Source organism: Bacillus sp. FSL K6-2971 (assembly GCF_038006405.1).
Classification (GTDB): Bacteria; Bacillota; Bacilli; order Bacillales; family Bacillaceae; genus Bacillus; species Bacillus pumilus.
In genome coordinates this window covers 1,893,902-1,951,572 of sequence record NZ_JBBOVD010000001.1, presented here as the reverse complement: position 1 = coordinate 1,951,572, position 57,671 = coordinate 1,893,902, and the positions used below count along the sequence as shown (strand labels likewise).

The 57,671-nt window shown below is 39.1% G+C and carries 61 protein-coding genes and 4 pseudogenes (1 of these 65 cut by a window edge); 14 read left to right on the top strand and 51 right to left on the bottom strand.

Annotated elements, in window-relative coordinates:
• The 5 genes from MHI33_RS10095 to MHI33_RS10075 all read right to left on the bottom strand — a co-directional run.
• Positions 1-1,121, bottom strand: partial view of a LutB/LldF family L-lactate oxidation iron-sulfur protein gene (locus MHI33_RS10095; protein ID WP_044141420.1) — the 5' portion only. 301 nt of this gene lie to the left of the window's left edge; only the first 1,121 of its 1,422 coding nucleotides appear in the window; it begins with the start codon at positions 1,119-1,121; the stop codon falls past the left edge of the window.
• Between the two features lie 20 nt (positions 1,122-1,141).
• Positions 1,142-1,858, bottom strand: a complete 717-nt coding sequence (locus MHI33_RS10090) for a (Fe-S)-binding protein (RefSeq protein ID WP_044141435.1) — start codon at positions 1,856-1,858, stop codon at positions 1,142-1,144.
• A 189-nt stretch (positions 1,859-2,047) separates the two neighbouring features.
• Positions 2,048-2,899: an SDR family oxidoreductase gene (locus MHI33_RS10085; protein WP_340913814.1), complete on the bottom strand. Its 852-nt coding sequence runs from the start codon at positions 2,897-2,899 to the stop codon at positions 2,048-2,050.
• A gap of 131 nt (positions 2,900-3,030) precedes the next feature.
• Positions 3,031-3,444, bottom strand: coding sequence for an Rrf2 family transcriptional regulator (locus MHI33_RS10080; protein WP_044141421.1), 414 nt, complete (start codon positions 3,442-3,444; stop codon positions 3,031-3,033).
• A gap of 79 nt (positions 3,445-3,523) precedes the next feature.
• On the bottom strand, positions 3,524-3,997 hold the full coding sequence (locus MHI33_RS10075) for a VOC family protein (RefSeq protein ID WP_106065337.1): 474 nt from the start codon (positions 3,995-3,997) through the stop codon (positions 3,524-3,526).
• 160 nt (positions 3,998-4,157) lie between these two features.
• Between MHI33_RS10075 and MHI33_RS10070 the strand changes: the two genes are divergently transcribed.
• Positions 4,158-4,601 carry a DUF2188 domain-containing protein gene (locus tag MHI33_RS10070; protein WP_106065336.1) on the top strand — a complete coding sequence of 148 codons (444 nt, stop codon included), beginning with the start codon at positions 4,158-4,160 and terminating at the stop codon, positions 4,599-4,601.
• Between the two features lie 142 nt (positions 4,602-4,743).
• Here the strand turns inward: MHI33_RS10070 and ku are convergent, their stop codons facing one another.
• Positions 4,744-5,592: a non-homologous end joining protein Ku gene (gene ku / locus MHI33_RS10065; RefSeq protein ID WP_340910937.1), complete on the bottom strand. Its 849-nt coding sequence runs from the start codon at positions 5,590-5,592 to the stop codon at positions 4,744-4,746.
• A 115-nt stretch (positions 5,593-5,707) separates the two neighbouring features.
• Here ku and MHI33_RS10060 point away from each other — a divergent pair, with 115 nt between their 5' ends.
• Together MHI33_RS10060 and MHI33_RS10055 are read left to right on the top strand one after the other, a co-directional pair.
• A complete protein-coding gene (locus MHI33_RS10060) occupies positions 5,708-7,573 on the top strand; it encodes a DNA ligase D (RefSeq protein ID WP_340910934.1) in 1,866 nt (621 codons plus the stop codon).
• 34 nt (positions 7,574-7,607) lie between these two features.
• Positions 7,608-8,303, top strand: coding sequence for a YoaK family protein (locus MHI33_RS10055; RefSeq protein ID WP_340910931.1), 696 nt, complete (start codon positions 7,608-7,610; stop codon positions 8,301-8,303).
• A gap of 40 nt (positions 8,304-8,343) precedes the next feature.
• Here the strand turns inward: MHI33_RS10055 and MHI33_RS10050 are convergent, their stop codons facing one another.
• The 5 genes from MHI33_RS10050 to MHI33_RS10025 form a co-directional block, all read right to left on the bottom strand.
• Entirely contained in the window at positions 8,344-8,562 is a 219-nt protein-coding gene (locus tag MHI33_RS10050; protein WP_044141425.1) for a hypothetical protein, read from the bottom strand.
• Between the two features lie 456 nt (positions 8,563-9,018).
• Complete coding sequence (locus tag MHI33_RS10045; RefSeq protein ID WP_111911567.1) at positions 9,019-10,131, bottom strand: Rap family tetratricopeptide repeat protein; 1,113 nt, start codon at positions 10,129-10,131, stop codon at positions 9,019-9,021.
• 171 nt (positions 10,132-10,302) lie between these two features.
• Positions 10,303-11,352 (bottom strand): BclA C-terminal domain-containing protein, encoded by a 1,050-nt coding sequence (locus MHI33_RS22040; RefSeq protein WP_445661775.1) that lies wholly within the window; start codon positions 11,350-11,352, stop codon positions 10,303-10,305.
• Positions 11,353-11,429: 77 nt separating this feature from the next.
• On the bottom strand, positions 11,430-11,774 hold the full coding sequence (locus MHI33_RS10030; RefSeq protein WP_044141644.1) for a DUF3992 domain-containing protein: 345 nt from the start codon (positions 11,772-11,774) through the stop codon (positions 11,430-11,432).
• 74 nt (positions 11,775-11,848) lie between these two features.
• Positions 11,849-12,502 (bottom strand): CotZ-related putative spore coat protein, encoded by a 654-nt coding sequence (locus MHI33_RS10025; RefSeq protein WP_065097342.1) that lies wholly within the window; start codon positions 12,500-12,502, stop codon positions 11,849-11,851.
• A 446-nt stretch (positions 12,503-12,948) separates the two neighbouring features.
• Here MHI33_RS10025 and MHI33_RS10020 point away from each other — a divergent pair, with 446 nt between their 5' ends.
• The gene (locus MHI33_RS10020; protein ID WP_034660753.1) at positions 12,949-13,194 is read left to right on the top strand and encodes a hypothetical protein; all 246 of its coding nucleotides are present in this window, start codon (positions 12,949-12,951) and stop codon (positions 13,192-13,194) included.
• Between the two features lie 482 nt (positions 13,195-13,676).
• Positions 13,677-14,048 (top strand): iron chaperone, encoded by a 372-nt coding sequence (locus MHI33_RS10015; RefSeq protein WP_003212353.1) that lies wholly within the window; start codon positions 13,677-13,679, stop codon positions 14,046-14,048.
• Between the two features lie 52 nt (positions 14,049-14,100).
• Here the strand turns inward: MHI33_RS10015 and MHI33_RS10010 are convergent, their stop codons facing one another.
• Together MHI33_RS10010 and MHI33_RS10005 are read right to left on the bottom strand one after the other, a co-directional pair.
• A complete protein-coding gene (locus MHI33_RS10010; RefSeq protein ID WP_044141646.1) occupies positions 14,101-14,682 on the bottom strand; it encodes an undecaprenyl-diphosphatase in 582 nt (193 codons plus the stop codon).
• Positions 14,683-14,820: 138 nt separating this feature from the next.
• Entirely contained in the window at positions 14,821-15,363 is a 543-nt protein-coding gene (locus MHI33_RS10005) for a GNAT family N-acetyltransferase (RefSeq protein ID WP_065097341.1), read from the bottom strand.
• Between the two features lie 200 nt (positions 15,364-15,563).
• On the opposite strand from MHI33_RS10005, the gene MHI33_RS10000 reads away from it, so the two are divergent.
• Positions 15,564-16,025 (top strand): macro domain-containing protein, encoded by a 462-nt coding sequence (locus MHI33_RS10000; RefSeq protein WP_185108853.1) that lies wholly within the window; start codon positions 15,564-15,566, stop codon positions 16,023-16,025.
• 271 nt (positions 16,026-16,296) lie between these two features.
• On the opposite strand, the gene MHI33_RS09995 is transcribed toward MHI33_RS10000, so the two are convergent.
• Both MHI33_RS09995 and MHI33_RS09990 read right to left on the bottom strand, forming a co-directional pair.
• Positions 16,297-16,770 carry an antitoxin YezG family protein gene (locus MHI33_RS09995; protein ID WP_106067610.1) on the bottom strand — a complete coding sequence of 158 codons (474 nt, stop codon included), beginning with the start codon at positions 16,768-16,770 and terminating at the stop codon, positions 16,297-16,299.
• Positions 16,767-18,692, bottom strand: a complete 1,926-nt coding sequence (locus tag MHI33_RS09990; RefSeq protein ID WP_185108855.1) for a T7SS effector LXG polymorphic toxin — start codon at positions 18,690-18,692, stop codon at positions 16,767-16,769. The genes MHI33_RS09995 and MHI33_RS09990 overlap by 4 nt, the downstream gene beginning before the upstream one ends.
• A 474-nt stretch (positions 18,693-19,166) precedes the next feature.
• On the opposite strand from MHI33_RS09990, the gene MHI33_RS09985 reads away from it, so the two are divergent.
• Positions 19,167-20,861, top strand: coding sequence for an AAA family ATPase (locus MHI33_RS09985; RefSeq protein WP_106067612.1), 1,695 nt, complete (start codon positions 19,167-19,169; stop codon positions 20,859-20,861).
• A 19-nt stretch (positions 20,862-20,880) separates the two neighbouring features.
• Positions 20,881-21,738, top strand: a complete 858-nt coding sequence (locus tag MHI33_RS09980) for a DNA adenine methylase (RefSeq protein WP_106067613.1) — start codon at positions 20,881-20,883, stop codon at positions 21,736-21,738.
• Between the two features lie 26 nt (positions 21,739-21,764).
• On the opposite strand, the pseudogene MHI33_RS22035 reads toward MHI33_RS09980, so the two are convergent.
• The 22 genes and pseudogenes from MHI33_RS22035 to spoVK form a co-directional block, all read right to left on the bottom strand.
• Positions 21,765-21,924, bottom strand: a pseudogene (locus MHI33_RS22035) (aspartate phosphatase); the annotation flags it as partial.
• A 378-nt stretch (positions 21,925-22,302) separates the two neighbouring features.
• Positions 22,303-23,453, bottom strand: a protein-coding gene (locus tag MHI33_RS09975; RefSeq protein ID WP_185108217.1) for an IS3 family transposase whose coding sequence is annotated in 2 segments (ribosomal slippage) — positions 22,303-23,180 and positions 23,180-23,453 — 1,152 coding nt in all. Because the reading frame shifts where the segments join, the coding sequence is not laid out codon by codon here.
• A gap of 138 nt (positions 23,454-23,591) precedes the next feature.
• Positions 23,592-24,753: pseudogene (locus MHI33_RS22030) on the bottom strand (IS3 family transposase).
• Between the two features lie 463 nt (positions 24,754-25,216).
• A complete protein-coding gene (locus MHI33_RS09960) occupies positions 25,217-25,372 on the bottom strand; it encodes a hypothetical protein (RefSeq protein ID WP_185107320.1) in 156 nt (51 codons plus the stop codon).
• A 506-nt stretch (positions 25,373-25,878) separates the two neighbouring features.
• A pseudogene (locus MHI33_RS09955) lies at positions 25,879-26,468 on the bottom strand (phage portal protein); the annotation flags it as partial.
• On the bottom strand, positions 26,468-27,766 hold the full coding sequence (locus MHI33_RS09950) for a PBSX family phage terminase large subunit (protein WP_185107343.1): 1,299 nt from the start codon (positions 27,764-27,766) through the stop codon (positions 26,468-26,470). The gene MHI33_RS09950 and the pseudogene MHI33_RS09955, both read right to left, overlap by 1 nt.
• Before the next feature lie 8 nt (positions 27,767-27,774).
• A complete protein-coding gene (gene terS, locus MHI33_RS09945) occupies positions 27,775-28,650 on the bottom strand; it encodes a phage terminase small subunit (protein WP_185107318.1) in 876 nt (291 codons plus the stop codon).
• 46 nt (positions 28,651-28,696) lie between these two features.
• Positions 28,697-29,689, bottom strand: coding sequence for a hypothetical protein (locus MHI33_RS09940; protein ID WP_106067766.1), 993 nt, complete (start codon positions 29,687-29,689; stop codon positions 28,697-28,699).
• A gap of 299 nt (positions 29,690-29,988) precedes the next feature.
• A complete protein-coding gene (locus tag MHI33_RS09935) occupies positions 29,989-30,399 on the bottom strand; it encodes a hypothetical protein (protein ID WP_142936309.1) in 411 nt (136 codons plus the stop codon).
• Positions 30,400-30,524: 125 nt separating this feature from the next.
• On the bottom strand, positions 30,525-30,869 hold the full coding sequence (locus MHI33_RS09930) for a structural protein (RefSeq protein ID WP_106067768.1): 345 nt from the start codon (positions 30,867-30,869) through the stop codon (positions 30,525-30,527).
• An 89-nt stretch (positions 30,870-30,958) separates the two neighbouring features.
• Positions 30,959-31,141 (bottom strand): hypothetical protein, encoded by a 183-nt coding sequence (locus MHI33_RS09925; RefSeq protein WP_106067769.1) that lies wholly within the window; start codon positions 31,139-31,141, stop codon positions 30,959-30,961.
• 585 nt (positions 31,142-31,726) lie between these two features.
• Positions 31,727-32,002 (bottom strand): DUF3986 family protein, encoded by a 276-nt coding sequence (locus tag MHI33_RS09920; RefSeq protein WP_106067770.1) that lies wholly within the window; start codon positions 32,000-32,002, stop codon positions 31,727-31,729.
• 14 nt (positions 32,003-32,016) lie between these two features.
• Complete coding sequence (locus MHI33_RS09915; protein ID WP_065097335.1) at positions 32,017-32,598, bottom strand: hypothetical protein; 582 nt, start codon at positions 32,596-32,598, stop codon at positions 32,017-32,019.
• 15 nt (positions 32,599-32,613) lie between these two features.
• Positions 32,614-33,498 (bottom strand): S8 family serine peptidase, encoded by an 885-nt coding sequence (locus MHI33_RS09910; RefSeq protein ID WP_157957782.1) that lies wholly within the window; start codon positions 33,496-33,498, stop codon positions 32,614-32,616.
• 80 nt (positions 33,499-33,578) lie between these two features.
• Positions 33,579-33,958: pseudogene (locus tag MHI33_RS09905) on the bottom strand (ArpU family phage packaging/lysis transcriptional regulator).
• Positions 33,959-34,002: 44 nt separating this feature from the next.
• Positions 34,003-34,842: a hypothetical protein gene (locus MHI33_RS09900; RefSeq protein WP_340910903.1), complete on the bottom strand. Its 840-nt coding sequence runs from the start codon at positions 34,840-34,842 to the stop codon at positions 34,003-34,005.
• 80 nt (positions 34,843-34,922) lie between these two features.
• A complete protein-coding gene (locus MHI33_RS09895; RefSeq protein ID WP_065097332.1) occupies positions 34,923-35,129 on the bottom strand; it encodes an XtrA/YqaO family protein in 207 nt (68 codons plus the stop codon).
• A 661-nt stretch (positions 35,130-35,790) separates the two neighbouring features.
• Positions 35,791-37,125, bottom strand: a complete 1,335-nt coding sequence (gene glnA / locus MHI33_RS09890; RefSeq protein ID WP_003211015.1) for a type I glutamate--ammonia ligase — start codon at positions 37,123-37,125, stop codon at positions 35,791-35,793.
• Between the two features lie 59 nt (positions 37,126-37,184).
• Entirely contained in the window at positions 37,185-37,595 is a 411-nt protein-coding gene (locus MHI33_RS09885; protein WP_044141653.1) for a MerR family transcriptional regulator, read from the bottom strand.
• Positions 37,596-37,686: 91 nt separating this feature from the next.
• Positions 37,687-38,967, bottom strand: a complete 1,281-nt coding sequence (locus MHI33_RS09880) for a methionine gamma-lyase family protein (RefSeq protein WP_044141654.1) — start codon at positions 38,965-38,967, stop codon at positions 37,687-37,689.
• 18 nt (positions 38,968-38,985) lie between these two features.
• Positions 38,986-40,248, bottom strand: coding sequence for a GTPase HflX (gene hflX, locus MHI33_RS09875; RefSeq protein WP_050944939.1), 1,263 nt, complete (start codon positions 40,246-40,248; stop codon positions 38,986-38,988).
• 121 nt (positions 40,249-40,369) lie between these two features.
• Positions 40,370-41,329, bottom strand: a complete 960-nt coding sequence (spoVK, locus tag MHI33_RS09870; protein WP_003211912.1) for a stage V sporulation protein K — start codon at positions 41,327-41,329, stop codon at positions 40,370-40,372.
• Between the two features lie 320 nt (positions 41,330-41,649).
• Here spoVK and MHI33_RS09865 point away from each other — a divergent pair, with 320 nt between their 5' ends.
• On the top strand, positions 41,650-42,408 hold the full coding sequence (locus tag MHI33_RS09865; RefSeq protein WP_106067501.1) for an N-acetylmuramoyl-L-alanine amidase: 759 nt from the start codon (positions 41,650-41,652) through the stop codon (positions 42,406-42,408).
• A 66-nt stretch (positions 42,409-42,474) separates the two neighbouring features.
• Here MHI33_RS09865 and MHI33_RS09860 read toward each other — a convergent pair whose 3' ends face one another.
• From MHI33_RS09860 to MHI33_RS09820, 9 genes are all read right to left on the bottom strand, one after another.
• A complete protein-coding gene (locus tag MHI33_RS09860; RefSeq protein WP_065097328.1) occupies positions 42,475-43,092 on the bottom strand; it encodes a hypothetical protein in 618 nt (205 codons plus the stop codon).
• Positions 43,093-43,176: 84 nt separating this feature from the next.
• A complete protein-coding gene (gene nrdF / locus MHI33_RS09855) occupies positions 43,177-44,157 on the bottom strand; it encodes a class 1b ribonucleoside-diphosphate reductase subunit beta (RefSeq protein ID WP_340910893.1) in 981 nt (326 codons plus the stop codon).
• Between the two features lie 17 nt (positions 44,158-44,174).
• Positions 44,175-46,277 carry a class 1b ribonucleoside-diphosphate reductase subunit alpha gene (gene nrdE, locus MHI33_RS09850; RefSeq protein WP_340910892.1) on the bottom strand — a complete coding sequence of 701 codons (2,103 nt, stop codon included), beginning with the start codon at positions 46,275-46,277 and terminating at the stop codon, positions 44,175-44,177.
• A complete protein-coding gene (gene nrdI / locus MHI33_RS09845; RefSeq protein WP_008360380.1) occupies positions 46,237-46,629 on the bottom strand; it encodes a class Ib ribonucleoside-diphosphate reductase assembly flavoprotein NrdI in 393 nt (130 codons plus the stop codon). Before nrdI ends, nrdE begins: the two co-directional genes overlap by 41 nt.
• 265 nt (positions 46,630-46,894) lie before the next feature.
• Positions 46,895-47,107 (bottom strand): hypothetical protein, encoded by a 213-nt coding sequence (locus MHI33_RS09840; RefSeq protein ID WP_340910889.1) that lies wholly within the window; start codon positions 47,105-47,107, stop codon positions 46,895-46,897.
• 79 nt (positions 47,108-47,186) lie between these two features.
• Positions 47,187-47,516, bottom strand: a complete 330-nt coding sequence (locus tag MHI33_RS09835; RefSeq protein WP_113767695.1) for a YmzC family protein — start codon at positions 47,514-47,516, stop codon at positions 47,187-47,189.
• A gap of 161 nt (positions 47,517-47,677) precedes the next feature.
• Positions 47,678-47,899 carry an RNA chaperone Hfq gene (gene hfq, locus MHI33_RS09830; protein ID WP_003211269.1) on the bottom strand — a complete coding sequence of 74 codons (222 nt, stop codon included), beginning with the start codon at positions 47,897-47,899 and terminating at the stop codon, positions 47,678-47,680.
• Between the two features lie 25 nt (positions 47,900-47,924).
• Positions 47,925-48,881 carry a tRNA (adenosine(37)-N6)-dimethylallyltransferase MiaA gene (gene miaA, locus MHI33_RS09825; RefSeq protein WP_065097326.1) on the bottom strand — a complete coding sequence of 319 codons (957 nt, stop codon included), beginning with the start codon at positions 48,879-48,881 and terminating at the stop codon, positions 47,925-47,927.
• A gap of 69 nt (positions 48,882-48,950) precedes the next feature.
• Positions 48,951-49,352 carry a YmaF family protein gene (locus MHI33_RS09820; protein WP_003211728.1) on the bottom strand — a complete coding sequence of 134 codons (402 nt, stop codon included), beginning with the start codon at positions 49,350-49,352 and terminating at the stop codon, positions 48,951-48,953.
• A 104-nt stretch (positions 49,353-49,456) separates the two neighbouring features.
• Between MHI33_RS09820 and MHI33_RS09815 the strand changes: the two genes are divergently transcribed.
• From MHI33_RS09815 to erbB, 4 genes are all read left to right on the top strand, one after another.
• Entirely contained in the window at positions 49,457-49,717 is a 261-nt protein-coding gene (locus tag MHI33_RS09815; RefSeq protein ID WP_003212477.1) for a hypothetical protein, read from the top strand.
• A 112-nt stretch (positions 49,718-49,829) separates the two neighbouring features.
• Positions 49,830-50,375: a TetR/AcrR family transcriptional regulator gene (locus MHI33_RS09810; protein WP_126741926.1), complete on the top strand. Its 546-nt coding sequence runs from the start codon at positions 49,830-49,832 to the stop codon at positions 50,373-50,375.
• A complete protein-coding gene (gene erbA, locus MHI33_RS09805; protein ID WP_106032480.1) occupies positions 50,375-50,692 on the top strand; it encodes an SMR family multidrug efflux transporter EbrA in 318 nt (105 codons plus the stop codon). The genes MHI33_RS09810 and erbA overlap by 1 nt, the downstream gene beginning before the upstream one ends.
• 15 nt (positions 50,693-50,707) lie before the next feature.
• A complete protein-coding gene (gene erbB, locus MHI33_RS09800; RefSeq protein WP_034662159.1) occupies positions 50,708-51,076 on the top strand; it encodes an SMR family multidrug efflux transporter EbrB in 369 nt (122 codons plus the stop codon).
• 47 nt (positions 51,077-51,123) lie between these two features.
• Here erbB and MHI33_RS09795 read toward each other — a convergent pair whose 3' ends face one another.
• Positions 51,124-51,573, bottom strand: coding sequence for an OsmC family protein (locus tag MHI33_RS09795; RefSeq protein WP_050944954.1), 450 nt, complete (start codon positions 51,571-51,573; stop codon positions 51,124-51,126).
• 77 nt (positions 51,574-51,650) lie between these two features.
• Positions 51,651-52,385: a poly-gamma-glutamate hydrolase family protein gene (locus tag MHI33_RS09790; RefSeq protein WP_044141847.1), complete on the bottom strand. Its 735-nt coding sequence runs from the start codon at positions 52,383-52,385 to the stop codon at positions 51,651-51,653.
• Between the two features lie 585 nt (positions 52,386-52,970).
• Here MHI33_RS09790 and MHI33_RS09785 point away from each other — a divergent pair.
• Positions 52,971-54,296, top strand: coding sequence for a S8 family peptidase (locus MHI33_RS09785; protein WP_340910881.1), 1,326 nt, complete (start codon positions 52,971-52,973; stop codon positions 54,294-54,296).
• 92 nt (positions 54,297-54,388) lie between these two features.
• On the opposite strand, the gene MHI33_RS09780 is transcribed toward MHI33_RS09785, so the two are convergent.
• The 3 genes from MHI33_RS09780 to MHI33_RS09770 all read right to left on the bottom strand — a co-directional run bounded on the left by MHI33_RS09780 (position 54,389) and on the right by MHI33_RS09770 (position 57,238).
• On the bottom strand, positions 54,389-55,537 hold the full coding sequence (locus MHI33_RS09780) for a Rap family tetratricopeptide repeat protein (protein ID WP_044141849.1): 1,149 nt from the start codon (positions 55,535-55,537) through the stop codon (positions 54,389-54,391).
• 165 nt (positions 55,538-55,702) lie between these two features.
• Positions 55,703-56,452, bottom strand: a complete 750-nt coding sequence (locus tag MHI33_RS09775) for a poly-gamma-glutamate hydrolase family protein (RefSeq protein WP_065097319.1) — start codon at positions 56,450-56,452, stop codon at positions 55,703-55,705.
• A gap of 312 nt (positions 56,453-56,764) precedes the next feature.
• Positions 56,765-57,238: a CarD family transcriptional regulator gene (locus MHI33_RS09770; RefSeq protein WP_044141851.1), complete on the bottom strand. Its 474-nt coding sequence runs from the start codon at positions 57,236-57,238 to the stop codon at positions 56,765-56,767.
• Positions 57,239-57,671: the final 433 nt, after the last annotated feature.

Here is a 57,671-nt window from a genome sequence, read left to right as displayed (position 1 = left end):
ACTGGACAAGCATCTGTGCAAGCCGCGCAAAGACTAGATGCAAAGGGGAGCTCTTGGTAGTCATTATAGCCGCCAAGAAGCGGCGATAAAACAGCACCAATTGGCCCCGGGTAAATCGATCCGTATGAATGTCCGCCCACATGCCGGTAAACTGGGCACACATTGATGCAGGCTGCGCACCGGATACATTGGAGAACAGGCTGAAAGGTTGTACCTAATATATTGGACCGCCCATTGTCCACAATGACCAAGTGAAATTCTTCTGGCCCATCCACTTCTTCTTCTCCTTTTGGTCCGACGACAGAAATGTAACTCGTTAATTTCTGACCGACTGCACTTCTGCACAAAAGACCAACGAGGACATCTAGTTCCTCCATCGTTGGAACAATCCGCTCCATGCCCATAACGGCGATATGTGTCTTTGGGATAGCCGTAACAAGATCCGCATTCCCTTCATTTGTCACAAGGCAAATGGAACCTGTATTGGCGACAGCAAAATTACAGCCGGTGACACCAATATCTGCTTCGAGGAACTTTTCACGTAAAATGGCTCTCACAAAACTCGTCATATCTTCAGGTGTCTCTGACATCTCATATCCGAGCTTTTCGTGAAAGACTTCCCTTATTTGTTCTTTCGTCATATGAAGAGCAGGTGCCACAATATGTGAAGGAGGTTCATGATCATTTACTTGCAGAATATACTCGCCAAGGTCACTTTCCACCACGTCACAACCGATCTCTTCAAGGGCTTGATTCATTTCAATTTCTTCTGTGACCATTGATTTTGATTTAACGATCTTTTTGGCCGCCTTTTTCTGTGCCACATGTTGAATATACGCCGATGCTTCTTCCTTTGTTTTTGCAAAAAAGACATGTCCCCCGCGTGCACTAACGCTTTCACTTAGTTGGTATAAGTAGTCATCGAGATGCTTCAGCGTATGCTGCCTGATTTCCTCGCCAAGTTCTCGCCACTTTTCCCAGTTGCCAAGCTCTTCGCTCGCAGATAGCCGCCTTTCATACAGGCGTTCCTGCGCTGAGGAAACAGCACCTCTCATGACCGTATCTTCTAACCCTTCCCCGATTCGTTCTTTAAAGGCCTTCTCTCCAATTTTCATACTCATGTGCCGTCCCCCTCTTAAAGTCAGCGGCTATTTAATACCTCTGCGATATGCATCACTTGAATGGGCTTATCAAGACGATTCAGTCTCCCCCCAATATTGAGCAGGCAGCCGCAGTCAGCACCAATGATGTATTCAGCGTCTGTCTCCTCTATGCTTTGGACTTTCTCATCGACCATTTGCTCAGAAATAGGTGTCATTTTTATTGAAAACGTCCCTCCAAATCCGCAGCAATTTTCTGCGCGCGGCAATGGTGTCATCGTCAAATCTTTGACATTTGACAACAGTGTGAAAGGGGCTTCCTTAATTCGCAGCAGTCTCGTCATATGACAGGATGTGTGATAGGTTGCGTTTCCTTTCAGGCTCGCCCCTACATCTGTGACGTGTAATATATCAACAATAAACTCTGTTAATTCATATGTTTTCTCAGCAAGTGCCTCAGCTTTTGCTGACCACACTGGATCTTCTTTTAAAAGTTGAGGATATTCTAAAAACATCGCCTTACAAGAACCTGACGGTGTCACGACATATTCAGCTGATTCAAAGGCTTTGATCATGTTTTTTGCTACTTTAATGGTTTCTTTTGTATAGCCGCTGTTAAAGGCTGGCTGCCCGCAGCACACTTGTGCCTCCGGAAATTCCACTTCTACACCGAGCCTTTCTAATACTTCCACTGTGGCCTTTCCTACATTTGGCTGGATGGTGTCAATTAAACAGGTAACGAATAAATGGACTTTCATCGGCGAACTTCCTTTCTTTGCTGCAATTTGATTCATCAATTTGGTCATCTGATGACGAAATAACAGACCTTATTTTCATTTTAATCCCAAATTTCTGAAATTTCAACGAAGTGATTTGTCTAAATTTGGACATATGGCTCGTGTGGATGAATGAAAAAAACGCCCTTTTGATAGGACGTTTTCATATGTTTATTTTGAAATCATTTCACGAATTTTTTCTTTGATAGGTGTTAAGGGGCGGCCTAATAAGGTTTCGAAATCATCGCTTTCAACAGCTAAGGCACCATCGCGAATTCCGCTTTGAATGGCTTTGACAAATGGCACAGCTTCTTTTGGTACACCATTTGAAGCTATAAATTCTCCAAATGTGTCGACATCGATTTGCTCCACTTTGATCTCTTTTCCGCTCACTTCACTGACAATGCGAGCAAGTTCAGTATGCGTCCGAAGAGGTCCTGACAGTTCATATTTCTCCTTGTCATGTTTAGATAATGTTAACGCATTTGCGGCCGCTTCTGCGTAGTCATTTCTTGTTGCCCAGCCAACCTTGCCATCACCAATTGGACTTAAATATGGTGCGCCGCTAACGGCTGCTAGTATCGTATCTTTTTCATTTTCTACATACCAATTGTTTCTTAGAAACACATGAGGAATGCCAGAGGCCACAATGGCTTCTTCAGTTTTTGCGTGGTCATGTGCAAGGACAAGCTGACTCTCTCTTGCATTCACAACGCTAGTATAAGCAATAAAAGATACACCAGCTACTTTCGCCGCTTGGATGGCAGCCATATGTTGCTGCACGCGGTCACCATCCGCAGTTGAAATGATCAAAAGGCGGTCAATGCCTTGAAAGGCTGCCTTAAGGGTGTCTGGCTGAGTAAAGTCTCCGTGGCGTACATCCACCCCAGCTTCCTTCAAATGTGCTGCCTTTTGCGGATTTCGAACACTCACCGCAATTTGTTCAGCTGGTACCTTTTTAAGTAAATGCTGGACGATGAGCGATCCAAGCTGTCCTGTTGCGCCTGTTACTAATAACTTCATCATGTTTGACCTCCTCATTTTGTGATTCACGGTGATGTTTTGGTACACCTTTACGTATCCGTTTATTCGTTATAACCATTTCGATTACAACAATTAGTGTAAAAAAAGCCCAAGTTCAGCCTGAGCTTCTTTTATTCTGACTCTGTCAACAATTGCTGGATGGTCACTTGTTTGAGGTGATTTTCAAGCGCCGCTTGAGCTTCTTTTAGTTCACTTCTCAGTCTTGTATCCATCGCTTGACCAATCGAACATGCGATGACTGGCTGATGGAAGTTAAACAATTCTTCATCCTCGCTTACATCGACAGCGCGGTACACATCTAACAGCGTGATGTCCTCTGCCGGTATTTTTAAATAAGCACCGCCTACTCCGCGGCGTATCTCAATGAGACCCGCCCGTTTGAGCATTGCCATCATTTTTCGAACAATGGCTGGATTTGAATTCACACTTTCTGCAATAAAATCCCCTGTACACTCTTTTTGAACACCTGCAATAAATGACAAAATATGAACAGCAATCGGATACCTGCTGCTAATTTGTTTCACAATCTTTCACCACCGTTGTAATCAATATAGTTACAATGAGTGATTTTGTCAATCAATATAGTTACAATGAGTGATTTTGTCAATCAATAAACGGATTTTTCTTTTGATCCCAGTCCTCATATGCCATGATATCGTAGTCTTCTTCTGTATCAAGCTCTAGCGGGGCAATGCATTCAAGTAGATTTCCATCTGGGTCAAGAAAATAGATCGCTGCATGAAATTGCGGCGGATTATCCAGAACTAAAGGCTGCTTCTCTTCTGAAAAGCCAAACATTGGGTGAATGCCGATGCCTTTTTCAACCAGCCAAGCCTTGATTTGTTCGATACTAGACGTTGTAATTTGAAAAGCAACGTGCCGAGTCGAAGGATGGTATGGGAAGTCATTGATATCTACTTTCCACAAGCCAAGCCAGCTCTTACCTTTCTCAATCCATAAAAAAGCAACTCGTTCATTTTCGTGAGCAAGTGTCAATTCCAATTTTTCATAAAACGCAATAGACGCCTTCAAGTCACTCACAGGTAAATGGGCTTCATACAAACCTTTTATCATCATCAAAATCACTCCTTTTCTACCTTCTATTCTGCGGGATTTAATGAAATTACACCTCAGCAAAACGATGTATTTTATCCCCTTCATTGGTTTGAGAAGAATGAGATGTTTGATCCATTGCAGATGGGGAAAGGTGTTCAAATAAAAGAAAGGAGCGTTTCATATGCCTTGGACGATGAATGATTATCCGGCTTCATTTCAATCGTTAGATCACATCATTCGAAAAAAAGCGCTTGAGATTGCGAACAAAATGATACATGAAGGCTATGACGAAAGTAGAGCCATCCCAATTGCGATCAGTCAAGCGAAAGAATGGAAAAAGAACGCAACGGAGAAAGAGATCGAGAATTTCTCAGCTCATGGTTCTGTCACGCCATCTAAAGACAGCAGCTCCGCAAGACCAGAGCTCATGGATCATGCGCAGCATGTCGTCAAGCACGAAGAAGGCTGGGCGGTTCAAACAGAGAAAGCAAAACGAGTAAGTGAGATCAAAGAAACGAAACAAGAAGCAATTGACCGGGCAAAGGAGATTGCATCTAATAAAGGGACTTTTGTTGTTATCCATAGAAAAGATGGGAACATTCAGGACGTGTTAAAACCGCAATAAGATCGCCCGTAAGCAGTCTCAGCGTGTAGGCAAACCCTCGCATTCGTTGTCAGGTCTGCGCTCCGGTGCTCGTTCTTCCTAGACTTCATAGGTTTTCTATCACGCTGAAAAGAAGAAAGAGACCGCTCGAAAGCGTCTTTTCTTATGCATTCTTTTCTTTTTTCGCTGGTGCTTTTCTTTTTTTAGGTGCTGCTTTTTTCGCTTTGGCTGGTTTTGATCGGTCGATTGAAGCCTGTAGAGCTGCCATTAAATCGGTCACATTGAATGCAGGATCTTTTTTACCTGTCGTTTCTGGCTGAACTGTATGTTCTCCAGATATTTTATCTCCAATTAAATTCATCAGCTGTTCTCTGTATTCATCCTGATAGGCAGCTGGATCAAAAGTTGTGGTTAATTGCTCGATTAAAAGAAGTGCTGTATCTAACTCCTTTTTCACAATGTTTTCCTCTTGGGGGATATTCGGTACATCTGATACCTGTCTAATTTCATCAGGGAAATGAATGGTTTCCATCAGCAAAATATGTTCATAGCACCTAACAATTGCTAATTGCTCCTTTGAGCGGATCATAATCTTTGCCACACCAATTTTCCCCGATTCCTCTAAAGCTTTTCTTAATAATGAATAAGCCTTCGCTCCGCCGGTATCTGGTGATAAAAAGTAACTTCTTTCATAATAGATTGGATCAATCTCTTCTATTTTCACAAAATCAATGATTTCCACGGCTTTTTCTTCATTTTCTTTTCGCAGTTTTTCAAGCTCTTCCTCATCTAATTCAATGAATTTATTTTTTGCATACTCGTACGCTTTTACAATTTGTTCTGGTGCCACCTCTTCCCCGCAGTTGGCACAAACCTTTTTATAGTTAATGGGCGTGTGACACTCTTTATGCAGCTGTCTTAACTTAATATCTTTGTTCTCTGTAGCGGTAAACAGCTTCACTGGAATATTGACTAGTCCAAAGCTAATGCCGCCTTTCCAAACTGTATGCATCGCGTCGCCTCCGTTCTTTTCTCCTTACTATGCAATGTTTTCGTTAGACTTATGTATGTGAATGAAAATTTCATCCCACTCTAAGAACACATCATATGAGGAAGTGACAGCACAAATGAAACCTATGCGATTAACGGCTGCACATGAGGTTCCTACCGGTGCAGACTGGGTGTATGAATTAAAATATGACGGCTTTCGAGTCATTCTGACGTGGGATCAAAACAAAATTCATTTAGAAAGCAGAGCCGGAAAACGATTAAACGAACAGTTTCCTGAGGTGATTGAACAGTGCGAACAATTAAGGGATCAGTTTGCTCTTTTTTTACCTCTGACGTTTGACGGGGAATTGGTCTTTTTACTGGATGAACAGCAAAGCGATTTTGCGAGGGTTCAGCAAAGAGGCAGGCTGAAAAACAAAGAGGCTATAAAGCTGCAGGCTGAGCGGTTTCCATGTCATTTGATCGCATTTGATCTATTAAGATGCAAAGGGCAATCTCTAATTGATTTACCGTTGATAGAAAGGAAAAAACAGTTACAGCAAGTTTTCCAAGCAGCAAAACTTCCGTCATCTGTACAGCTTGAGCACCCTTCCCTTCTTCAACTCATTCATACAGACACTAATCCTGGACATATAAAAAAGCTAATGACGACGTATTTAGCAGAAGGACTCGTTGCGAAAAAAGGGGCGAGTAAATGGCACGACAATACCCGGTCAAAAGAATGGTTGAAAATCAAAAACTGGCGATATGTCTCTGTCATAGTGACTCATTTTGATAAAGAAAATGGCTACTTTCAAGGCTGTATTTATCAAGATCATCAACTCACCGAGGTTGTCCAATTCAAGCATGGATTTTCTAAAGAAGAAGAACAAACGCTTGGTAGGCTCTTTCAAACAAAAGGCAAGCAGGCAGGGGCATCAAGATATGAAATCCCACCTTCTATCGTCGCGAGCATTGCTTGTATCTCCTTTGATGGATCCGCCTTAAGAGAGCCGCGTTTTTCTTCCTTTTTACTAGATACTGATCCAGCGACGTGTACGTTTCAGCAAATGCTCAAACAGCTATATCCGCTCCCTGCTGTGATTGACATCACTCATCCTGAAAAACCGATTGTGCCAGCTCTTCATCTGAACAAGGCAGATTACTTACTTTATTTGAGACAAGCAGCTCCCTATCTCTTGCCCTTTTTACGTGAAAGACGGCTGACTTTAATTCGGTTTCCTCATGGCGCCGGGGATGAATTCTTTTATCAAAAGTCGACACCTGATTATGCGCCAGATTATGTGTTGACCGATCAAGCTGATGATATTGCTTACACGGTCTGTAATGACCCTCAGACGCTTCTTTGGCTTGGCAACCAGCTTGCAATGGAATTTCATATTCCTTTTGAAACAAGGGATACGAACCGGCCGGTCGAAATCGTCTTTGATTTAGACCCGCCGTCTGTTAACGAGTTTCATCTAGCCATAGAAGCTGCCAAGCGAATCAAAACGCTTTTAGACGGCCTCTTTCTCACAGCCTTTATTAAAACAAGCGGTGGTAAAGGACTACAAGTGTATATTCCATTAAAGAAAAATGCCTTCACATACGAAGAAACGAGAACATTTACTGCGTTTATATGCCAATTTTTATGTGAACAAGCCCCTGAGCTATTTACTCTGGAACGTCTTAAGAAAAAACGCGGCAAGCGCTTGTATTTAGACTATATTCAGCACGATGCTGGAAAAACAATCATTGCGCCCTATTCACCAAGAGGAAATGAGCTTGGACTTGTAGCGACACCGCTTGAATGGGACGAACTCCATCAAGATGGACTTCATCCTTCTTTGTTTACCATGCCAACTGTGATAGAGCGTCTAAAGGAAAAAGGCGATCCATTCCGCCGCATGAGGCACCTTGTAAATGATGACACTTTCAGACAAGTTTTGCACCGGCTTGAGGACATTATACCGGCACATAAGATGGACATACGCGGTCATTAAGCGTTACACTTACTCATTAGAGAGTAAGAAAGGGATGACCATTTTGACCGCACTTTCATTTCGAAATATAGCACTTATTTTCTTGTGCCTTGCAGCAGGTATTGTGGATGTGATTGGCTATTTGAGCTTAGGGCATGTATTTACAGCCAATATGACAGGTAATATTGTGCTGCTTGGCATTGCAGCAGGAAGCTCCTTGCAGCTTACGGCCCTTCATTCCATCACCGCACTGAGTGGATTTGTTTTAGGGGTTTTACTTGCTGTTGTGATAGGCGGAAAGAATGAGAAAACGTTTTGGCCAAAAGCCGTTACACGTATCTTTATCATAGAAGTCCTGATACTGCTTCTATTTGCTCTCATGACCATTTTCCCTTATACACAAGGTGCTTATTTTATGCTGATTATCCTTTTAAGTATGGCCATGGGCCTACAGACAGCGGCCGCCCGCAAATTAAATGTGGCTGGCATTTCCACAACGGTTCTAACGAATACACTCGCCAACCTATTTGAGGATTTGGCTCAGCGCATTTCACATCGGAAAAAAAGAACAGCTCCCATTCAGCATGTCAGTTTCATGCGAATAGGCTCTATTGTCTTTTACTGCCTAGGTGCTGCTTTAGCGGCATACACTGATGCATACGATCCGTTTATCATCATTTGGCTGCCTATCTCTATCCTGGGAGTCATTGTGATAACTGCTGCATTTAAGCACTTTCATCAATTGAAATAGCCAATCGTTATATGGCTATTTCAATCACTGTAATGAAACACTAATAACTTCTTACATAAAAACCAGGAGGACGCCCCATAATGAACGTGGAGCCATACGGATATCCAGAAAATGTCCCGAATCCACCGTATCCAGGGAAACCGCCTAAACCAGAGAACACACCAGGGCTCACATAATACCCGCCAAAGCCGATATGAGGGCCCACTGCTCCTCCACTAAAACCGCCTCCGTGAAAGCCTCCATACACCCGTGGATCCATACAATCACCTACCCTCTAGATACACTTCATCTCATCATATGCATGACAAACGGAGCGGTGTTCACACTTTTTCTTTCAATTCTATGTACAATAGACCAATCTGATAAAATTTGAATGAAAAGTCCTGCAAAAAATTAAATTAAGCAAAGAAAGGTGACCTTTTTAACTTGTTGCTCTGCCCTATGTTTATTTAGAATAATGGGGCAGGTAACAAATTTGCACACCCCCTTTGTTGCGAATTCTTCTTATTAAACGCTCTTGTAGCGTTTAATAAGAAGAGCCTATTTAAACAAAAAACCCTTGCTGACGATCATCAACAAGGGCGAGATATGGATTAGTGATTAACCACCAATGATTTTTTCTGCTACTTCGAATGAACCCGCAACGTTTTGAGTTAGAACAGACGCAGCGATAGCTAAACCTACAACGAATAATACTTTCAATCCTGTTTTCATCTTAAATCAACCCCATTCTTTTCATATGTAAATCCGCTTCTAAACTTTTGTTCAAGTAAAAAACAGACTTCTCAAAAAGTGCTTGCTTTTCACAATATTTTGCCGCAAAATGTGAAAGCTCTTTTACTTCATGATATTCATTCTTCTCTTCTAACTTTCTTAATTTCTCATCAATTTGCTGAAATCTTTGTGGCGCATTCGTTAAGTAAAGATCATGGACGATGCCTATTTTGAGCTGAAACACTTCATGAGAAGCATCTTTTATTTTGGCATATGCAGCCTCTATATATTGGCTTGCACGCTGCGTTTCACCAATCACACAGAGTTCCCGGCTGATCAGATACGTAGAATGGAAAAAGAAATCTGAATCATAATACTCTTGATGGGACAGCGCTTTTTCAAGATGACGTATTGATTCTTTCGGTTTGTTCCAAAATGAATATAAAATAGCCACATTGTGGTGATGCTGAGCCAGCATAAAGTCATCCTGCTCGCTTGTCAAAACCTCTTCCGCCAGACGATAATTCTCAAGTGCCTCTTCGTACCGGCCGATCTCTGTTAGATTCGCTGCAACGAGAGAGTATGAAAGTGCCGTTCTTCTTTCATACTGTTTGTGACGTTTATAGACGTGAAGGGCTCTGCGGATATAGCTTAATGAGAGCATGATATGACTAAGCCGGTAGTAAAGCCAGGCCACCTTAAAATCGAAATCAGCACGTTCGATCTCACTTGGGATTTTATCTAAGAGCTTTTCAGCACTTTGATACATTTGCAATGCAACCTCGTAATTCCCTTGATGCTGTTCATACACACCTTCATAAAAATCAAAATAGTAGGCAAGGCGGTTAGATAAGTCATCCTCTTTTTTCCCGTGAAGACCTTCTATACTTTTCGTTGAAACACTGCCCTTTTGACCTCTTAAATTGTACATGAGAATGTGATGCCTCTTCTCAAGAAGAGAATAATACATAAGGATGTCCGCATCATCAATTTCCTCTACTGCTTGTTTCGCTTTAGCAAATAGTCGTTCTGCCTCATCTGCATGATCTTTTTTAATTTCCATGTTCCAGTCATTTAATAATGATGCCAATTCCGCAACAGGAATCTTGCTCATTCTACACCCCCAATCACCTACAACTGCAACACATGATTTCACTAAATATGGAACTTCTATTAGCAATTGCTAATTAGTCCATTTGAGATCATTTTAATATGAATCACTTGAATCTTCAATAACCGTTTCCTTTGAAAAAATGAAAAAAGCCCTTTTTGGGGGCTTTTTTCCTTATTCTAATCGTATGATGGTAAGTGCCGCTCCAACAGACCCTCCCCCAAGTAACACCACTGTTGCGACTAAACCGAAAATTTGGAGAGAAATTTGGTTACCTGCTGCAAGTGTTGTAATGAGTGATACGTTGTAGGTAGATGCCGATAAAGCGGGTGTTAATATAGAACCAGGAATGGCAGATCCGCTGTTAACCAGCCTTGTTCCAGCAAGCAGCGCTACACTTGTGTTCACTTGATATGTGATGAAATAGCGACCCGAGACTGGCACTGTAAAAATCGTATTTCCACTACTAGCTGTAAAACCATCTAAACTCTGATTATTAGGCAAAGAAACCGCTGCCCCGCCTAAGACAACAAGCACTGTACTTCCCGACGTATTAGACGCGTACATTGAGTTAGCGGTTACAATTGGGCCGGTTGGGCCGGTTGATCCGGTCAGGCCGGTTACTCCCGTTGGACCTGTTATTCCGGTTGCGCCGGTTACTCCCGTTGAGCCTGATGAACCTGTTACTCCGGTCGGGCCGGTTACACCCGTTGGGCCCGTTGATCCGGTCGGGCCGGTTACGCCCGTTGGACCCGTTGACCCGGTTGCGCCGGTTACTCCAGTTGAGCCCGTTGGACCTGTTGATCCGGTCAGGCCGGTTACGCCCGTTGGACCCGTTGACCCGGTTGCGCCGGTTACTCCAGTTGAGCCCGTTGGACCTGTTGATCCGGTCAGGCCGGTTACGCCCGTTGGACCCGTTGACCCGGTTGCGCCGGTTACTCCAGTTGAGCCCGTTGGACCTGTTGATCCGGTCAGGCCGGTTACGCCCGTTGGACCCGTTGACCCGGTTGCGCCGGTTACTCCAGTTGAGCCCGTTGGACCTGTTGATCCGGTCAGGCCGGTTACGCCCGTTGGACCCGTTGACCCGGTTGCGCCGGTTACTCCAGTTGAGCCCGTTGGACCTGTTGATCCGGTCAGGCCGGTTACGCCCGTTGGACCCGTTGACCCGGTTGCGCCGGTTACTCCAGTTGAGCCCGTTGATCCGGTCGGGCCGGTCGGACCCATTATTCCTCCACACATATTAAGCTGGGCACACATGCCTCTCACTTCTTTCAAACTGTGGAATCTTCAAGACATACACACTAATACTGATAATTGAGAGAAAAAGAAACGACAATACTTCCAGTCGAGGTCCCACCAGTAGCTACAATCCCAATGGAGTTAAGATCACTTAGCGTAATGGATCGACTCTCTCCTGGGGGTACAGTGAAATCTGGAACAGCCGCACCGTTGACCTCTAATGTCACAGTTGGAGCTACAGCCACGATTCCGTTGTTTTCCACCATAATGGTCCCGTTTATGACAAATGGTGTTCCATCCGTCCAGACGATAACTGGATCCGCTGCTGCTGCTAAATCGACTGTGAAGCATACCGCATCATTCACAAAACCTGTTTGCTCATTACTACACCCGCCTAAAATAGCCATTTTAACCCTCCTTTAACCTATTCTTGATAGACTATGATCTAGTGATCTACGAAGATTGTGCGATTACCCCAGACTCAAAGCCTTATTTTTTTCCTTTGTACCATGTTCAATTGAATATCTAAGCGTGCTTGCACCTTTTCAGCGGTTTGATGATTTAAAATCAACATCATATCTTTTACAGTAATCGATCGACTTTCTCCTTTTTGAACACATATATCATGACATGCTTTTTTCGTTTGAATCGTGATAGAAACTGGCACATCTTGATCATCACGATGATGCAAAACCACTGTTGCTGCATTTGGTAATTTTGTTCCATTCCGCCAGATTTCAACCGCACTGGGCGATGTTGAAAAATCAAGAAGGAGGTGGTGAGGCTCTATGTTCTTTAAAATGAACGCATCATAGACTGGCAATTCTGTTTCAATCATTCCGCATAAAAAAGAAAGATCAACAAGGATCTTTGAACTGGATCGATATAAAACTTTCTGACAGCACGTCGATCGCATGCAGCACGGAACAAGAAGCTCTAACACCACACAATTCTGTTCTTCATTGATGGAAATCAAAGAAAAATAGCAAGTCTTAAACACACTTCTTTCAAAGAACACCCATGAGTAGAAAGGTTCCCCATCTTCCATGATGAGCAAAAAAGGAGAACTTATTGAACGTTTGTGAGTAAAGCCTTCATTTTTTGTTTGATTATTGATCTCTTTCAGTTTACTCATCAACAGGTTTGTCACTTTCCATCAGCCCAATTCAATGCTGTATACAAATCCATATGGTCTTTTATCATATGTGTCTTTGACTATTTTGTGCAATTCGCCTAAAGATTAGGGACTGGAAAAGTCACCAGGGAACTAACCGCAAAATGTACTGAACGAAAAGTTACTTAGAAGTTGTCATTTTCCTATTGAATCTTGGGATATTACGCCGGTTTTCTGTCATGCTCCGCCAAAAACGATGCCAGCTATTCCTAAATAAAAAGCCAAATTAATACGCCTATAAAGGAGTTAAAAGGTTATTCATAAATTGTGAAAATGATCACCTTATAAAAATAGGTAAATTTAAGGTATTTTTACAAATTTCGACACAAAACACTCTTTCTCTTTGATACTATTGAATCAACCTATTTACAAATAATAGGTAAATTACTATTAAGGAGTTGTTTTGTTTGAAAAAATCAACATTAAAAAAAGCTGTATTATCTATCGCCTTTTCAGCAACCATGTTATTTTCTATGAATACTGCAAGTGCTGCTCCGTTAGAATGGGTCAGAGATGCTTATCCTGATCAGTGGGACTACGTATTAATTAAACAAAATGGGGTCAGTTACACTCAAGTTTGGACAAGTAGCAACAGTTATTTCCTTGTGAAATGCGAAGTATTATCTAACGGAAAATGCTTTGTTTCAAAATAAAACTTTCACAAAACGACTTCCAATTTCGGGGTCGTTTTTTACTATAAACGGGAGCTTTATATAAAACCTCATTGAGAGCGTAAGATAGGTTTAGGTAAGGCTTTTTTAAACATGTATACAATCTTTCACTCATACTGATTTCATTTTTTATCTTTTAATGGTTAGTTTGAAGATCATCTCTTCCTTTTGATTTTTCTTTACAATACCCCTATTAGCATTTTACTATATATCATATGATCAATTAACTTCCGCGCCTCAGTAGCTCTAGAAGGGAAGAGCGCCGTAAAACAAATTGTAGCTGGCGGGTCGCAAGGCAAGGGTTTCAGAAGCACCGAAAAGCACACTAGCTGAGACAGGCGAAATTCCTGTTGGTGAAATTCCGTAGGGAAGCGTGTTGCCCCTAGCCTATGCTTACGAAAGGAGTGCGGGTTCGAATCCCGTCTGAGGCTTATGAGGTCGATGAAATTGGAGGATAAAACATCATGCATGTGTTTGAAGAATATGTTGGCAATATCGGTAATCCAGAGCTGAAGCAGCGCACGCAAGACATTTTACAATGGATATTAGACACATTCCCTCAATTAGAGCCAAAAATTGCTTGGAATCAGCCCATGTTCACGGACCATGGCACATTTATTATTGGGTTTAGCGTGGCAAAACATCACATTTCTGTCGCACCAGAAGGTAAAGGAATTGATCACTTTTCAGCTGACATTGTACAAGCGGGTTACGATCATGGAAAAAAGATGTTTCGCATGAAGGAAAGCTTGCCAGTTGATTATCCTCTCCTAAAGAAAATCATCGAATTTAATATCGAAGACAAGGCGGATTGTTCAACGTTTTGGCGAAAATAAAAAGTACCCCGATCTGAGCCATTAACAGATCGGGGCATTTTGCTGCAACATGTTATTTTGTTCTCTTCCTTACAATTTTCTGCTCAAGCCACTCATAACATGACAAAATGGCATTCACGCTCCTTTGGCATATCGGCAAATAGACAACAGCGACCGCTGTTAAACTCGCTATGACAGCACCTGCTAAGACATCAAATGGATAATGGACACCTACCCAAATCCTTGAAAAACCAACAGCGCACGCTATGATCAGCCAATAAACATGGCGTTTGTGAAAAAGCCAAAAGATCAGACATACAGAAAAAATAAAGATGGTATGATCACTCGGAAAAGAGTTATTCACTTCCTTTTGAATCAAAAGATTGACATGACTCATTTCGGCAAAGGGCTGCTGGTTGTAATAAAAAATTCCTGCGATTTTCCCCATTAACTCTGCCAATATGAAAGTAAGTCCGGCAGATACAACCATCCCCCTATTGGTTCTACTTCGATTTTGAAACCATATGAACAGACACGTGAGCGCTGCTAACAGCACAGTATATTCAGCTAGTCCAATGAATATCGGATTCAAATAACCATGATCGATACTGAGCTGATTCACCCACCTAAATAAATCTTCATTATATCCCTGCATCTCATTTCATTCCTTTTCCTCGATTTATGACAAGGATAATTGAAATAAGATGACTCTTCCATCGATTGAACGAACAAACCATGGAACCATATGACATGTTTGTCACTTTGCTGTCACTGACATCATTTACTTACTGCTCTATAGAGAATGACGCTGCTCCCATTCCTTTTTTAGTAAAGCATATTGGTACGTGTTTTCATATTTAGGGGTGCCATCCTCATATGTAGTAAATGAAATAAACTCAAGAAAAAGGCCTTCTCTCCGCATGCCTAATCGCTCACATAATGCCTGCGAACGGACATTATCATCTTCTACATAGGCATAAAGCCGCCTTGCTCCCTTTTCTACAAATAAATAGGACAAAAATGCTTCAGCACTCTCTCGTGCATACCCCTTTCCTTCATATGCTTCATTGAAATTCCAGCCGATTGAATACGTATCAGGCTCCTCTTTTAAATGAAACAACTCACCGATAATCTGTTGGTTTTCTTTCAAACAAACCGCTACATATGAATGGTCTTTTTTTCTCTTTTGCACTATAGCCAAAGCTTCTTCTAATGAAGAAATTCGATCAGCGAGAAAACAATTTACTCTTGGATTAGACAAGTACTCAAGCATCCCTGCCGCATCTTCATTGCAAAACGGTCTAAGAATTAAACGATTCGTTTCTAATTGATTCATAAATAACTCCTCTTTGCATCATTTCGTATTTTCTAGTCTCTCCATATTTTAGATGACATGAACAAGCTTTGACAATCAAGTTGTTGTAAACTGTCTTCAATAAATGAAACTCATAAAAAGCATTTTGCTATTAAATCATTTGATTAAAACTGATAAAATAGAACATAAGTTTCTATTTTATGAAAAAGGGGTTACACGATATGATCAAAACAGTGGATGGCAACATTTTAGAGGCAAGTGAAGACATCATCTGTCACCAGGTGAACTGTAAAGGGGTCATGGGTGCTGGATTAGCCAAACAAATCAAAAGCAAATATCCCAATGTGCACAAAGAGTATAAACAATTATGTACAGAACATGGAGATGACTTGTTAAGCTCCGTTCAACTCATCACAACTAATGACGGAAAAACAATTGCCAACTTATTTGCTCAAACTGGGTATGGAAGAAAAAGAATGCAAACGGATTACGATGCCTTACGTAGCTGCTTACAAAGCCTAAAAGACACAGTAACCCATTCACATGAAAAGAAAAACCATACTTCCATCGCCATTCCCTACGGGATCGGCTGCGGACTGGCGGGCGGCGATTGGGCGATTGTTGAAGAGATGATGGAAGAAGTACTGGGTGATTGTGAAGTGACGGTTTATCGGTTTAAATAAAGTGAAAAGAAAGATTTAATTAGAAAAGAATATTGTGTTTTTCGATATTTTTGCTTTCGTGAATCGGTTTCTTTGACATGCTAATCAATACACAGTTGATTCCATATGTATTGATTTTTATTTTATTGCTAAGTGTGTCTGTTTTGTTATTGATTAATAGGGGGCATTATTGAATAAGAGCACCATTTCTGCTTGGAATGATGCTCTCAATATGTTCTCTAGTCTTTATTTCTTTAATCTATCAAAACGAATTTTATAACATCTCTAAAAGTTACTCCAATGTAGAAAGGTATTTTTCTAAATGTTTTTTTCCAGAGTTGCTTTTAGGTATAATACCTAGATGATTATATTTCCAAATAGTTTTTCTTTCATGAGGGTTTGTATTCAAAAGGTCATCATAATTAAATTCTATATTAAAATGCCCCGTTTCATCAAATATCATTGTGAAGTTTGTCCAAGGTTTTTGACCATTTTGTTCAAACTCTGTCTTAAGTTCTTGGATACAGTCAACTAATTGATGCCATCTTTCTTTGTATTCAAGTTCACTCACTTCAAAAAGTTCAGTGATCTCATGACTATATATCAGTTTGCTCTCATTTTCTTTAGATGAAAAATAAAAGTAAACAGTTTGAGAACCTTCAACTACCTCCCCATATAAATACACCTTTCCCCATTCAATTGGTATTGTTCCCACTACAACATCAACTATCTCTTTATATAAATGTTCTATTTTTTCTTCATTCATTGTTTTTTACCTCCATACACATTGTCGAACCTTTTGATTTCCCATTCATCATCACCGATTTTATATTTAATATCAAAAGTTTCTGGGCGTAGAGAATCCGCTTTATAGTTAGGGGTAATCTTCACTTTAACTTCATCACCATTTTGAAGAGCATCAGCCCAAGTATTTTCAAGCTTTTTCCACTCCCCTTTGTTTAAATTCCCATTCATCGGCACAAGATTGTCTATATCGCCAGATCCTTTGAAAATAGATGCAATTAAATGACCACCATCGTCATCTAGTAATCTGTCAGGCTTTCCTGAATTGGATTGGGCGTATTGGTTTCTTTTGACCTCTCCGTATTTTAAATCACTTGCTTCGACTTTGACAATCCTTCCGTAGTGGTCGGTTGTGTAGGTGTACCCTTGCTTTGTTGAATAAACGACATTTGGTTTTAATACTTTTTTACGTTTCCATCTTACATAGTGATCTCCGTAACTGACAACAGCCGGTGATGATTTAGGTGCTGGTAATCGTCTGCCTGTCTGAGAGATTCCGTAGCCTGAATTGTTGTCGAGTCGCTTTGCCATGGAGAGGAGTTTATTTTTGAGATTTTCGCCGTCAAAAACGTTATACGGTAGCTTCGGTCCACCAGCCATTTGAAACTTTGGTGAATATGGCAATAGGCTAGGAATGGAGACTCTGTCGATTGATTTTGCTCCTTGTTCAAGCCCTTTCTTCACTGTTGTTTTCGCCGCTGTTGTTCCTGTTTTTGTAATGGCTCCTGCCCCTTTAGAACCAAAGACGATTTGGGCTAGAGAACCAGTCGCATAGGCGAACCAATGTGATCGAGAATACGCATCACCATCTATGACTTCTTTTTGGAATGAGTCTGAAATCGATTTTCCAATCGCTTTCGATGTTTCAATCGGATGAGAAATAGCTGTCACAACTGATTCTACAGCCCCACCAGGGTCAGCGACAAGATCATATATTCCGATCACTGTGTCTTTTGCTACATCGTATATACCAACTGCTGCGCCTTTTACACCATCAATAAAGACACTTGATGCTTCTTCCTGTGCTTTGATTTGGAGCAGCTGGCTGTAATACATTTTTTGATCGTAAGAAAGATTTTCATATCCAATTTCATCTACAATCTCAAAGTATTTCGCTTCTGATATACACGAAGGATCATTGAGCTTTTCTTTCAATTCTTTGATTCTTCGTTTCTCTTTTTCTTCTTTTTTCACTTTTAAATATGCTTTCACCTGTGCATCGATTTTATCATGATTCTTGTACACATCTGTCTCATGAAATGCCTTTGCATCATAATACATGGGCTGAGCGTTCTTACCTTGTCCTGTAGCAGCCATCATTTTTGAATAAAAAGTTTCAAGATGTTTTTCAATCGCTTCTGACTTTGCGTATTCTGTTTTTAGATCATGGTCTATTTTATGTAATGCCTCAATCGCATCTTTTCTTTCTTCGTTCGCATCATCTAAATGCTCATCTACCTCTTTGCTGGAAAACGTCTGCAATTCAATTAGATCACTGACATCGTCAAAAATAGCCGTAAGGGCTTCTTTTTGTTCCTTAACCATATCTTTATTGTTCTGAATGCCTTGCTTCAATTGAGCGTCTAAGAAGTGCTCATCAATAAATGTACTCCCGCCTAATGATTCATCATCCAGCTTTCCTTTCACCCCATCTAAAAAGGCCTTTTGCATATCGATAAAATCAAGATAAGTGTCTGCGTATAGTGCAAGATCATTATAAAAAGCTTTGATATTATCTGCACCTTTTCCAGTAAACTCATCACCTAATCCCGATACACCTTTTAATGCTTTTTTCACAAGTTTCATCTCTTCATGAAGCTTATGATAGGCCTTTGACCTCTGTTCGACAGCTGATAGTAAAGATGGAGCATCTAATATTTTCATATAAAAAAGACTCCTTTTATGGAATATTCTTTTACTAGAATACCATAAGGAGCCTGACACTTTAATCCACTTTATCGTTTATTAACCAATTATCCTCCAGAGCTCCCTCTTGATGCGACGGTTTGGACATCATCATGTTGAGGTTGAATGAAACCATTTGTAAAGAAAAGTGTACCTAATTCTACCACAGCTATTGATTTATTGATTACGTAACAACTCACTACAGCACTTGTTCTAATAATTCAATTGACAAAATCCCCATTTACCTAAAAATTTTATACATTCTTCCGATATATACCTGTGTACATAAAAATAGGATAAACATAATCAAATTATATTTTGTTAACAGCTAGATTGTGTTGATTTATTATTCTTGAAATAATGAAACTGTTGGAAACTAAACGTTAATGTTAGTATAAACATATTTTTGAATCAATAATTGCTACTTATATTATAAAAATGGAGGGACTATGAATGAAATCAATAAATAAAGTAGAAGCTCTTGAAACAATTAATTTTTCAGGTGCTATATCAAGAAAAGAATTAGGCCTTAGTAATAAAGATATTAAAGTGAAAAAGATCTCAGGAATTAATATCAAAAAGTTCAGGAATATGGGAAAAGATTCTACAATTGACCTTGCAAATAGAATTACCTTAGTATCAGGCCATAATGGAACTATGAAATCAACGTTAATTGGTTTATGTGTTCAACCGTTTAATTCAGATGTAAATGATATATTTGGAAGTCCGCTGAAGACCAATTTCAGGGAGATATTTCGCCTTTCTTCTGAATATGATAAAGAACGCTACGAATACGATGTTTTTATAGAAGATACTGAAGGCTTATCTGTTAAGATTCCCGTTTATACAAAACCAAGGAGTAAATCAGATCCAAATATTCGTATAGTAACTGGCGGGAACACTAAAGGTGACGGAAATTTAATTTTTAATACTAATTATCTTAATTTAAATCGTCTCTATTCAATTCACTCATCTGATGCAATTCCGGTGATTTTAAACTTAACTGATCAAGAAAAAAATTTCATTTCTAAATTTTATAATACAGTTTTAATTAAAGACTCTTATAATTCTATCGAGAGTGTGCAAGGAAAAGGAACTGCTAATGCATCCTCAAAAAAAACCTTTGGACCCAAAAATTCACATTATAATTTTGAATCAATATCATCTGGTGAAGATAATTTAGGTAGAATCGCTATTAGTCTGATTTCATTTATGAGAGCTGCAGAAAAAAACAAAAATAAAGATCTTTATAATGGAATTTTTTGCATTGATGAAATTGAGGCCAGCCTTCATCCCGTTGCACAAATAAATTTGTTTAATTTTTTGTATAAATGGTCTGGTAAATACAAAGTTCAAATATTAGTTAACTCCCACTCCCTACCTCTAATTAGACATGCCATACAGTTAGCACAAAGTGGACAGGAGATTACAACTTACTATTTGTCATCATTATATTCTGAGGATGTTCAAGTTAAACGCAACCACCCTTATGAAAGTATTTATAAAGAACTTACTTTTGACTTTGAATCTAAAGTGAAAATTCCCAAAGTGGATGTATTGTGTGAAGATAAACTAGCAATCAATTTCATAAAGCGATTAGTAACATCACAACAAGTATTAAGAAGAGTAAATTTTATTGTACCAGATGAAAATGAAGGTTTACCTTATAACTTGTTAATTAAGTTATGTCGAAATACTAGTGCATTTATGGCAAGTACCATTATTGTTTTTGATGCGGATGTACCTAACACAGCACTTTCAAAAGTTAAGAAAGATGACAATATAATTCAACTTCCAAACAAAACACTCAAACTTCCTATTGAAAAATTATTTGTCAAGTACTTATTAGATACAGAAAAAAATGATACACTTTTCTTTAGTAAGATTAAAAAGCCTAAAGATCATATTATTTCCACCTTAATTGAAGAAAATATTAACCCTAGCATTATATCTGATATTAATAAATTTAGAGATATTGACACAAAAAGATATAAAAAGTGGTTTTCAAATAATCAGGATATTGTTAATAAAGTATTTAATACTTTTGTGAAACAAGTCGAAGGTCGTGAAGAATTCACAACTCTATTCATAAAAAAAATTAATAAAATTTGCGAGATAAATGGATATCCTTCTGTAGAAATAAACTAATTTTAAAGTAGGTGATTTTTTGCCAAGAGCCACATTAACTCCACTAAGATACCCTGGAGGCAAAGATAAAACTTATAACTATGTAAGACACCTCATTCTTGAAAACAAATTAACTAGTTATATCGAGCCTTTCGCAGGAGGAGCCGCAGTAGCAATAAGACTGTTGATAAATGAAGATGTCGAAAGAATATATATTAATGATGTTGATAAAAGTATTTATTGTTTATGGAAAACAATAATTAACCATCCAGATAGCCTTATAGAAAAAATCAAATTAACCCCTTTAACAATGGATGAATGGTACAAACAGAAGAACATTCAAAAAAATAAAGAGACTGCAGATGACTTATCATTAGCTTTTTCTACACTCTTTTTAAATCGAACAAATCGTTCTGGAATAATCAAAGCTGGTGTCATTGGTGGTAAGAATCAGGACGGTAATGACAAAATGGATTGTCGATTCAATAAAAATGATATTATAAATCGAATAGAGTTAATTGCAGCAAAGGCTTCTAGAATAAAAGTCTACAACTATGATGCGATAGAATTTATTGAAAAAGTCGTTAAGAATACTCGTAGATCTCTAACTTTTTTTGATCCGCCTTATTACGATAAAGGACCAGATTTGTATACCAATTTTTATGGTCATGAAGATCATGTTAAATTAGCAAAAGTAATACAAAAGCAGATGAGGAATCGCTATTGGATCTTAACATACGATATTGCTGAGGAAATTAAAAAGCTTTATTCAAGATACAACTATCAAAAATATTATTTAAATTATTCAATCGCTACACCAACAAAAGGACAAGAATTTATGTTTTTTTCTAGCAAAATCAAGCCAGGTAATTTTAGAGCTCACTTACAGACAGTTTAAACTCTCAAACGATTATTTATAAAGATTTCAATTTCATCTACAACAAACGCCAGCTGCCTCTCAGAAATCTTATAAATATTGAATAGTCTGTACATACTCTTTTTTACTGAACTCATACATACCTATAAAAAAGACATTATAGTATTGCAACATTCCTGAAGATTGATGGTTAGAATTCTCTATTTCAGCTAAATGCAACTCGAGTATTTCAATAACTTTCAGATGAATTTCCCTACCGCTATCTTTATTATTTATAACCATTATAAAATGTCTCACTTATTTTTAATGAAATTTTATTGTGGTCTCGAAATCCTTAAATTCTTGTGACTTGTCTTTAAATTCAATCCCTAAATCTTCAAGTGCTTTTTCTTTTGATTGGATTAAAGGTTCTGGGTCAATAATTAGATCAGTTATCCCCCAAGCTTTCTGACCAATTAAGGCTCATATATTCATACTTGTTAGTTGTGTCTCCTTCATTTTGAAATATTAAAAACATCCTCAAAAACAAAACCCCCTTGAAATAGGGGACTGACCCCCGTTTTTGAGACAGGGATCAAAACACCTTTATACAGCCAATTGCCGATAGTTTATCGGTGATTGGTTGTTTAGTTTCGTTTGAATACGAATGTTGTTATAATAATAAATGTATTCTTTGACAGTGCGTTCTACGATGCTGGTCGTAGTGCGGTCAATCCTGTTAAGATAGAACGTTTCAGACTTTAGTGAGGAATGAAACGATTCGATGGAGGCATTATCAGCGGGCGTCCCTTTACGGGACATGCTCATGGTAATGCCTTTTATATGAACAGCTTTCTGATACTCGTAAGATGTATACACAGAACCTTGATCGCTATGTAACACGCAATTCTCAGGCAGTGCTGGGAGCTGATTAAGTGTGTTTAAGATAAAGTCTGTGTCCTGCTTATCACCAATCGTAAAAGCAATCACTTCTCCATTATATAAATCCAATATACTGGAAAGGTACAATTGTTTCTGTCCATAAGGCAAATACGTGATGTCCGTTACTAGTTTTTCAAGAGGGCGATCAGACTGAAAGTTCCGATCCAGTATATTACTGGCCACGGCATAGGGCTGCCCATTCTTCTTACGCTTTTTCATTTTAACCCGGCATTGCCACTGGTTTTTCTGCATGATGCGTTGAACAGTTTTATGGTTAATACGCATTCTCCTTTTTAGTATAGCTGTGATTTTTCGATAACCATATCGATATTTGTGCTTTCGGCACAACGTGCCGACCTGTTTCTCTAGTTGTCTTTTAGAATGATTCTGAGTCAGATCCTTTTTCCATCTATAATACGAAGTACGTAAGATGCCTAAATGGACACAGATGTCCTGTACCGTCATCGTTTTGCACAATTCTTCTACCAGTTTGATTGACGTTTCCTTATCAACTTCCTTTCCAATTCGTTGTACTTTTTTAAAACTTCATTCTGTTGACTCAAATAGCGATTTTCTGCCTGCAGTCTCTCTAATTCGGAAGAGTACTCGGGACCCTTTCCATAGGTATATTGTTTTCCAACAGGCTGTTCGAACCGGTGTGTATCCCCAGCTTTATGCCACCTCACCCATGTCTGAACCTGCGTCTTATTCTTGATATTCAATTTCTGCATGATCTCTTTCATAGGTACGCCTGCCAATCTCATTTCTACAGCCTTCTGTTTGACTTCAACCGGATAACTCACTCTTGTCCCCATAGAAAAAACACCTCCATGTTTTATTTCGGATCACAACGATCCATTTTCAAACTTGAAGGTGTTTTTTATTTGTCTCATCTTATGGGGTCAGTTCCATAGACTGACATAGCAGAATGAGACACGAATAAAACACCCTTATTAGGCTGACATGCTACCAAATGTTTTTGGTGCGTGGTAGCCTAATTTTTCTTGGATATGCTCTTCATTATAATACTTGATGTAATGGTCGATTCGTTGTCTGACATCTTTTTCTGATATAGAATTGAATTTTGTAAACATAAATTCCTCTGATTTTAAGCTGGAATGGAATGATTCAATCACTGCGTTATCCCAACAGTTACCTCGTCTAGACATACTGCTTGTAAGGTCCCTTGCCCCCAGCTCCTTTTGATATGCATACGAACTGTATACACTTCCTTGATCTGAATGCACAAGTACACCTTTAGGCAAATTCCTTTTCTCTAAAGCTGCCCTCAATGTGTTCAATATGAGTGATGTCTGTTGGTGATCATCTAGGGTATAGGCAACAACTTCGTTGTTGTATAAATCCATAATGGTCGAAAGGTAGAGCGTTCTCGGTCCATACTGAATATAAGTAATATCTGTTACCCATTTTAAATTCGGGTGTATTGCGGTGAAGTTCCGATTTAATATATTTGGGGCAATGATGACAGATTCCCCTTGTGATTTCCAATTTCTTTTACGCTTCACACGACATTGAAGATGGTATTTTTGCATGATGCGCTGTACAGTATTTCGGTTTCGTTTGATAGCATATTGATGCTGAAGTAGCTTTCGAATCTTCCGGTGGCCGTACCGGAACGACGTTTCGGTACATAAGGAAATAACAGCCTTCTCGACTTATGATTTTTTACGTATTCCTTCGGATACCCAACGATAATAGGTCGATCTAACGACCTGCAAAATACTTAAGATAGACGTTACTGTATATTTCTTCCGTAGTCTCTCGATCAAATCAAGGCTACTCCCTTTTCAACTCCTCTATGATCTCCAAATACTTTTTTAGAATTTCATTCTCCATCTTAAGGTGTTCAATCTGCCTATTCACTTTTTCCTCTTTTGATACATTGTCAGGTCCATACCCGAAGCTATATTGTTTTCCAATTGGCTGATCGAATCGATGTAACTGATTTTCTCGATACCACTTCATCCATGTTTTAATCTGAGACACATTCTTTATATGATATTTATCCATAATTTGTTGATTGGTAAACTGCCCGCTTAATTTATCTTTCACAACTGCCCATTTTATTTCAGCTGAATATTTGTTTTTTTTCATAAAAAATATCCTCCAGTTTAAGTGTATCACTTGAAGGGTGTTTTTTTATGTCCCATTTGACTAGGTTAGTCTAAAACCATTGGCTCCAAGGGGTTTTCTTTATTAATACTGAGACATATATTGATCGCGTTCCCATGGGTGTACTTGGGTGCGGATTATAACCTATATTGTCTTTATATGTCTTAGTGAATCATCAACGTTGATTTATAGAGATTTTCATCTTAAAAAAATAATACAAAATCATAAAATATTTTTAAATTGTGGGTGATTCGTGGGCATTTTGTGGGTGTTTCCTAAAAGAATGAGAATTCATTATAAACCTAGTTTGATAAAAGATAACAAATCCTTTCTATAAAACAGACCTAAAAGGTCTGTTTTAATTTTATTGCGAAGTCTAATTAGAAACACCGGATAAACCTTCATCTTTAATGAAATTACAGTTCTTGATTTCTTCATATATGCTTCAATCAAGCTTCTCTTCATTTATCCTTTTATTGCTTACACTTTGACAGACAAGATTATCCCGTTTTAACTCCTTGCTCCACCACTTAATTAAATAGTGATAGCAATCATTAAGACGCTCGTCAACTTTCGGCCCTTCAATGATTTTGACTTTCATATCAAATCACCTCCTGCAAGAAAAACGAGTTTACCAGTAGATATAAAAAAGACCTGACTGAATATCAGCCAGGTTCATGAAGGGGTCAATCTTATTCTTATTATAACGAAATCCAAATTGTCAATCAAACATTTGTTCCCACTTTCTTTTTCGAAGTCTCTTTTAATTTTGTCTATCTGTTTAGAGAAGTTGTATTTCGGTCAATCATCGTCGTGTTTCGATCGGTTTTTTGAGGAAATACAGTGGTATTTCGATCAGTTGATTCTTGTGAGTAATTTAGAGAACCCAGGCAAGCAGCACCTACCAATAAAGCGGTGCTAATCAATATCTTCATTTTAATATTCATATAAACACTCTCCTTTTTGGATTTCGGTTTGAGCTTCTATGGCAGTTCTATAATAATCTGCTACCCTCTCCGAATCATTCCTTTTCTCATAGAGATTTGCAAGGCTTAAAGCAAACTCTTCAATATAAGGATACAACTTCTTTTCCTCTAAACCTTAAACCTTGAAGAAAACATTTATAGTGTTGATTTTCTGAACATATTTTCTGAATCTCTTCTTTCGCTTCAATGACTTTACCTGGCCGTTTTCTGTGTATCGGAAATCGACCTCAACAGGATCACCAAGCTTACAGACTCTCAAGTATTGTGCATCCAGATATTCAATTCCTGCAGGCTGCAGGCTTCCCTGTACCATCTCGAAGCACTTCGACAAATCCATTACCTGTTTTTTTCTCGGTCTTCTATCACATAACCAAGGACCACTTCGGCTGACTCATCATAGTTCATATATCTGGCGAACTCTTCAAGCCTTGTCCATTCTTTCTCAGCTGCCTTTTTCTTTCCCTCTGTTGCGTTCTCAGCGTTGAAGTCGAAAGTGTATTCAACTCCCAAGCCGAATCCTAGAATATTCGTTTTATATGTATCTATACATTGTTGAAGAATGGTAGAATACTCGGCTATTTGTTTGAGCTCCTTGATATTGTATGGCGGCTCAATAACGCCATCAGCCTCATAATTAAAGCCATCCTCATGAATTTGTTTGGTCGTTTCAGAAACAGTTGATTTAATCACAGTAGCTTTCACTTTATTCATCAGCGTGACCTCCTTTCTCTGTTCGGGCGTGTCCGCTCTTTTGGTTTCTCTTTCAGATCGGTGACCTCATAATCATCTAGCGCATACCAGATGGCCGACAACGTATGGGGATCAATCTTAAACTCGTCTTCTATGATGTTACCGTTCTTGTCTGTCTTGTATGTGAGCGGCTGAAGCTCATAAATCGTGTTTTTACATGAATCGGAACATATGATTTTCTTGAACCGCTTGATCTTCTTTGTGTACTGCAAACGTGATCCCTGGAACTTATGAGCGGCCACCATGTTGTATCCCATCTTCCTGAAGTATGCGATGGTTTTCGGTTCAGCTGCGTCCGCTTTGATAAGCTCTTTTGTTTTTGCAAATTCGATAAGCTCTTGAACAGTTTCATCATCGGTTGTGCCTTTTTGATAATACTCCCAATAGATGTATAGATATTTCTTCTCATGATCGACGGCCAGTCGAATCAAAGCGTTATATGACTCTACGAAACCAAAGTCCATGCCCGCTTTAAGCAAAGGACGATTAATATTTGAGATGGCCAGCATCACATCTTCATGCGGCTGCACCTCGAATTGAGGAAGAACACGAATTCCGTTAATGCCAAAATGACCTTTTCGGGCTATTCGATAAAGGTCTGGATCGTATTCCTTCAGTTCGTCCAGCTGCTTAATGTAACTGACCGGAAGGAATAAGTTGTCTTCCGCTGTAGAATGATGATAGTACGTATCGTTGATAGCAATGGTTCGCTCTTCGTACAATGTCTCGTCATCCATAATAAAGCGGTTGTTCTGATCGTCTTTAAAGAAGTGACGGTATGTCCAGTTATCCTGCCCGACAGGGTTCGTTGATAGAATCATATGCAGCTGCAACGTTGGATGACGCAAACGACCAAGCAGCTCCTTAAATCCCTCGTACTTAACCTCGGAACATTCCTCAATCCATATGATTGAGATGTTGTTGATCGACTTCAATTTGGCTGGCTTGTCCAAGCCTTTGAAGATGATCCGGCTCCCATTATGGAATTTCAGCATGAGCGGTGATGTCCGGCACTGAATGACATGGTCGAGTCCTAGATCATTCACGATCTCTTCAAATAAAGAAAACGTGGAATCTCTGTGCGTGTCATAGACTTCACGAATCACAAGGGCTGTCCTCTTTTCATCCAGTAACTTTAAGATGAGTTTCAGGGCAATGTGATAGCTTTTAGATGACCCGTAACCACCCACCAAGAACTGAAACTTCTGATCCCAGTCAAAAAGAAAGTCCTCAAAGTGTGGATTGACTTCCTTCTCCATCAGTTGCATCAGCCATCACCTTTTTTCTTTGCTCTCTTAATCGTTATCTGTACAGAGTCATCGACAGGTCGAGCGGTGATTCGCTCCAGTTCTGCCTCTCTCGTTCGGTTTGCAAGATCAAGACCACGCAGCCTCAATTCATGCTCTGACATAGTTTTCATAATGTCGTGTTTCTGCCTAATGGCTTTAAGACGCTTGTCTGTTACTCGCGTCAATGCTTCCTCTATTTCTAGGATGCGATCAATAACAGGTAATTGAGTTTCTTCAACTTCAGTGACTACAAGACGTTCATTGATAATCGGAACGTATTTGACAACACCATTCTCACTTGTGGATGGTGCAACGTCTTTTGTCTTCCTAAGTTGTTGAAGTACACGCCGCTGATTATCGGTTAAACCATTCTCATACTTCATGATCCTGTGCATCATGCGCCGCTCTCGAATACTAAGCTCACGTATGGTCAATTCAATTTGATAGAGCGGATCGGTCTCAATCTGCTCAAAGAATTCCTTTTCTGTGTCGTCCATATAATCAAACATGATAGATTCATATTCACCCGTGCGTAAAGAATTTTTATTTCCTTTTGGAGCTGCGCCGCCCCTATTACCTTTAGCATTTTGGTTACCAGTTGGCGCTTTACCACCTTTGTTTCCTTTGGCGTTTTTGTTCCCTTTAGGTGCGCCGGAACGTAAAGAAGCGCTCCTATTTAATTTAGGAGCGCTCCCTTTGAATTTGTCTTCCCATTTATCGTTCGCTTTCCATTTACGGACTGTGTTGCTTGTCACACCCAACTCATCTGCAATGTCTTTAAGCAAGCGGGTTCCATCGCTTTCTTTCCAAAGACGAAAAGCCTCATCTCTTCTTAGATCGCGCCGTCTAGCCATTACATATCACCCACCTCCGAGCTGCTGAATTAAGTTTGAGTTTGTTTTATTTATTTCGACTTCCTGTAAACGCAATTGATCCCATTCTATCAATAGCTTTTGTAATCAAGTCAGAATCGACTGCTCTAGCCTGTTCTAATACTTGCTGGAAACGAATCGCTGCAGGAAACATTGCATCTCCTTGCTGTCTTTCAATATTACTTACTAAATTTAAAAGTGACTTTGATTGTGGTTCCTTCAAGTTTAGATTACTTATTTCTTGCCTTAATTTTTCAATTGTATTTTTCGACTCTTGTTTCTCTTGATTCAGCTCTGTAAAACGCTCTAATGTTTCTTTAATTGAGTTAACCATTTCATCTGCACTACCAGCCAATCTATTTAACACTAGTAATTGATTAGTTAAGATTTTATCCCCAACATAATAAGGATAACGAAGTTGATGGTCAATCTCACTCCAACCCTCTTCAAAAATTGTGCGAACTTGTATTTCAGCTAAAGTTAGCTCTTTAGTTAAACGACTTTTTATTAAATAGTGCCAAGAACGGTATCCAGCTGAATGTTTTTTTACATTGAATTTCCCTTCTGCTTCTAATTTAGCTTTCTCATCATCATCTATGTCACCCTGTCTAATATAAATTATGACCTTCTCTTCCAAATCCCAATAATTTCTTATCATGTTATCAAGATTTATAGCCTGATCTTTGTATAAATGAAGAACCCTTAGCCCAATTAAATCAGTTATTTTTGACTTGTAATCATCAATATCAAATGAAAACTCGGAGTTGTTAATGCTTTTTCTAATTAATTTCTCAATAAGATGCTCAGGGTCTTTTATTCTCATTCGTACCGTATGAGCATCAGAATGTGTCCTTAAAATATCCGCTATTGTTTTACCTGTATGTTCAAGTAATTCTCTACAAGAAGTATAATCATTAAAAATTGATTTTAATTCACTCCATACTATACCAGTCTCTTTAAACTCCTCTTCATTGATTAAATATTTTTTGAGAAATCTTTCTTTGTCCATTAACTGATGCATTAGTTCTCCCCCATTAGTATTAATAATTAGATTTTGATATTCTTAAATATACTTCAAGAAACTTCTTGTTTCACCATTTTAATGCATAAAGTAAACAAATAACGGATTAATACACTAATGCTCTTCTTTAATTAGATCATAAAGAAAATATATTCAGTCCATATAAACTATGTTTTATTAATCGTACGAGAGTATTGACACTAGGGGTATATTGGAGGATTTTATGTACGGGAATTGTTTTGATATTCATGATGTATTGTATCGCCTCCAATAAAAAAACACATTATCTCCTAAGGCGTTCAGTACTTATCTAATTTAAAACTTCTATCTGGAATTTCATCTAAACATTCTTGTAGTAATCGTTTGTAACCGTTCAATTCTTCTAGTAAAGCCTTATCACGGTAAGTCAGAATGGCCCATACTATAAAAACCATAACAGCACCAAGACATACAGCAATAAATTGATAGCTTATTTCTTTTATATATACAAAAAGACTTTCACTAAATTTTATTTGATTTCCAATAATGAAAGCCAATATTACAAAAAAAGCTGTAAAAACATGATTTAAAGATTTTTTGTTATCTAACATATCCTCAATCCTACCCAAAAGCATTTTAATGTGTTTCCTATCATGTTTCTTAATTTGGTCTTTAAATTTTTCTTGTTCAGAAAACTTAGCACTATGCATATTTTTCCCAAACTGTTGCAAATATAATCTTGCGTCTGTAGCATCATCAAATGACGTTTTACTGTTAGTTTTGTTGAAAAAAAACTCACCTCCTAGACTTATATCGGAGGTGAGTTGAAAATTTCCAGGTATTCAGTGCATTGGTTTTATTTAACGTAAAATTCAGATGTATAGAACGTACCAACAGTTTCAACGTGGTTTCCGTTTTTGTCGTATCGCTCTAAATCTACTTTGAATCGATACGTACCTTTTCTATTACCTAGTGATTCCTTGATGCCGAATTCATCGTACTGTTTCTCTGCTGGGTTAAGCGGGTTAGGTGAATTCGTCTTGATTGTGACCCATTTCCCTGCAACTTTTCGTTGAGGAATAAGATTTGGTCCACAAATGTAATCATTGTGATTCTGAATCGCAACAACCACAACCTTGTCCTTTCCTAAAGTATGATTCGCTTTTTTTGGATTAGCAGATACACCAAATTTTGATGCCATGTTCATCATCTCCTTTTTTGCTTTTGCGCTCCTATCCCACACCAAAGCACCTGCAGCCATACACCCAAAAGACGACTGTTCCCATCAAATCAGCGTTTCCTCCGGATACGTCCGCCTTGTCGTTGGTACGTTTCACGTCTCGTTCCCATGATTTCTTCCCAATATCGCTTTGTTATCGGATCAGCATTGCTCTTCTTCTTTCGATTAGAACCAGGAGCAATGCGCTTTAATTGCTTCGTTGTTTCTACGGATAAAGAATCTCTGATCTTCATGTTCATACTCTCCTTGCCGAATAAGCACCACCTTACGCTATTCGCTTAAATAGATTTTGCAATGATGACTACACTCCGAGAGGATGCCAAGTACAGTCAATCATCAAGTGAAAACTGTCCTCGATACGGCTGCCGCAGACCAGCTGCTATCCAGGCTCAGAATGTTCCTCTCGTATGGCCACATTTCTCAACACCTTTGTTCCGTATCCAGATACGCCATTGATAAAGGAAAGACGCGTCTCCCAATAAAAAAAGCGGACACCAATCAAGGCACGTAAAGTGCTCAATGATCAGCGTCCGCAGGTTCTTCCTTCTGGACAAAATATTCACGTTCATTTTGCTTGTCTCTATCTTACGATGATCCACTTAAGAAAAAAGGTCCCCTTTTTGTCGGCTTTTTCTCTGCAATACAAATAAAAAAGTGCCCATAAACATAGACACTTTGGTTCAATTATTCCCAAAACGCATCGCCTTCAGAATCAATATACTTCTAGAAAAGCTTAAAGACTGCATAACAGTCTTCAAACAGATAAAGATGTCTTCTTCTATATCATTTTATTTATTGTAACGTATCACACAAAAACGCTATGCTTTAATTAAACCATTTTCTTTTAGAAATCGTTCGAATAATGCATCACCTTTATCCTCAATATCTTCATCATCAATATTATACTCTCCAACCAACAAACCAAAATCATCATATTTTTCATATTTTTGTTTAAGTTTTATACCATAGTTTTCTTGATCAAAAAACAATAACCATTTCCCTGAATCTAAACTTTTAAAAAACACACCTTCATAATCTAAATCATTTTCATAATAGCCTACATGCAAATGCATTGTATCGTCTAAGTTAAGCAACGTTGATCTCCCCTTTAGAAAATAACATGATGATCTTTTAGATTAGGTGGAACATGATAATGCAGAACAGCAGGTCTTCCATGTTTTATAGGTGCATAATCTAGTCTGAATAGTGGTTTTTTGGTTTTTTTGCTACGTACCTGTATAATGCGCCCTCCTGATCCAGGGCCATCAATAATATAATTTTGAGGCGCCTTTAATGCTTTCTGCACATATGGTCTAGCTACTTTCCATCCTTTTTGCATTCCCTTTTTTCCAACTTGAGAAATTAATAATCTTAAAGCAGCAGCCACCACCGGTATCCACTGACCAGTTACACTGTCTTCTTTCAATTCAGCATTCTGACTCTGTAACGCTAAAGTTTCTTCTAATTCAATAAATACTGGATCATTCAAAAGAAAGTCAAATTCTTTATTAAAGTTTGATACATCTACATTTGAAACATCTATACCGGTATCCTCGTATACTTGTTCAATCAATTGATCACTAACCACAAATTCACTATCCTGTGAAGTTACGCTCTCAGCATATACTGGAGTCACCGCCGAAAAACATAGAATAAAAGACAGTACTACTAAAATAAGCTTATTCTTCATATAAACCCTTCTTTCTCAAAAAAATTTATCTGTATTCATAACTGAATACCCATTTATTTTATCTAAATTTTTGATTTTTTTCCATATTTTTTTAGAGATTGTGGATTTATTATAAGAAGAATATTCTTCAAAAAAGAGAGCAGCAAGACCTGCCATGTAGGCAGCCGCCATTGAAGTACCACTACTATATAAAAAAGAACCATCTTTTGAATAACTTTTTATATACTGCCCCGGAAGTAACACATTTAATCCATTACCTACAGTTGTCCCTTTCCATATATCACCGTTCATATTTAAAGCTCCTACAGCAATAACACCTTCAAATTTAGCAGGGTAGAGTATCTCGCTCTTTTCTTGTAACCCATAGTTCCCAACCGATGATATTACAACAATATTATTTCTTAAAGCTCTATTTATTACAGATTCCAGTTTTTTAGAATATTTTAAAGTGCCAAATGACATTAGAATAATGTCAACCTTTTCTTCAATACTATAATTCACTGCTTCTATTACATTATTAATATCACCGTTTAAATTGTTATCCAAGGCTTTAATTACATATAAATCGATGTTTGGCGCAACACCAATGTCTTTATTAGTTAAAATTCCAGCTAAATGAGTTCCATGACCATGATTATCTTGATATGATCTTTTGGGATCTAAAACGTTTACCCCCTTCTTAACATTGATCTCCTGCTTAAATGAAACACCTGAATCAATTAATGCTACTTTAACACCTTTTCCAGTTAGTTTTTTCTGGTTATGCAGTTTATTAATTTTTAAATATTCATAGGCCCAATTTTCATTCTTAAATTTTTCAGTTTTGGTTTTATTTATTATTAATGTTATAGATGTCACAGTTAGAATTAATACTACTAGAAGGAGTGTAAGTTTCTTCAAAATCATCGCACCTCTTTTAAACATATTATGAGAAACATGATGTATTTTACCATTATTTTTTTTCAAATACAAAACAGCACTCAGATGATTCCAAGTGCTGTCGAAAGTTTAAACGTAGCTTGCTTTTTCAATTTGTAAAATCGATCTTTCTTTAATCCTAGCTCTTCGCATACCTCAAGATCTTTAACCATTCGTGAAGTAAGGTACTTCGAATAATGTCTTGTTCAATTTCATCCAAGCTGTACTCTAATGCTCTTTCTATTTGCCGCACCTTCAGCTCCGAACAAACATTTTGATCTCTTAATCTTGGGAATAAAGTAAAAACACCATTTTCTTTTTGTTCATTTAAATTCTCTTGTTTAACTTTTAATGCTTTATAAAGCTTCAATTCATTTATTAATGTCTGACGGACCTGCTTTTCATTGACCTCAGGAATAAGGCATAATTGGTTGGTTAACAAATTTATACCCTCTCTCTAAAAAATCTTATAAGCAGACTGTTTAATTATATAATTGAATTATTGTTTGTAGTACTATCGTTCGTAGATTCCTCGTTTGTAGAATCTTGATCGACCTCTTCAATCGACATTTTTATATTGCACAAGTCTTCTAACTTGATAATTTTTGTTTCTGTACATAACTTTGGCTTAGGATTATTTCCTAATAAAATTAATTCTTTGTTTATAGCGTGTAGTACATACCAAGATTTTTTATTCAAAACACTTTCAAGAATATTTTGTTCATTAGCTAAATCAATGTCAGAAACGAGTATATACTTTTCTTTTGTCCAATATAAAAACTTTGAAATTTGCTTCATTAATGCTGGTATAGGGAGACATAGAACGGTCATACATCCTATTATAATTGCTAATTTTCCAATTGGATTTTCCACGAATACATTTGTTACAACTGTTCCATTCAACGGAAAATAATAGCACAATAAGCAAACCATGAACAGTATTGCTAATAATACTCTTACCCCAAACCGATTAAGTTTTGAAGAGGATTGACTGTTTATAACATAAATTATAGTGAAAATTGGAGCACCAATTGTGAAAAAAATTGATCCTATCATGGGAGATAAATTTGGATCCCCAGTCCAGGACGGTACACCAAAAGTATAAAGTATAGACAGATTAATCAATACCCACCATAAAGTCTGTCCAAGATATTTAATACTTAATAATAGTATAACCATATCTTTAGTTAACAACTTTTGTTCAAAGATACTTGATGATAATAAATTAATAGGTCTTATTAATTTGAAAATGATTAATAAAACTATTATTGCAGCAGCCAAATTACCTGGTATCCCCATTTTTTCAAGAAATCCAAAATACTCCATAAATACACACCTTTTCAATATTCTTCTTTATTGAATCGGCATTTTTTAGATTTTTTCAAGTAATTAGGGAACTCTATCTGCTAAATATCTATTCTGTGAGAACTTGTATAATTTAAATTTGTGAACTGGCCGTCACGTGTAGTGATTTCCGTTTTTCCGTAAATAGGTGCTTCAGCCAAAAACGCTTCGTTGGAATGGCCATCTAGGATAATGACTTTAACCTCTCCTTTTTCAAAAAGCTGATCAATTGAGATGTTAGAGTCTATATGTTTGTAAGGATTATTCATGCACAAGGCCTCCCATGTTATAATGAATTGTCGAGATTCATTAGAGCTGGAGCCTTGTGCTTCGGTTCTTTTTATTTGCCCTGAAGAGCTTGCAAATCACGTACACACATTTTAAAGAAGTGTTCGTCCCTTAAATCTAAAGACAAATGAATCAAAGCCTTCAGATCATCTTCAGTAAGTGCCTCATCCAAGTTTTCAGCCAAAGACTTTGGACAACCAAGGTATTACCACTAAGGAACCTTACTAAAATGTCATCTTCAGATACTTTAATTACATAACCTGGTTTTTTCCCTTTCCTAGATGCTTTGTTACAGTCTCCTTCTAAGAATTCGTTTGCGTGCCATCTTAGGCAGTCCTGTCTTCCTCTTCTTTTTGATCATTCCCGTCAGAATCGTCTTTCACACTTTGAGGGGAATCTTATCATTTCTACTTCAATCTTTCTGCATCGGTACAGCTTCGCTGGCTTGGACCTCATACTAGAAAAAATAGACACAAATTCAATGAATAAATATGAAGAGTATATCTCCAAGATAATGGAGTGATTTTTTTATCATTTTTTTGTGGGTGAATTGTGGGTGGCGGCTTTTTCATTTTGAAATATTAGAAACACCCACAAAAATAAAAACCCCCTGAAGCCATTGGCTCCAAGGGGTTTTCTTTATTAATACTGAGACATATACTGATCGCGTTCCCATGGGTGTACTTGGGTGCGGAACATATCCCATTCGATTTCTTTTGATTCGATGAAGTGTTCGAATAAGTGATCGCCTAGTGCGTTGACCATGACTTCGTTTGATTTCAGCAGCTCAAGAGCTTCTGCAAGTGTTGCAGGTAGGTCAGCGATGCCGTTTTCAAGGCGCTCTTCTTTGTCCATGACATAGATGTTTCTGTCGATTGGTGCTGGTGCGTCTAGTTTGTTTTTGATTCCGTCAAGACCTGCTGCAAGTAATACGCTTAATGCAAGGTATGGGTTTGCAGATGGGTCTACGCTGCGTACTTCTACACGTGTGCTGATGCCGCGTGATGCAGGGATACGGATCAATGGGCTGCGGTTTTGTGCACTCCATGCCACATAGCATGGTGCTTCATAACCAGGCACAAGACGCTTGTAAGAGTTAACTGTTGGGTTTGTGACCGCTGTAAAGCTTGTTGCGTGCTTGACGATACCCGCGATAAAGTGTCTAGCAGTCTCGCTTAATTGTAAATCTGCTTTTTCATCAAAGAATGCGTTTTTGCCATTTTTGAATAATGATAGGTTACAGTGCATACCTGATCCGTTTACACCGAACAATGGTTTTGGCATGAATGTCGCATGAAGACCATGCTTTCTCGCAATCGTTTTGACAACGAGTTTGAATGTTTGAATGTCATCACAAGAACGGATGGCGCCTGCATATTTGAAGTCAATTTCATGCTGTCCAGGTGCTACTTCGTGGTGAGACGCTTCAATTTCAAAGCCCATTTCTTCAAGCTCAAGCACGATATCACGGCGGCAGTTTTCGCCTAGATCTGTTGGTGCAAGGTCAAAGTATCCACCTTTATCGTTTAATTCAAGCGTTGGCTCGCCTTTTTCATCTAATTTAAATAAGAAGAATTCTGGCTCAGGTCCAAGGTTGAAATCACTAAATCCTAGGTCTTCCATTTCCTTTAAGACACGCTTTAAGTTATTACGCGGGTCTCCATCAAATGGCGTCCCGTCTGGCTTGTAAATGTCACAAATAAAGCGTGCAACTTTACCTTTTTCTGCTGTCCAAGGGAATATAACAAATGTGTTGAGATCTGGGTATAGATACATATCTGATTCTTCAATACGTACGAAGCCTTCAATAGATGAACCGTCAAACATACATTTGTTATCGAGAGCTTTTTCTAACTGGCTCACAGGAATTTCAACATTTTTAATCGTTCCGAGAATGTCTGTAAATTGCAGACGGATGTACTTTACGTTTTCCTCATTTACTAATTTTACGATATCTTCTCTTGTGTATTTTGCCATTTCGTAAAACTCCTCCCCTACAAAAGGTAAAATTGTATAGCAATGCTTTTGCTAATTGGTTAACGGAAGAACCTTGACATATCCCCCTGCCTAAAGGTCGTTCCTTGTTGGAAACGTCCAGCCTGAATGAGTTCCTTCTTCAGTAGCTTCCTGAGTTCATCATCTGTCAAGTTGTGCTTGGCTGTGGTTTTCTTCTCGGTCTTTGCATCAGACGCTGGATGTTCTGCCTCAGCTTTGGCAAAAAGTTTTTTGATTCCTGCCATGTTTACACCTTGTTCGATGAGGTTTTTAATTTCTAGTAATTTATCAACATCATGGAAAGAAAATAATCGGCGATTCCCATCACTTCTTGCTGGAAATACTAAACCATTTTCCTCATAATAGCGAATTTGCCTTGCAGATAATTCTGTTAGCTGCATGACAATCCCAATTGGGAATAAAGGCATTGAGCGGCGAATGTTATCACTCATCTCAACTGTCTCCTCCTCTTTGCTTAAATTTATTATATGTCATGTTATATTATGTGTCAACGAAATGTTAGGAATATTAACATGGATTTTTTTATCGAGCAGGTATGTCGATAAAACCTTGTTCCAATAAGGCATCTACAGCACTGCAAATCGCATTTTTCACATGGGCATACGTGAGTCCGCCTTGAACGTAGGCTGTATAAGGAGGTCTGATCGGTCCATCGGCTGATAACTCGATACTAGCTCCTTGGACGAAGGTGCCCGCTGCCATAATGACATCATCCTCGTATCCCGGCATATAGCTTGCATGCGGTGTGACGTGACTGTTGATCGGAGATGCATATTGAATCGCCTGACAGAATGCAATCATTTTGTTAGGATCGCCAAATTCGACGGATTGAATTAAATCCGTTCTTTTCGCATTCCACGCTGGGTTCGTTTGGAACCCAAGCTTCTCAAGAAAACGAGCCGTGAACACCGCACCCTTTAAGCTTTGTGCCACAACATGCGGTGCTAAGAAAAATCCTTGATACATTTCTTGGAGCGCATACAGCGAGGCACCCGCTTCACTGCCGATGCCCGGAGATGTCATTCGATAAGAGCAAGCTTCGACCCATTTTTCTTTTCCAACGATGTAGCCGCCTGTTTTGGCAAGCCCGCCGCCCGGGTTTTTAATAAGTGAACCCGCCATAAGATCCGCTCCCACATGACATGGCTCTTGTAATTCAGTAAATTCACCATAACAGTTGTCCACAAACACAATGATTTCTTCATTGATCTCTTTTACAAATGAAATCATTTGCTCGATTTCTTCTATTGTAAAGGAAGGTCTTGACGCATAACCTTTCGAACGCTGAATGCCGATCATTTTTGTTTTAGAGGAGATCGACTCTTTTACTTTGTCATAATCGACGGATCCATCTTGCCTTAAATCAATGGCCTTGTAATCAATCTGGAAGTCTTTTAATGAGCCTGTCCCTTCTTTGCCGCGAATCCCTACAATTTCTTCTAGCGTATCGTATGGTTTTCCCGTCATATAGATCAATTCATCACCAGGTCTTAGCACACCAAATAACGCAATGGAAATCGCATGCGTGCCGGAAATGATCTGCGGACGCACAAGGCCGCTTTCTCCCCCGAAGACGTCCGCATAAATTTTTTCTAAAGTGTCTCTTCCCATATCATCGTAGCCATATCCAGTTGTTGGATTAAAGTGAGAGTCACTGACTCTATGCTTTCGGTAGCTTTCAAGCACCCGCCACTCATTTTGTTCGCTCTTTTGATCAATTTGCTGATGCATGTGTAAAATATCTTGTTCTGTTTCTGCTGCTACTTTTTCTAAAATACTGCCGTGTTTTAATGTATGAAACATCTTGATTTAATTCCTTTCTTACAACATATACTTCTTGATTTGACCTAATATGGTCTGCTCCTCACCGCTAAACCCGGTGATGTCATAAAGTTCTGCTTCTTTTTGAAATTCTAGTGATTCAACGAGCGTTTCTGATTTTAATGCGGAGATGAGCTTTCCTTCATACGCAGGAATCTTCACATGATATGGCTTTAAAAAGTTTTGTTTCAGTTCTGCCATAATATCCGCTTTTAATCGCTTCACATCTTCTTCGCGTCTCGCACTGATTAACAGATGACGATGCTTTGAAGATGGGATGAAATCCGGTCTGATTTGATCTTCTTTGTTATAAACCGTCAGCATTGGAATTCGATCTGCTTCTAATTCCTCTAAAAGCTCATGAACCGTCCGTTCGTGACCTTCGTAATCCTCATTAGAAGAATCAATGACATGAAGCAAATAATCAGCTTCCTTCACTTCTTCAAGAGTGGAACGAAATGCCGCAATGAGTGTTGTTGGGAGGTCTTGGATAAAACCAACGGTGTCTGAAATCAGCACACTGTAGCCAGATGCTAATGTCATCTTACGTGTCATTGGATCAAGTGTCGCAAACAGCAGATCTTCTTCATGACTATCTGCATCTGTTAATTGGTTAAACAAAGTAGATTTTCCGGCATTCGTATACCCAACAATGGCAATTTGAAACACACCATTTTTCTTCCGGCGTTCCCGGTATCTTGTACGGTGTTCTTTGACTGTAGATAATTGTCCATTAATTTCGTGAATACGGTTTCGAATATGACGTCTATCTGTTTCAAGTTTTGTTTCACCTGGACCTCTTGCGCCAATTCCGCCGCCTTGTCTTGAGAGGCTGATCCCTTGTCCGCTTAGTCTCGGCAAGGCATACTGAAGCTGGGCAAGCTCTATTTGCAGCTTCCCTTCTCTTGTCCGGGCTCTTTTTGCAAAGATGTCTAATATCAATTGTGTCCGATCGATAATTTTCACATCTAAGGCAGTTGCCAAAGCTTTTAGCTGACTTGGAGACAGTTCGTCGTTAAAAATAATGACATCACATTCGAATTCCTCACAAAGCACTTCAAGCTCTTCTACTTTCCCTTTACCGATATATGTTGCGCTGTCTTGTCTATTTCTCTTCTGCGTCATTACGCTGACAGCTTCACCGCCAGCCGTTTTGGTTAAGGAAGCTAATTCTTCCATTGAGTATTGAAAGCGTTCATCCGTGACATGCGGCAATTGACAGCCGACAAGGATCGCTTTTTCTGTCATTTCATGTTCATTCAACGTCAGTTGTTTCCTTTCTGTACTTAAGTTTTCAGTAGTACCATCATACCAAACACATCACACGTATACCACTATTCGGATGGTTTATTTTAGTATCTCTTTATAAAAAGGATACGCCATTTTAAGTAGGCGTATCCTCTTTCATTTGGAGATCGTGACTTTTAATCGTGAGCAAATCTTTTTTATCATAATGATCCACAAGCAGGAGTCTCATCGCTTGGGTTCGAATGGCCTTTTCAATCGTGTTTCGCACAAAACGGCCGTTGCTGAATTTTGCAGGACTCGTGGTGCTTTTAATGTGCATTAAGTAATCTCGCAGCTTCCATTCAGCTTCTTGAGTAAATATATATTCTCTGTCAGCCATCATCCGTTTGGCAATGTCCATGAGCTGATCGACGGTATAATCAGGAAAGCTGATATTGATTGGAAATCTGGATTGCAGCCCCGGGTTTAATGATAGAAAATGATCCATTTCCTTGGAGTAGCCAGCAAGAATGAGAATGAATTCGTGCTGTTTGTCCTCCATATGTTTTACTAGGGTATCAATCGCTTCTTTCCCAAAATCCTTTTCGCCTCCGCGGGCAAGAGAATAGGCTTCGTCGATGAACAAAATGCCGCCTAGTGATTTTTTAATTAAGTCTCTTGTTTTTTGAGCAGTATGACCGATGTACTCCCCGACTAGATCTCCGCGTTCCGCTTCAATTAAGTGACCCTTTGAAAGGACATTCATTTCAAAGAAAAGCTTCCCGACAAGTCTTGCAACCGTCGTTTTCCCTGTGCCCGGATTCCCTTTGAACATCATATGAAGCGCTTGTTTACCTACCTTTAACCCTTGTTCCTGCCTTTTTTGATTGACAAAGATCCAAGCATAAATCTCTTTTATGTTTCGTTTCATTTCATCCATACCGACAAGGCTGTTCATTTCACGCTCTATTTCCCGTAAGATGCTGTGTTTTGCCTCATTTTTCTGCAAGGCTTCTAGGTATTCTGCCTCTGAATCTGCATCAACCAATACTTGCTTTTGTCCGTTAAGTATAATATTGATTTGGCCGTTGTTTTTATATGTGACAGCTCGCTCCAACGTATTCACCTCTCGCTCTTCTCTCTTTATTCTATTCGGGTGGAGCTGTAATCGTGACAATCGCCCGCTTAAGCCCAAGTTTGCTGTCAAAATGACCCGAGATACCGAATATTGTAGGAATTTCTGCGGTTTCCCAGGAAATGATGTGCTATTTCCATTGTATTCATCCCATTTAGGCGGACAAACCAACAATTTGTTTTTTCTTAGAAAAATGTAGCTTTCTCATCACAAATTGTGCAGAAAAGAGTCTCAATGATTTCCGCATTTTGTACAGGCAATTTTTCTATTTTCTCATAAAATAAAGACGAGGTGATGAATAGATGGTGAAAATTTTTATTGATCCTGGCCATGGAGGAACAGATTCTGGAGCTGCTGTTAATGGACTTTTGGAGAAAAATATCACACTGCAAATCGCGATTTTATTGAGAGATATGTTGATTAGTGATTATGATGACGTTTCCGTCCGCTTAAGTCGTTCAATTGATCAATCCGTTACTTTGGCCCAGCGTACAAATGCGGCAAACAGCTGGGGAGCTGACTATTTCGTGTCTATTCATGTTAATGCGGGCGGGGGCACAGGTTTTGAAAGCTATGTGTATCCTGGCGTTTCAGCACCAACCACCACGTATCGCAATGCCCTTCATGATGAAATTGTTCGCTCGGTGGATTTTGCCAACCGCGGCAAGAAAACAGCGAACTTCCACGTTCTTCGAGAAACTTCTATGCCCGCTATTTTAACAGAGAATGGTTTCATTGATACGGCAGCTGATGCAAATAAGCTCCGCAACGCGACCTTCCTTCAAGGCATCGCTCGCGCTCATGCCACTGGATTAGAGAAAGCCTTTCAGCTGAAAAAAAAAGCAAGTAATCTTTATAAAGTACAGGCTGGAGCTTTCAAGGTGAAAGCCAATGCAGATGAATTAGCAGCCACGCTGAAATCAAAAGGCTTTGACGCCTTTGTTGTATTAGAGGGAGGTATGTTCCGAGTACAAGCCGGAGCTTTTCGTACAAAGCAAAATGCGGATGACCTCGTCGCAAGATTGAAACAGGCCGGTCACGACGCATTCGTTTTCCAATAACTGAAGCTGTTATAACGAAATAAACCGGCTCAAGTCTGCTGCTGAGCCGGTTTATGATTGATTCCTTTATGCTAAAATGTTCACGACAAATTGAGACCACGTTTCAAGTCGATCGAAGTATTCAGGCTTTTTCAAATCAGATGCTTTCATCCATTTTCCTGATATTTGATCTGTTTCTTTCACTTCTACATGAGCACTTGGAGATAATTCAAGCGCTGATAACAGTCCAATGTGCACACGGCCGACACTGTTGTCATCATCATTAATTAAACCAAGGGTTTTCATCTCAAGTTTGTCTTCTTCTTGAATAGAAAGTTCCTCGTCTAGTTCACGATCCGTATTTTCTTTTAGAATTTCAGCAAAGTTTTTGCCTTCGATGAAATTCATGTGACCACCAAAGCCAAGAGATAACTTATGATGCAATCGAGTCTCTCCCCCGCCTTGAAGCCTTTCATATACATACACTTCGTCCTCACGCTTAATCACGACATAAGGAATCGGCTGCTTGAAGTCAGGATTTTCTTCCGCATCGCCTCTTCGCATCTGCTTGAAGTGCTCTTCGATTTCTTTCATAATTGTGTTGATTGTTTTCTCTTCACTATTCACACCATTAAACGCAAGCGTTTCGTTTTGGAATACGCGTGTGCGCGGTGCAACTAGTATGATTTCATCCATTTTCCCCATGTTCTTTAACCTCCAGTATGTAACGCATTGTATGAAATGGCAAAAAGCCAAAACGAGTGATGCGTTTTGACTTTTACGCCTTACTTATGATTCATCTCCAAAGAAGAAGTCGTCATCTTTTAACGGCTCAACCGTCGCTTTTTTGTAGCCATTCCCTTTCATTGAGAAGAAGTCATGCGACTTTGTTTTTGTATTGAGTCCGTTCAATACAATTGGATTGATCTCTTCTTCTTCAAAGTAAGGGGCAAATCCAAGGTTCATTAACGCTTTATTGGCATTGTAACGAATGAACTTTTTCACATCATGCGATAAATTGACTTGGTCATATATATCTTCCGTGTAATGAAGTTCATTTTCATAAAGCTCGTTCAAGAGGTCAATCGAGAAATTGTACAGCTCTTTTTGCACGTCAGGTGTTTGTTTGTTGTAAATTTCTTGTGCTAATAATCCAACGTACACACCGTGAATCGCTTCATCACGCAAAATCAAGTTGATGATTTCACCGCTTTGCATGAGCTTTCCTTGTCCATAAAAATAAAGCGGGTAGTAAAAACCACTGTAAAATAGGAAGCTTTCTAAATAAACAGAAGCAACCATTGCTTTAAAGAGGGAAATCGGATCATCCTTTTGAATCGAACGGTATAAACTGACAATCATATCTGCTTTCTTTTGCAAGAATTTATTCTTCTTGACCCATTCAAACACTTCACTGATCGTTTCAGTTGGTGCGAGTGTCATGAAGATATTTGAGTATGATTTCGCATGTACCGCATTTTCCATCATCGCCATAAAGTTTAATACCGCTTTACGCTGATGGCCTTCTACATGTTCAGCCACAATCGGCATCCCTGTATTTCCTTGTTCTGTATCAAGTAAAGTCAGTCCAGCAAGTACCTTCATGTACGTATCTCGCTCTTTTTCACCTAAATATTTCCATGTCAAGAGATCCCCGTTTAAGGAAATCTCTTCAGGAAGCCAGAACTGCTTCACATTTTGGTTGTAAAACATTTGTGTAAAATCGTCTTCGTGTTTTGACCAGTTGGCTGCATCATAAATTTTTGTCACGTTAAACTCTCCTTTAATCAAACAACACAAGAAAGACAGCCTTCCTGCCCTGTATCCTTCGTTCTTGCATAATAAAGTGTCTTAATGCCTTTATGGTGTGCATACAGATCGATGCGGTTTAAGTCACGCGTTGTCATCGTATCTTTCAGGAATAATGTAAAGCTAATTCCTTGATCGACGTGCTGCTGAATCGTTGCGATCATATCGACCACTTTAAACATATCCATATCGTACGCTTCTTTATAGAAGAACCAGTTTTGCGCTGAAAGACCTGGCATTGGGTAATACGTTTTGCTGTTGCCGTATGTTCTTTCTTCGATACGTTCCATAATTGGCATAACAGAGGCTGTTGCCGATTGCACATAAGAAATGGAACCTGTTGGTGCAATACATAAGCGGTAGCTATGGTACATGCCATTTTCCGCTACAAAGTCTTTGAGTGCTACCCAGTCTTCTTTTGTTGGAATGTGCATGCCTTCAAATAATGCTGCTGCTTTTTCTGTTTTTGGTGTGAAATCATTCTCCACGTATTTATTGAAGTACTCGCCCGTTGCGTAGCCAGAGCCTTCATAACGATGGAATGTTTCTCCTTTTTCTTTTGCAAGCTCACTTGAACGTTTAATTGAATAATAGTTTACCATCATAAAGAACGTATTCGCGAAATCTCTTGCTTCTTCACTTTCATAGGCCATTTGGTTTTGAGCCAAATACCCGTGAAGGTTCATCGCGCCAAGTCCGATTGACTTCATCGCTTTGTTCGCTTTTCGAACAGCTGGTGCATTGCGAATGTCTGTTGTTTCAGATACAAGCGTTAGTGAGTCTGTTGCAAGTTTGACCGTTTTTTCGATCGATTTGTTTTTCATGACATTCATGATATTTAATGAACCAAGGTTACATGAAATATCAAGACCAATTTCATCTTCTTGATCGTAGTCAGCGTAAGAAGAGACCTCTGAAGCTTGAAGCACTTCTGAGCAAAGGTTTGAGAATTTCACTCGTGAAATATGGTTTAATGCATGCTCTCTATTCACATTATCTTGGAACATGATATATGGATAGCCAGATTCCGAGCGAAGAACAGCCAATTTTTCAAGAAGCTTTCTCGGATTGACTTTTTCTTTTTTGATTTTCGGGTTTTCTACAAGCTCATCATACATTTCTTCCATGTCCATCTCATCAAGATGCTGTCCATATTCTTTATAGACTGTGTGCGGATAAAAGGTGTAAGCTGTTTTATCTTCTCTTGCAAGCTCGATAAATTTATCCGGGATGACAACACCGATGGACAATGTTTTCACACGAACATCTTCATCTGCAGAGATTTTTTTTGTATCTAAGAAATCATTAATATCTCTGTGGAAAATATTGAGGTACGCACTGCCTGATCCTTGTCTTTGTCCCATTTGATCTGCATATCTGAATGCATTATCAAGAAGCTTCATCACACCGACGACACCTTTTGTCGCGTTTTCAACATCTTTGATTGCTTCGCCTTTTGCACGAAGTTTTGACAAGTTCAAGCTGACGCCGCCGCCTAATTTTGAAAGCTGCATGGAAATATCAATCGCTCTTGAAATATCGTTTAATGAGTCATTCACTTCAAGCAAGAAGCAGCTCACAAGCTCACCGCGTCTTTTACGCCCAGCGTTTAAGAATGTTGGTGTACTTGGCTGGTACTCCTGATTGATCATCAATTCTACAAACTCAAGAGCTTTTTCTTTATCTCCGCCCGCAAAGAAAAGCGCTACAATTGATATGCGGTCTTCATAGCGTTCAAGGATTTTCTTTTTATCATTTGTTTTCAGTGCATAGTCGTTGTAAAACTTAAACGCACTCATGAATGATGGGAATCTAAATTTCTTCGCATATGCAGCTTCGAATACTTCTTTAATATCTGCCATGCTGTATTGTCTTAAAAATTCTTCCTCATAGTAGTCGTTTTCTATTAAGTAATCAATCTTCTCTTCTAAGTTGTGAAAGAAGACTGTGTTTTGATTAATATAATCTACGAAATAACTATGTACAGCTTCTTTGTCCTTATCGAACTGAAACTTTCCTTCTTTTTGAATCATAATCTCGTTATTTAATTGTATCCACTTTGGAACCTGATTTTGTGACAATTCTTTCTACCTCCTGTGTAAACAATTCAACATCCCTTTTTGTTCCGCTTAGTTCAAAGGTGTGCAAAATAGGAACTTGATATTGTTTAGAAATCGTATCGGCGCTTTTGGCAAAATTATCTCCCCACACTTTGTTTCCACTCACCGCTACACCTAGTAAAAGGTGAGCATTTTTCTCTAAAAAGGATTGAGTGGTACTTGGGACTTGTCCAAATCCTGTCGTAAAGGTGACGAGAATAAACGGCGTATCCAAAAACTCTTCTCCAGTCAATTTTCGTTTGTCTGTAAAAGGGGTCTTGTCCAAAAAGCGTTGAACATTTCCTGTTTTTGAATCAAATACGATTTGAATCAATTCCATCACGACCTAGTTTTTAGTATTGTTGATCATTTCGTTATTCACCATATATAGTATACTATGTTTTTTCAAAACACAACATATAGATGTTCGAAACGAAAAAAATCAACCAACCCGGCCGAACATTCATAGCCGAACTCGTACGTTCAAATAAATAGAGCAGAACAGGATCTAAAAATAGACTGCTCTACTCTCTATTCAACTGAAACCGAAATCTATCATAACACGAAAAAAAATCGCTTAGTAGACTAGACTTTTTGTTTTATTTTTTGTAGGCATCGCACTGTAAATCTTCTGACACTTCTGTAATTTCCACTTCAACACCTAATTCTTTTAGCACCGCTTCAAGCGCAGAGAAGATCGAAGCTTCTCTGACTAATTCTTTCCCATTTACAGAAACGCTTGTTCCATATTCAAAACAGGAGTCGTCTTCACAAGTTTGTTCCCAATGATTAATTTTAATTTTGTGTGTCATGAACTCATCCTTTTCTGTCTAAATGTCTGATGCATGATTATAGTGTAGCGACTTCACATTCATTTGTAAATTTACGTGCTTACTCTTCCACAGAATCGTCATCATCATCATCTTCGTCCCACTCATCTATGTATTTTGTTTTAATAAGGGTCAGTTCTCCCTCTTTTTCATCAAACCGGTACACATGTACTTCATCATCTTTCACAACTGCAAAGTGATTATTTTTTAGTGCAACAGCTGATTGTAATAGGCCATCTATATGTCCATGATCATCTTGATTAGAATAGTTATGCCAGCTTTCCTGTCTCGATTCAATGTTTGAAATGGCGCATGATCCAAACAAGACAACAATCCCAACTAGTAGAAGGATCACTCTAATCCTTCTCAATTCAAGCTCTGCATTTTCCATATCGCTTCCCTCACCTTTCTTCATATCCAATAAGGAATTATACGCAGAATAGGCAGAAAAGTTTCACGGCATGCAAAATAGCCCCTCTGCACTGACAAAAAACGTAGCGGGTTCCGGCCGGTTTATTCGCAGATGCATGGGGCTATTAGGTCGAACATATCCTATTCTAATTCTAGATTTACATTCTTTTGAGGTGCAAATGTAGAAATGGCGTGTTTATAAATAAGCTGCTGCTTCCCTTCTGTTTCAAGCAGCACCGTGAAATTGTCAAAGCCTTTCACTTGACCGCGAAGCTGAAAGCCATTCAGTAAGAATACTGTGACAAATGTATTGTCTTTACGAATTTGATTCAAAAATTGGTCCTGAATATTAATCGGTTTCATGTTTCGTCCTCCTTGATTCTGATAACTACAGTTTCGCTTTAAGTCCAAGCTTTCCTGCTATATATGCGAAAATTTCCTCTTTTTTGTCTGAAAAGTGGCAAGGCGGTGTCATGTCGAACCAAGTGACATCCATTTTATTACGGAACCACGTGAACTGACGTTTCGCATATCTACGGGAATTTTGCTTTAATTGCAGGATAGCTTCATCAAGTGAGCAGTCACCTTGAAAATACGCATACAGCTCTTTATAACCAATCGCTTGAACCGATTGACAATCCTTCAAGCCAGATTGATAAAGTGCGCTCACTTCCTCAATTAAGCCTTCATCTATCATCATATCAATTCTTTGGTGAATGCGCTCGTACAAAAGCTCTCGATCCATTTTCAGCCCAATGAAGGCTGTATCATAAAGAGGAACTTCTTGATGACCATTTTGCATCTCCGACATTTTCTGACCTGTTGTATGGATCACTTCCAGCGCCCGGATCACGCGGCGGACATTATTCGGATGAATGGTTTTTGCAGCATCAGGGTCTACTGCCTTTAGCTTTTCGTGTAGCTGAAGGGAGCCATGCTGCTGTTCAAACAGCGCCATTTCTTCTCTAAAAGAAGGGTCACTTTTCTCATCGGTAAATGTGTAATCATATAAAACAGATTGGATATACAAACCTGTTCCGCCGACAATCATGGGTGTTTTCCCTCTAGCGGCAATCTCTTTGATTTTCATACGGACCAGCTGCTGAAATTCAGCTGTAGAAAAAGATTCATCTGGCTCTTTCATATCAATTAGGTGGTGCGGGACACCATCCATTTCTTCAGGGGTGATTTTAGCTGTTCCAATGTCCATTCTTTTATAAATCTGCATAGAATCACCGCTGATAATTTCTCCATTAAATGCTTTGGCTATATGAATGCTCAGTTTTGTTTTGCCGACAGCCGTCGGTCCTACTAATACAATCACTGGTTGTTTCGTTTTTTTCATAACATCACTCTCTTTTACAAACTGCCTACAGTATAGCATAACTTCTCTTTCTCTCCTATATAGGGCCTATCACCAGCCGAGTGGTTCATTTCCGACCACTTCATATGTCTTTCCTTTTAACCGGTGCGTATGCGTCGGCCGCTCTTCGTCCGGACTATAGACGACTCCTCCGTACGGAATGGGGACAGAATCGTTATAGGCTGAAAACGTGACTTCCTCAATCTCGTGATAGTGGGTACCATCTAATCTCGGTATTGCAGGCCCTGTGACGCCGTAGTATCTGTGGAAATGCCCTCTCTCAAAAGAGGTGACCCCGCGATAATAATGAGTATGCTGATCGGTATTGCTCCCATTGACAGGCTGAGAAATACCTTCTATTAAATGATAATGCTCTTCTGTTACATCCGTTCGTGCTTTATAGGCATGAGCATGCGGCGGGCATTTTGCCCAATCAGATGGATACAGGCCCATTTTTAACATTCCTCCTTATAATAGGCGTTCATCCAAACACATATAGGCCAAACGAATACACTGATGTCAGTTACAGTGATTTTATGTGAGAGGAGCCTTTTTTTATGAATTATTTTGATGCACCGCCATTTATGCAAGAAGACATGAGAAGACCTTTTGGATTTGGAAGACCTGGATTTGGATTTGGAGGCCCTGGGTTTGGAAGACCTGGATTTGGGTTTGGGAGACCTGGATTTTTTGGACCTCCATTTTTAGGTGGTTTTGCTGGAGGACTACTTGCAGGGTCCCTGCTTGCGCCAGGATATGGCTATGGCTATCCTTATCCACCACCATATCCGCCATATGGACCATACCCTTATTATTAAATATGACTTTTAAGTGAAAACAACCTTTCATAAAATGAATCGATTGACACATTAGTTTTTCATGGGTTAACATTTACTTTACCGACCGTTCAGTAAAGTAGGTGTTTTTTTTATGTCTAAAACCAAAAAAGAGCAAATTTTTGAGGCAGCTACTCGTACGATTTTAAAAGAAGGATTAAGTCAGCTTACCCTTCAGAAGGTAGCAGAGCATGCACATATGACCAAGGCCGGTCTGCTTTATCATTTTTCAAGCAAGGAAGAGCTCATTCAAAAAATGAATGAGCACGCGATTGTCTGCTTTCGTCAGCAGCTTGAGTCGTATCAGGAAACATACAAAAACGAAAAGGCTCCTTATGTACGTGCATATATTTTGGCGACATTAAATGATCTTGATATGCAAAACACGACCCAGTTATGTACAAGCATGCTGGCCACCATGTCATTTGATGAAGCGTTATTGAACCCTTGGCGTGATTTATATGCGGAGTTTAAAGAGAAAGCAGCAGAGGAAATAAATGATCCTGCGCTGAGCCAACTGATCCGACTTGCATGTGATGGGATATGGTTTTCAGAGATGTTTCAGCTTGAACCGCTGAACCGAGAGGAAAAAACCCTTTTACTTCATCGGATTTTACACCTTTTAGAGGAGGGAACATGATGATCCTCGGATATCTTTTTCTAGCTGTGGCCATTTTTTCAGAAGCCGTTGGCGCCGTGATGTTAAAATTCTCAAATGGCTTTACTCGCTTTAAGCCTAGCGCTGTCGTTGTTGCTGGATATACACTTGCCTTTTATATGCTGTCATTGACACTGAATATCATTCCGCTTAGCATGTCTTACGCAACATGGTCTGGGGTTGGTACAGTCCTCACGGCTATTTTTGGCGTGCTTTTTTTCAAAGAAACCTTGAACCAAAGAGCAATCATTGGGATGGCGATGCTTGTCTCAGGGGTCGTACTTTTAAATATGTCATAAAGGATGTGAGAGATCATGAAAGGAATGCTCTATTTAACAGGGGCTATTTTGACAGAGGTTTTTGGCAGTACGATGCTGAAGCTTTCCCAAGGTTTTTCGCAACTGCTGCCGAGTATTGGGGTCCTGATCGGATTTGGGTGTGCCTTTACCTTCCTCAGTCTGGCACTTAAAACGATTGACCTTTCGTCTGCTTATGCAACATGGTCTGGCGTTGGAACAGCACTTACTGCTCTTATCGGACTCGTGCTGTTTAACGAAACCATTCACATAAAAGGCTTCATTGGTCTTGCACTAGTGATATGCGGCGTGATTGTCTTGAACCTGTCAAAAAAACAAAAGGAAGAAAACAAAGAACAAATCGATCAAACCGAATGGACGTCATAAAAAAAGTCATTTTCTCCATTTCATTAAGAGAAAATGACTTTTTGTTTTTACCCGCCGACTTGAATGGTTTCTTCTAAGGAAATGTCCACATTTCCTTGAACAGCTCTTGAGATCATACATGAGCTTTCGGCTTTGTGCGCGAGCTTACGGGCAAGCTCAATATCTTGCGGAGAAGCAGAGGCTTTGAGGATGATGACAGGCCGGTGAATGATTTTTTCATATGTAAACACACCATTTGTCACATCTACGACAGCCTCAGAACTCATTGTGAGATCCTCTTTTTCTAATTGGCTCCGCTCCATCATAGCGGCAAGTGTAATAATATAACACGTAGCCGCTGCACCTAAGAGCATCTCATCTGGATTTGTTCCGATGCCGGGACCGTCCATTTCTTTTGGAATTGAAATCTTCGTTTTTAACTGTTCGCATGAGATTGTACCCACATCGTTGCGCAGGCCAGGCCAGCTCGCCTGAAGATGAAAATGATGACGCGCCATATTTGTCTCTCCTTTTGTTATCACTTTTTATAGTGTAACAAGAATTCACGCTGCTTGTCTTAACATGTGCACCATCTTTATGTATATTCCTCATCCAGCACTGTCCGAATCGCCCTGACATACCGGTAGAACGTCTCGTTTTTTGTACTCGACCGCCGCCGAAAGTCAAAACTGTCAAATAAAGCTTCACGCTGACTTCTACTAATCTCTAGCTGTACACTTTGCCCTGTTTTAGTAAGATTATTAATATTATGATTGCTTGTTCCGCTCAGGGTTGCGTGTGCGACAGCCAGTTCAGCAGAAAATCCGTTCCGCTCTAATGAGTTCACTATTTTTTCTGCACGGTCGTAATCTGTTCCGCCAACGAGCGTATGGTCAATGCCTTCCTCACCTTTGTATCCATGCACTGCTAAGATATAATCGTGTGCTTTTGCCTGCGCGACGCCGACTGGCTCATCAAAGTTTGTACTTGTCACATGAAGTTCTGACGCATTCTCTCTTAAACCTTCAAACAAATACGTAGAGAAATCATTATCGAAAAAATGGACGATCTCACTCACGCCGCCTTCAATTCTCCCGCCATGGGGTGACATCACAAGAAGACGGCTTCCAGGCACTGGGTTGGCTGTAATTTGATAGCTGCTTGTTGATTCGTTTTCTTCCAGTTCTTTAAAATTGCTATAAATATCATTTGAACCGCTTTCGTCTTCCCCACCTGATGACAATGGCTCATCAGGTTCCTGTGCTTGCATTGTATAATAAACGCCCCATCCGATCGCAAGCAGGAGAAGCAAAGCAAAAAACTTCTTCATTCCCGTTCTCCTTTAACAGATTTCTAAGCCGTTTCTATGATTTATATTGAATCATCATTTCTTTTCATTTTTTCCACTTTTTCTCTTCAAATTTGATCATAACACTCTAGATCATGAGATTCCTCAAAAATAAGATAATTGCATTTATATACACAGAAACGCCTCTCGTCTTTGAAAACAGAGTTAGAATAGTATGACAGACAAATGAAGTTATGTTTAAAATGACCTAGTTCTATCCAGTCTGTTTTCTTTAATTCGGCTACTTTTTATATGGATTTGATTTTTCCCCTCTGTGACAAGTCACATTTGTATGAGCATTGACCCTGTCTAACCCCTCCTTTTTTTCTGCAAAATCGTTTGTTTCACCGGTTCTCTAAGAAGAACTCTCCCACCTATCATCGGCTGATTCTACATGTTTTCCACCTTTTTCTATTATTTTACAAAATGTAAGCGCTTTTCTTTTTCATCAGAAATGAGTAAGCCGCCAATATGAAGAAAAGAAGGGACAAGAATCCGAACAAAGCAGCTCTCATTCTCATAACGTAAGAGTGTACAAGAATGGATAGCTAGAATGGAGGGCATCACATGTTTGGATTTTCGATGGTACAAATGGTCAGGACACATGCTAGTAAACTGGATCAGCCTTTAAGAGAGGCCGTCCTTCACCTTTATAAACCTTTTAAATGGACGCCATGCTTTCTTCATCGTTTCTTTGAAGGAAGATTAAAGAAGAGAAAGAAACTTCGTGTGATTATTGAATTTAAGGAAGACGCGGTCGAAGCAGGGATTCAAAGCACAAAACAGCTCATGAAAAAAAGTAGAAAAACAAATATCAAACGGCACTTTTCACATATCGACTGCTGCGCTGCAGACCTAACACCGGCTGCTTTAGAGGAGCTGTTAGCAAATGGTGAGCATATTCGTAAAATTTATTTAGACCGGAAAGTTCATGCACTTCTGGATGTTGCCACACAAGCAAGTCACGCGGATGAAGTCATCCGAAACGGTACAGCCTTAACTGGGGAAGGCATTACAGTCGCTGTCATTGACACAGGAATTTATCCACATGAAGATTTAGAAGGAAGGATTCGCGATTTTGTGGACTTAGTCAAGCAAAAAACAAAGCCTTATGATGATAACGGGCATGGCACTCACTGCGCTGGAGATGTAGCTGGAGACGGAGCGGCCTCAGATGGCTTGTACAAAGGACCTGCTCCAAAAGCTCATTTAATTGGCGTAAAAGTGTTAAATAAACAAGGGGCTGGATCGCTTTCTACTATTATAGAAGGGGTTGAATGGTGCATTCAGTTCAATGAAGATCACCCTGATGATCCGATTCATATTATGAGTATGTCACTAGGCGGAGATGCTCAGCGTTATGATGACGAACAGGACGATCCGATGGTGCGTGCTGTCAATGCTGCTTGGGATCAAGGCATTGTAGTATGCGTCGCAGCCGGAAACTCTGGTCCTAACAGCCAAACGATTGCGAGCCCTGCCGTCAGTCAAAAAGTGATTACGGTTGGCGCTTTTGATGACCGGAATACACCAGAATCAAACGATGATATCGTGGCACCATTTTCAAGCAGAGGTCCTACTGTTTATGGTGAGACAAAGCCTGATATCCTTGCACCAGGAGTAAACATCGTCTCTCTCAGATCACCAAGATCCTTTCTAGATAAACTCGACAAATCAAGTAGAGTCGATGATGATTACACGACGTTATCTGGCACATCTATGGCAACACCGATTTGCGCTGGTATTTGTGCTCTTCTATTAGAGCATTCACCAGATTTAACGCCCGATGAGGTCAAAACCTTGTTAAAAGAAAATACAAGCAAGTGGCCTGGGGATGACCCGATGATTTACGGAGCAGGTGCCATTGACGCAGAAAAAGCCATCAAAGAATAAATAAAAAAAGCCCTTTACGTTGATTCGTAAAGGGTGTTGTTTTTGTCTGTTATTACGTGTGAAGTCTTTCATCTACTTGATCAGCTGACATGTTATGCTTCGTTCTCATACATCTCATCTCCTTTTTGAATGTGCGTACGCGCTTCGATCACAATCTCAAAAAAAGTGGAGGATTCCTTGTACATGTCGCGTTCCTTATAATAATTAGCCGCATCAAGTGCTAATTCCTCTAAATCAGCAAACATTTTTTTGCTTCGCAGTCCAAATAGTGCCGATCTTAATTGCTCACAACTGTCTTTTTCTATATAAAGCGCCTGCAAAAATTGGAATTTCAACTGATAAATTTCATCTTCCAATAAACAAGCCTCGTTCATTCCTTTACGTATAGCCTCACCCGCTCGCTCGATATCTCCGAGTTTAAACCAGGTAAGAGCAAGTGAAAATAATGATTTGATCATCGTGGATGCTTGATCTTTTTGATAAAGGGAAATGGCTTGTTCAAAAAAGACTGTCGCTGTATGGTACGTTCCCATACTATAATGACAAGCTCCTAAGTTATTAAGAGCCATTGCTTTAAAATAAGATGTGCACTTTTTCCGCTCCATCGCTTCACAGACCTTTAACGTTTTTTCTAAGTAAGGAAGCGCTTTTTGGTGCTGACTCACATCAATCCAATTACCTGCCATGACAAAATCACATTGAATGCTTCTTTTTCCATAAAGCTGATGTTTCTTATAAATGTCTCTCGCCTTTTTAGCATAATGCATGGAGAAATAAGTTTGTTTCATATGATAGTATACTTCAGCGATTTTATAGTAAAATTCCGCTTTTTCAATCTCATCTGTCACTAAGATCAGTTGATGTTCCGCATGCTTGTAATAGGAAATGGCCTCGATGTACCGGCGCTGGATAAACGCATACATTCCATGAAAAAAATGAAAGTAATAGCCAAGTAAGCCTGTCATCTCATCTTCTCCATCTTCCATTTCTTTCGGAAAAGACACGGCTTGAAGTGTTTCACTCGCTGCATGGACTGGCGTTAAATGCTGAAGCATCAGTTGATGGCGAAAATCCATTAGAGAATAATATAGAAGTAAATCTTGATCTTCTTCCATCTCATGAATTTCTTCTTCAACAAGGCGCTTCATATCGTTTGCTTGTTCGACTTCAAATTTGCAAATATGCGTGTACCATTGATTGATCTTTACACCTACTTCGGAAGATGGTATTTTATGTGCCATCCACTTCAGCCCCATTCTATCATATCAAACTGATAACTATTATTTTACATAATTTATGTTTTCAAGGCAAATTGTAATTTATTGCATAATTTATGTTCATTTCGCATATTTCTATCTTTTTTACCAAGTTTAAATAGAGTACTTTTGCCCATCAAAACGATTTTTCTATGAAGATGGGTCAAATTCTCTTAATACTTCTTTTAAAGCACGGATATAACGTCTGAATGCTTTTTTCTTTCCTTTTCTCGTATCAAAATGGTCGAAAAAGGCCTCTCTCTGTGCCGTACTAATTTCTAGCTGAACGCTTTCACCACTTGCATTTCGATTATTAATGTTTTTAGGGTCTGTTCCTGAAAGCCGTTCGCCTTCTTGCACCATTTCTGCAGAAAATCCTCGATCTTTTAATTCTCGTACAACTGCTCTTTGCATTTTTTCATTTGTACCGCCAACTAGCGTGTGCCTTTTATCACTTTTGTAGCCGTGGATGGACATGGAGAAGGGGTACGTTTTAATCATTTGAACCAATATCGGTTCATCAAACTTGGTGCTTGTAATATGCAAATCACGATTATTCTCTTGTTTCATTCCTTCAAACAAATACGTAGAGTACCTTTCTTGAAATGCTTCTACAATTTCACTTGTTCCTGGTTCAATTTCCCCTCCATGAGGAGAAAAGACGAGTAAATCACTTCCGCCCTTTTCGTGAAATTCTATTTCATAGCCTTCTTTTTCATGCCTGATAAGCTGTTTAAAGCTTTCATATTGATCCCCTTTTTTTCGCTCTTTTTGATACTTTTCTACCTCTTCTTGATGTTGCTTTTGCTCTTTTTTTTCTTGAACAGAATGGCCGCATTTCACCATTAAAAGAGCACATAGGATCAGAAAGATGAATCCACATATCAGTAGCCTTTTCATTTCACCGCTCCTTTTCATTCTCTAAGGTGTCATCTTATCGCATTATTTTACTATCAATGGCTAACAGAATTCAAAGGTTGTCCGGCTCATTTAAACGAATCAGGAGAACTTTCCTGTTTTTTTATGCCGCTCTAGGTATTTCTGACTTCTTTGAATATTCGCTGCTTGAATAAAAACTGCATCGTATGACCTTATTTTAACTTTAGTTAAAATCACCTACAAAAATGGACATATTCTTCTGATTTCAAACAAAAAAAGCCGTAAACAAAAGGGATACCCTTCTGTTTACAGCCAATTACTGTATATCCATCATTAAACTCTTAGTTCATTCTCTAAAGCTGAAAGGACTTCATCTTGTGAAAGCCCTTGTGCAAGAGAAATTTCACTCACTAACATGCCTCGAGCATCTTCAAGCATCTTCTTTTCACTTGAATTTAATGCTTTCTTCTGATTTCGTCTCATCAGATCTTTGACAACGTCTGCACCATCTTCGATCGCACCTGTTTTTAGCTTTTTCATATTTTCATCATATCTTTGCTTCCAAGTAAGCGTGTCGTCGTTTGTTTCTTCTGCAAAATTGTTCATCACAACTTTCAGCGTTGCTTGATCTGCTACCTGACGTATACCTAGTTGATTGATTCTGCCTCTTGGGATCATCATCTGCATATTCGGCATTTGAATCAGAAAATATTCTTCCGTCTTACCTAAAATCTCTTTTTCTTCCATTCCTTCAATCACACCGGCACCATGCATAGGATAAACAATTTTATCACCTATTTGAAACAAATCCGCCACCTCCGAAAGTATTCACAATTTGATTATAACACATTTCATCGGCGAATAAAAATTTACATTTTATCATGTTATTTTAGCACTAGTCAATTCTTTTCATTTAAATTTTTCAGAAAAAGCCTTTTTTACAAAAGATGCGCCATCATCCAGTCCCCTTGTCTTATTCGTTCATATACTAGCATTGAGTCACATTTAGGAGGGATGACAATGTGCAAATGCAAGTGCAAACATTCCCACTCAAACTGTTATAAAAAGCATGACGATCATTGCCATGAGGACCCATGTAAAGAAAAAAAGTTTCATCATAAAAAAGATGATTGGTTTGAGAGCGATTTCTGGGATACTTCTAGAAGCTACGATCCCTATTATTACCCTAAAAGTGTCTGCAGCAGTTGTAAGAAGCGTCGTAGAAGAAGACATGGCTTCT

Coding starts and splice junctions, on each gene's coding strand:
- MHI33_RS10090 (WP_044141435.1), bottom strand. CDS start 1,858: ATGAAAGTCCATTTATTCGTTACCTGTTTAATTGACACCATCCAGCCA.
- MHI33_RS10085 (WP_340913814.1), bottom strand. CDS start 2,899: ATGAAGTTATTAGTAACAGGCGCAACAGGACAGCTTGGATCGCTCATC.
- MHI33_RS10075 (WP_106065337.1), bottom strand. CDS start 3,997: ATGATGATAAAAGGTTTGTATGAAGCCCATTTACCTGTGAGTGACTTG.
- MHI33_RS10070 (WP_106065336.1), top strand. CDS start 4,158: ATGCCTTGGACGATGAATGATTATCCGGCTTCATTTCAATCGTTAGAT.
- ku (WP_340910937.1), bottom strand. CDS start 5,592: ATGCATACAGTTTGGAAAGGCGGCATTAGCTTTGGACTAGTCAATATT.
- MHI33_RS10060 (WP_340910934.1), top strand. CDS start 5,708: ATGAAACCTATGCGATTAACGGCTGCACATGAGGTTCCTACCGGTGCA.
- MHI33_RS10055 (WP_340910931.1), top strand. CDS start 7,608: ATGACCATTTTGACCGCACTTTCATTTCGAAATATAGCACTTATTTTC.
- MHI33_RS10050 (WP_044141425.1), bottom strand. CDS start 8,562: ATGGATCCACGGGTGTATGGAGGCTTTCACGGAGGCGGTTTTAGTGGA.
- MHI33_RS10045 (WP_111911567.1), bottom strand. CDS start 10,131: ATGAGCAAGATTCCTGTTGCGGAATTGGCATCATTATTAAATGACTGG.
- MHI33_RS22040 (WP_445661775.1), bottom strand. CDS start 11,352: ATGGGTCCGACCGGCCCGACCGGATCAACGGGCTCAACTGGAGTAACC.
- MHI33_RS10030 (WP_044141644.1), bottom strand. CDS start 11,774: ATGGCTATTTTAGGCGGGTGTAGTAATGAGCAAACAGGTTTTGTGAAT.
- MHI33_RS10025 (WP_065097342.1), bottom strand. CDS start 12,502: ATGAGTAAACTGAAAGAGATCAATAATCAAACAAAAAATGAAGGCTTT.
- MHI33_RS10015 (WP_003212353.1), top strand. CDS start 13,677: ATGCATGTGTTTGAAGAATATGTTGGCAATATCGGTAATCCAGAGCTG.
- MHI33_RS10010 (WP_044141646.1), bottom strand. CDS start 14,682: ATGCAGGGATATAATGAAGATTTATTTAGGTGGGTGAATCAGCTCAGT.
- MHI33_RS10005 (WP_065097341.1), bottom strand. CDS start 15,363: ATGAATCAATTAGAAACGAATCGTTTAATTCTTAGACCGTTTTGCAAT.
- MHI33_RS10000 (WP_185108853.1), top strand. CDS start 15,564: ATGATCAAAACAGTGGATGGCAACATTTTAGAGGCAAGTGAAGACATC.
- MHI33_RS09995 (WP_106067610.1), bottom strand. CDS start 16,770: ATGAATGAAGAAAAAATAGAACATTTATATAAAGAGATAGTTGATGTT.
- MHI33_RS09990 (WP_185108855.1), bottom strand. CDS start 18,692: ATGAAAATATTAGATGCTCCATCTTTACTATCAGCTGTCGAACAGAGG.
- MHI33_RS09985 (WP_106067612.1), top strand. CDS start 19,167: ATGAAATCAATAAATAAAGTAGAAGCTCTTGAAACAATTAATTTTTCA.
- MHI33_RS09960 (WP_185107320.1), bottom strand. CDS start 25,372: ATGAAAGTCAAAATCATTGAAGGGCCGAAAGTTGACGAGCGTCTTAAT.
- MHI33_RS09950 (WP_185107343.1), bottom strand. CDS start 27,766: ATGGAGAAGGAAGTCAATCCACACTTTGAGGACTTTCTTTTTGACTGG.
- terS (WP_185107318.1), bottom strand. CDS start 28,650: ATGGCTAGACGGCGCGATCTAAGAAGAGATGAGGCTTTTCGTCTTTGG.
- MHI33_RS09940 (WP_106067766.1), bottom strand. CDS start 29,689: ATGCATCAGTTAATGGACAAAGAAAGATTTCTCAAAAAATATTTAATC.
- MHI33_RS09930 (WP_106067768.1), bottom strand. CDS start 30,869: ATGGCATCAAAATTTGGTGTATCTGCTAATCCAAAAAAAGCGAATCAT.
- MHI33_RS09925 (WP_106067769.1), bottom strand. CDS start 31,141: ATGAAGATCAGAGATTCTTTATCCGTAGAAACAACGAAGCAATTAAAG.
- MHI33_RS09915 (WP_065097335.1), bottom strand. CDS start 32,598: ATGAAGAATAAGCTTATTTTAGTAGTACTGTCTTTTATTCTATGTTTT.
- MHI33_RS09900 (WP_340910903.1), bottom strand. CDS start 34,842: ATGGAGTATTTTGGATTTCTTGAAAAAATGGGGATACCAGGTAATTTG.
- MHI33_RS09895 (WP_065097332.1), bottom strand. CDS start 35,129: ATGAATAATCCTTACAAACATATAGACTCTAACATCTCAATTGATCAG.
- glnA (WP_003211015.1), bottom strand. CDS start 37,125: ATGGCAAAATACACAAGAGAAGATATCGTAAAATTAGTAAATGAGGAA.
- MHI33_RS09885 (WP_044141653.1), bottom strand. CDS start 37,595: ATGAGTGATAACATTCGCCGCTCAATGCCTTTATTCCCAATTGGGATT.
- MHI33_RS09880 (WP_044141654.1), bottom strand. CDS start 38,967: ATGTTTCATACATTAAAACACGGCAGTATTTTAGAAAAAGTAGCAGCA.
- MHI33_RS09865 (WP_106067501.1), top strand. CDS start 41,650: ATGGTGAAAATTTTTATTGATCCTGGCCATGGAGGAACAGATTCTGGA.
- MHI33_RS09860 (WP_065097328.1), bottom strand. CDS start 43,092: ATGGGGAAAATGGATGAAATCATACTAGTTGCACCGCGCACACGCGTA.
- MHI33_RS09840 (WP_340910889.1), bottom strand. CDS start 47,107: ATGACACACAAAATTAAAATTAATCATTGGGAACAAACTTGTGAAGAC.
- MHI33_RS09835 (WP_113767695.1), bottom strand. CDS start 47,516: ATGGAAAATGCAGAGCTTGAATTGAGAAGGATTAGAGTGATCCTTCTA.
- hfq (WP_003211269.1), bottom strand. CDS start 47,899: ATGAAACCGATTAATATTCAGGACCAATTTTTGAATCAAATTCGTAAA.
- miaA (WP_065097326.1), bottom strand. CDS start 48,881: ATGAAAAAAACGAAACAACCAGTGATTGTATTAGTAGGACCGACGGCT.
- MHI33_RS09820 (WP_003211728.1), bottom strand. CDS start 49,352: ATGGGCCTGTATCCATCTGATTGGGCAAAATGCCCGCCGCATGCTCAT.
- MHI33_RS09815 (WP_003212477.1), top strand. CDS start 49,457: ATGAATTATTTTGATGCACCGCCATTTATGCAAGAAGACATGAGAAGA.
- MHI33_RS09810 (WP_126741926.1), top strand. CDS start 49,830: ATGTCTAAAACCAAAAAAGAGCAAATTTTTGAGGCAGCTACTCGTACG.
- erbA (WP_106032480.1), top strand. CDS start 50,375: ATGATCCTCGGATATCTTTTTCTAGCTGTGGCCATTTTTTCAGAAGCC.
- erbB (WP_034662159.1), top strand. CDS start 50,708: ATGAAAGGAATGCTCTATTTAACAGGGGCTATTTTGACAGAGGTTTTT.
- MHI33_RS09795 (WP_050944954.1), bottom strand. CDS start 51,573: ATGGCGCGTCATCATTTTCATCTTCAGGCGAGCTGGCCTGGCCTGCGC.
- MHI33_RS09790 (WP_044141847.1), bottom strand. CDS start 52,385: ATGAAGAAGTTTTTTGCTTTGCTTCTCCTGCTTGCGATCGGATGGGGC.
- MHI33_RS09785 (WP_340910881.1), top strand. CDS start 52,971: ATGTTTGGATTTTCGATGGTACAAATGGTCAGGACACATGCTAGTAAA.
- MHI33_RS09780 (WP_044141849.1), bottom strand. CDS start 55,537: ATGGCACATAAAATACCATCTTCCGAAGTAGGTGTAAAGATCAATCAA.
- MHI33_RS09775 (WP_065097319.1), bottom strand. CDS start 56,452: ATGAAAAGGCTACTGATATGTGGATTCATCTTTCTGATCCTATGTGCT.